This window comes from Streptosporangium sp. NPDC050855, from assembly GCF_044456585.1.
In the GTDB taxonomy this organism is placed as follows: domain Bacteria; phylum Actinomycetota; class Actinomycetes; order Streptosporangiales; family Streptosporangiaceae; genus Streptosporangium; species Streptosporangium longisporum.
The window spans coordinates 115344-169853 of the sequence record NZ_JBITFY010000007.1; the positions used below are offsets into that span (position 1 = coordinate 115344).

Annotated in this window: 57 protein-coding genes and 1 pseudogene (2 of these 58 running past the window's edge); 24 read left to right on the top strand and 34 right to left on the bottom strand. The window is 72.8% G+C overall.

Annotation, left to right across the window (positions count from 1 at the left end; genetic code table 11):
• Positions 1–572 carry the 3' portion of a DJ-1/PfpI family protein gene (locus ACIBCT_RS16200; RefSeq protein WP_399189097.1) on the top strand. 205 nt of this gene lie to the left of the window's left edge, so the window shows 572 of its 777 coding nt (coding positions 206–777); its start codon lies beyond the left edge, outside the window; its stop codon occupies positions 570–572.
• On the opposite strand, the gene ACIBCT_RS16205 is transcribed toward ACIBCT_RS16200, so the two are convergent.
• Positions 556–1086, bottom strand: coding sequence for a YbaK/prolyl-tRNA synthetase associated domain-containing protein (locus ACIBCT_RS16205; protein ID WP_399189098.1), 531 nt, complete (start codon positions 1084–1086; stop codon positions 556–558). The two genes, ACIBCT_RS16200 and ACIBCT_RS16205, sit on opposite strands and share 17 nt — an antisense overlap.
• A complete protein-coding gene (locus ACIBCT_RS16210) occupies positions 1076–1378 on the bottom strand; it encodes an ArsR/SmtB family transcription factor (RefSeq protein WP_399189099.1) in 303 nt (100 codons plus the stop codon). The genes ACIBCT_RS16205 and ACIBCT_RS16210 overlap by 11 nt, the downstream gene beginning before the upstream one ends.
• 206 nt (positions 1379–1584) lie before the next feature.
• Between ACIBCT_RS16210 and ACIBCT_RS16215 the strand changes: the two genes are divergently transcribed.
• Positions 1585–2547 carry a threo-3-hydroxy-L-aspartate ammonia-lyase gene (locus tag ACIBCT_RS16215; protein WP_399189100.1) on the top strand — a complete coding sequence of 321 codons (963 nt, stop codon included), beginning with the start codon at positions 1585–1587 and terminating at the stop codon, positions 2545–2547.
• Positions 2548–2998: 451 nt separating this feature from the next.
• Here the strand turns inward: ACIBCT_RS16215 and ACIBCT_RS16220 are convergent, their stop codons facing one another.
• The 5 genes from ACIBCT_RS16220 to ACIBCT_RS16240 form a co-directional block, all read right to left on the bottom strand.
• A complete protein-coding gene (locus ACIBCT_RS16220) occupies positions 2999–3301 on the bottom strand; it encodes a hypothetical protein (protein ID WP_399189101.1) in 303 nt (100 codons plus the stop codon).
• Positions 3302–3493: 192 nt separating this feature from the next.
• On the bottom strand, positions 3494–4384 hold the full coding sequence (locus ACIBCT_RS16225) for an ATP-grasp domain-containing protein (RefSeq protein WP_399189102.1): 891 nt from the start codon (positions 4382–4384) through the stop codon (positions 3494–3496).
• Between the two features lie 32 nt (positions 4385–4416).
• The gene (locus ACIBCT_RS16230; protein ID WP_399189104.1) at positions 4417–5472 is read right to left on the bottom strand and encodes a MerR family transcriptional regulator; all 1056 of its coding nucleotides are present in this window, start codon (positions 5470–5472) and stop codon (positions 4417–4419) included.
• Positions 5473–5623: 151 nt separating this feature from the next.
• On the bottom strand, positions 5624–5956 hold the full coding sequence (locus ACIBCT_RS16235) for a DUF3140 domain-containing protein (protein ID WP_399189106.1): 333 nt from the start codon (positions 5954–5956) through the stop codon (positions 5624–5626).
• The gene (locus ACIBCT_RS16240) at positions 5946–6182 is read right to left on the bottom strand and encodes a DUF2945 domain-containing protein (RefSeq protein WP_399189108.1); all 237 of its coding nucleotides are present in this window, start codon (positions 6180–6182) and stop codon (positions 5946–5948) included. The genes ACIBCT_RS16235 and ACIBCT_RS16240 overlap by 11 nt, the downstream gene beginning before the upstream one ends.
• Before the next feature lie 248 nt (positions 6183–6430).
• Here ACIBCT_RS16240 and ACIBCT_RS16245 point away from each other — a divergent pair, with 248 nt between their 5' ends.
• Positions 6431–7150 carry a formylglycine-generating enzyme family protein gene (locus ACIBCT_RS16245; RefSeq protein ID WP_399189110.1) on the top strand — a complete coding sequence of 240 codons (720 nt, stop codon included), beginning with the start codon at positions 6431–6433 and terminating at the stop codon, positions 7148–7150.
• Positions 7151–7240: 90 nt separating this feature from the next.
• Here ACIBCT_RS16245 and ACIBCT_RS16250 read toward each other — a convergent pair whose 3' ends face one another.
• Positions 7241–7633, bottom strand: a complete 393-nt coding sequence (locus ACIBCT_RS16250; RefSeq protein WP_399189112.1) for a MerR family transcriptional regulator — start codon at positions 7631–7633, stop codon at positions 7241–7243.
• 57 nt (positions 7634–7690) lie between these two features.
• On the opposite strand from ACIBCT_RS16250, the gene ACIBCT_RS16255 reads away from it, so the two are divergent.
• Positions 7691–9073, top strand: coding sequence for an MFS transporter (locus ACIBCT_RS16255; RefSeq protein ID WP_399189114.1), 1383 nt, complete (start codon positions 7691–7693; stop codon positions 9071–9073).
• A gap of 54 nt (positions 9074–9127) precedes the next feature.
• Here the strand turns inward: ACIBCT_RS16255 and ACIBCT_RS16260 are convergent, their stop codons facing one another.
• Entirely contained in the window at positions 9128–10126 is a 999-nt protein-coding gene (locus ACIBCT_RS16260) for a zinc-dependent alcohol dehydrogenase family protein (protein WP_399189116.1), read from the bottom strand.
• Between the two features lie 101 nt (positions 10127–10227).
• Between ACIBCT_RS16260 and ACIBCT_RS16265 the strand changes: the two genes are divergently transcribed.
• Entirely contained in the window at positions 10228–11148 is a 921-nt protein-coding gene (locus ACIBCT_RS16265; protein ID WP_399189118.1) for an AraC family transcriptional regulator, read from the top strand.
• 131 nt (positions 11149–11279) lie between these two features.
• Here the strand turns inward: ACIBCT_RS16265 and ptsP are convergent, their stop codons facing one another.
• From ptsP to ACIBCT_RS16315, 10 genes are all read right to left on the bottom strand, one after another.
• Positions 11280–12965 carry a phosphoenolpyruvate--protein phosphotransferase gene (ptsP, locus tag ACIBCT_RS16270; RefSeq protein WP_399189121.1) on the bottom strand — a complete coding sequence of 562 codons (1686 nt, stop codon included), beginning with the start codon at positions 12963–12965 and terminating at the stop codon, positions 11280–11282.
• Positions 12958–13278, bottom strand: coding sequence for an HPr family phosphocarrier protein (locus ACIBCT_RS16275; RefSeq protein WP_399189123.1), 321 nt, complete (start codon positions 13276–13278; stop codon positions 12958–12960). The genes ptsP and ACIBCT_RS16275 overlap by 8 nt, the downstream gene beginning before the upstream one ends.
• A 93-nt stretch (positions 13279–13371) precedes the next feature.
• Positions 13372–14397, bottom strand: coding sequence for a zinc-dependent dehydrogenase (locus ACIBCT_RS16280; protein ID WP_399189125.1), 1026 nt, complete (start codon positions 14395–14397; stop codon positions 13372–13374).
• Positions 14394–14852, bottom strand: coding sequence for a PTS sugar transporter subunit IIA (locus ACIBCT_RS16285; protein WP_399189127.1), 459 nt, complete (start codon positions 14850–14852; stop codon positions 14394–14396). Before ACIBCT_RS16285 ends, ACIBCT_RS16280 begins: the two co-directional genes overlap by 4 nt.
• Positions 14845–15153, bottom strand: a complete 309-nt coding sequence (locus ACIBCT_RS16290; protein ID WP_399189129.1) for a PTS lactose transporter subunit IIB — start codon at positions 15151–15153, stop codon at positions 14845–14847. The genes ACIBCT_RS16285 and ACIBCT_RS16290 overlap by 8 nt, the downstream gene beginning before the upstream one ends.
• Positions 15154–15156: 3 nt before the next feature.
• A complete protein-coding gene (mtlA, locus tag ACIBCT_RS16295; RefSeq protein ID WP_399189131.1) occupies positions 15157–16290 on the bottom strand; it encodes a mannitol-specific PTS transporter subunit IIC in 1134 nt (377 codons plus the stop codon).
• A gap of 62 nt (positions 16291–16352) precedes the next feature.
• A complete protein-coding gene (gene pfkB / locus ACIBCT_RS16300) occupies positions 16353–17294 on the bottom strand; it encodes a 1-phosphofructokinase (protein ID WP_399189134.1) in 942 nt (313 codons plus the stop codon).
• On the bottom strand, positions 17291–18052 hold the full coding sequence (locus ACIBCT_RS16305; protein ID WP_399189136.1) for a DeoR/GlpR family DNA-binding transcription regulator: 762 nt from the start codon (positions 18050–18052) through the stop codon (positions 17291–17293). Before ACIBCT_RS16305 ends, pfkB begins: the two co-directional genes overlap by 4 nt.
• A 292-nt stretch (positions 18053–18344) precedes the next feature.
• Complete coding sequence (locus tag ACIBCT_RS16310; protein ID WP_399189138.1) at positions 18345–19400, bottom strand: hypothetical protein; 1056 nt, start codon at positions 19398–19400, stop codon at positions 18345–18347.
• 156 nt (positions 19401–19556) lie between these two features.
• A complete protein-coding gene (locus ACIBCT_RS16315) occupies positions 19557–20420 on the bottom strand; it encodes a DUF72 domain-containing protein (RefSeq protein ID WP_399189140.1) in 864 nt (287 codons plus the stop codon).
• Positions 20421–20640: 220 nt separating this feature from the next.
• On the opposite strand from ACIBCT_RS16315, the gene ACIBCT_RS16320 reads away from it, so the two are divergent.
• Positions 20641–21420, top strand: coding sequence for an arylamine N-acetyltransferase (locus ACIBCT_RS16320; RefSeq protein ID WP_399189142.1), 780 nt, complete (start codon positions 20641–20643; stop codon positions 21418–21420).
• 148 nt (positions 21421–21568) lie between these two features.
• Here the strand turns inward: ACIBCT_RS16320 and ACIBCT_RS16325 are convergent, their stop codons facing one another.
• Positions 21569–22918 carry a DUF6891 domain-containing protein gene (locus ACIBCT_RS16325; RefSeq protein WP_399189144.1) on the bottom strand — a complete coding sequence of 450 codons (1350 nt, stop codon included), beginning with the start codon at positions 22916–22918 and terminating at the stop codon, positions 21569–21571.
• A 157-nt stretch (positions 22919–23075) separates the two neighbouring features.
• On the opposite strand from ACIBCT_RS16325, the gene ACIBCT_RS16330 reads away from it, so the two are divergent.
• The 8 genes from ACIBCT_RS16330 (at position 23076) to ACIBCT_RS16365 (ending at position 29547) form a co-directional block, all read left to right on the top strand.
• On the top strand, positions 23076–23819 hold the full coding sequence (locus tag ACIBCT_RS16330; protein WP_399189147.1) for an HAD-IA family hydrolase: 744 nt from the start codon (positions 23076–23078) through the stop codon (positions 23817–23819).
• 120 nt (positions 23820–23939) lie between these two features.
• Positions 23940–24968 (top strand): alpha/beta fold hydrolase, encoded by a 1029-nt coding sequence (locus ACIBCT_RS16335; RefSeq protein ID WP_399189149.1) that lies wholly within the window; start codon positions 23940–23942, stop codon positions 24966–24968.
• A gap of 3 nt (positions 24969–24971) precedes the next feature.
• Positions 24972–25901 (top strand): alpha/beta hydrolase, encoded by a 930-nt coding sequence (locus ACIBCT_RS16340; RefSeq protein ID WP_399189151.1) that lies wholly within the window; start codon positions 24972–24974, stop codon positions 25899–25901.
• 48 nt (positions 25902–25949) lie between these two features.
• On the top strand, positions 25950–26159 hold the full coding sequence (locus ACIBCT_RS16345; protein WP_399189153.1) for a hypothetical protein: 210 nt from the start codon (positions 25950–25952) through the stop codon (positions 26157–26159).
• A complete protein-coding gene (locus tag ACIBCT_RS16350) occupies positions 26159–28117 on the top strand; it encodes a HEAT repeat domain-containing protein (RefSeq protein ID WP_399189155.1) in 1959 nt (652 codons plus the stop codon). Before ACIBCT_RS16345 ends, ACIBCT_RS16350 begins: the two co-directional genes overlap by 1 nt.
• 71 nt (positions 28118–28188) lie before the next feature.
• Positions 28189–28512 carry a hypothetical protein gene (locus ACIBCT_RS16355; protein ID WP_399189157.1) on the top strand — a complete coding sequence of 108 codons (324 nt, stop codon included), beginning with the start codon at positions 28189–28191 and terminating at the stop codon, positions 28510–28512.
• Between the two features lie 148 nt (positions 28513–28660).
• On the top strand, positions 28661–29026 hold the full coding sequence (locus ACIBCT_RS16360; protein WP_399189159.1) for a PadR family transcriptional regulator: 366 nt from the start codon (positions 28661–28663) through the stop codon (positions 29024–29026).
• Between the two features lie 35 nt (positions 29027–29061).
• Positions 29062–29547, top strand: coding sequence for a hypothetical protein (locus ACIBCT_RS16365; protein WP_399189447.1), 486 nt, complete (start codon positions 29062–29064; stop codon positions 29545–29547).
• Between the two features lie 114 nt (positions 29548–29661).
• On the opposite strand, the pseudogene ACIBCT_RS16370 reads toward ACIBCT_RS16365, so the two are convergent.
• The 3 genes and pseudogenes from ACIBCT_RS16370 to ACIBCT_RS16380 form a co-directional block, all read right to left on the bottom strand.
• A pseudogene (locus ACIBCT_RS16370) lies at positions 29662–29925 on the bottom strand (GntR family transcriptional regulator); the annotation flags it as partial.
• Between the two features lie 118 nt (positions 29926–30043).
• Complete coding sequence (locus ACIBCT_RS16375; protein ID WP_399189161.1) at positions 30044–31258, bottom strand: acyl-CoA dehydrogenase family protein; 1215 nt, start codon at positions 31256–31258, stop codon at positions 30044–30046.
• A 290-nt stretch (positions 31259–31548) separates the two neighbouring features.
• Positions 31549–32499 carry a glucosyl-3-phosphoglycerate synthase gene (locus ACIBCT_RS16380; RefSeq protein WP_399189163.1) on the bottom strand — a complete coding sequence of 317 codons (951 nt, stop codon included), beginning with the start codon at positions 32497–32499 and terminating at the stop codon, positions 31549–31551.
• A gap of 131 nt (positions 32500–32630) precedes the next feature.
• On the opposite strand from ACIBCT_RS16380, the gene ACIBCT_RS16385 reads away from it, so the two are divergent.
• Positions 32631–35252, top strand: coding sequence for a hypothetical protein (locus ACIBCT_RS16385; RefSeq protein ID WP_399189165.1), 2622 nt, complete (start codon positions 32631–32633; stop codon positions 35250–35252).
• A 28-nt stretch (positions 35253–35280) separates the two neighbouring features.
• Here ACIBCT_RS16385 and ACIBCT_RS16390 read toward each other — a convergent pair whose 3' ends face one another.
• Positions 35281–36750 (bottom strand): helix-turn-helix domain-containing protein, encoded by a 1470-nt coding sequence (locus tag ACIBCT_RS16390; RefSeq protein WP_399189167.1) that lies wholly within the window; start codon positions 36748–36750, stop codon positions 35281–35283.
• A gap of 240 nt (positions 36751–36990) precedes the next feature.
• On the opposite strand from ACIBCT_RS16390, the gene aceA reads away from it, so the two are divergent.
• Complete coding sequence (gene aceA, locus ACIBCT_RS16395) at positions 36991–38283, top strand: isocitrate lyase (protein ID WP_399189169.1); 1293 nt, start codon at positions 36991–36993, stop codon at positions 38281–38283.
• A gap of 334 nt (positions 38284–38617) precedes the next feature.
• On the opposite strand, the gene mihF is transcribed toward aceA, so the two are convergent.
• A complete protein-coding gene (gene mihF / locus ACIBCT_RS16400) occupies positions 38618–38926 on the bottom strand; it encodes an integration host factor, actinobacterial type (RefSeq protein WP_344905794.1) in 309 nt (102 codons plus the stop codon).
• Between the two features lie 163 nt (positions 38927–39089).
• On the opposite strand from mihF, the gene ACIBCT_RS16405 reads away from it, so the two are divergent.
• Both ACIBCT_RS16405 and ACIBCT_RS16410 read left to right on the top strand, forming a co-directional pair.
• The gene (locus ACIBCT_RS16405) at positions 39090–39263 is read left to right on the top strand and encodes a hypothetical protein (RefSeq protein WP_344905798.1); all 174 of its coding nucleotides are present in this window, start codon (positions 39090–39092) and stop codon (positions 39261–39263) included.
• A 320-nt stretch (positions 39264–39583) separates the two neighbouring features.
• Positions 39584–39871, top strand: a complete 288-nt coding sequence (locus ACIBCT_RS16410) for an HU family DNA-binding protein (RefSeq protein WP_344905801.1) — start codon at positions 39584–39586, stop codon at positions 39869–39871.
• A gap of 455 nt (positions 39872–40326) precedes the next feature.
• Here the strand turns inward: ACIBCT_RS16410 and ACIBCT_RS16415 are convergent, their stop codons facing one another.
• The 4 genes from ACIBCT_RS16415 to ACIBCT_RS16430 all read right to left on the bottom strand — a co-directional run bounded on the left by ACIBCT_RS16415 (position 40327) and on the right by ACIBCT_RS16430 (position 45264).
• On the bottom strand, positions 40327–41061 hold the full coding sequence (locus ACIBCT_RS16415) for a hypothetical protein (RefSeq protein ID WP_399189173.1): 735 nt from the start codon (positions 41059–41061) through the stop codon (positions 40327–40329).
• Between the two features lie 155 nt (positions 41062–41216).
• A complete protein-coding gene (locus tag ACIBCT_RS16420; protein ID WP_399189174.1) occupies positions 41217–42050 on the bottom strand; it encodes an ABC transporter ATP-binding protein in 834 nt (277 codons plus the stop codon).
• An 80-nt stretch (positions 42051–42130) separates the two neighbouring features.
• Entirely contained in the window at positions 42131–43855 is a 1725-nt protein-coding gene (locus ACIBCT_RS16425) for a protein kinase (RefSeq protein WP_399189443.1), read from the bottom strand.
• Between the two features lie 323 nt (positions 43856–44178).
• The gene (locus tag ACIBCT_RS16430) at positions 44179–45264 is read right to left on the bottom strand and encodes an alpha/beta hydrolase (protein WP_399189176.1); all 1086 of its coding nucleotides are present in this window, start codon (positions 45262–45264) and stop codon (positions 44179–44181) included.
• Between the two features lie 193 nt (positions 45265–45457).
• Between ACIBCT_RS16430 and ACIBCT_RS16435 the strand changes: the two genes are divergently transcribed.
• From ACIBCT_RS16435 to ACIBCT_RS16445, 3 genes are all read left to right on the top strand, one after another.
• Positions 45458–46231, top strand: a complete 774-nt coding sequence (locus ACIBCT_RS16435) for an ABC transporter permease (RefSeq protein ID WP_399189178.1) — start codon at positions 45458–45460, stop codon at positions 46229–46231.
• Between the two features lie 126 nt (positions 46232–46357).
• Positions 46358–47146: an ABC transporter permease gene (locus tag ACIBCT_RS16440; RefSeq protein ID WP_399189180.1), complete on the top strand. Its 789-nt coding sequence runs from the start codon at positions 46358–46360 to the stop codon at positions 47144–47146.
• 3 nt (positions 47147–47149) lie between these two features.
• Positions 47150–47929, top strand: a complete 780-nt coding sequence (locus tag ACIBCT_RS16445) for an ATP-binding cassette domain-containing protein (protein ID WP_399189182.1) — start codon at positions 47150–47152, stop codon at positions 47927–47929.
• A 118-nt stretch (positions 47930–48047) separates the two neighbouring features.
• Here the strand turns inward: ACIBCT_RS16445 and ACIBCT_RS16450 are convergent, their stop codons facing one another.
• Complete coding sequence (locus ACIBCT_RS16450; RefSeq protein ID WP_399189184.1) at positions 48048–48539, bottom strand: hypothetical protein; 492 nt, start codon at positions 48537–48539, stop codon at positions 48048–48050.
• 103 nt (positions 48540–48642) lie between these two features.
• Here ACIBCT_RS16450 and ACIBCT_RS16455 point away from each other — a divergent pair, with 103 nt between their 5' ends.
• Positions 48643–49209, top strand: a complete 567-nt coding sequence (locus tag ACIBCT_RS16455; RefSeq protein WP_399189186.1) for an MFS transporter — start codon at positions 48643–48645, stop codon at positions 49207–49209.
• A 70-nt stretch (positions 49210–49279) separates the two neighbouring features.
• Positions 49280–50038, top strand: coding sequence for a YcnI family protein (locus ACIBCT_RS16460; protein ID WP_399189189.1), 759 nt, complete (start codon positions 49280–49282; stop codon positions 50036–50038).
• A 21-nt stretch (positions 50039–50059) separates the two neighbouring features.
• Here the strand turns inward: ACIBCT_RS16460 and ACIBCT_RS16465 are convergent, their stop codons facing one another.
• From ACIBCT_RS16465 to ACIBCT_RS16475, 3 genes are read right to left on the bottom strand one after another with little or no spacing between them, the layout of a single operon-like run.
• Entirely contained in the window at positions 50060–50866 is an 807-nt protein-coding gene (locus tag ACIBCT_RS16465) for an ABC transporter ATP-binding protein (RefSeq protein WP_399189191.1), read from the bottom strand.
• On the bottom strand, positions 50863–51963 hold the full coding sequence (locus tag ACIBCT_RS16470; protein WP_399189193.1) for a FecCD family ABC transporter permease: 1101 nt from the start codon (positions 51961–51963) through the stop codon (positions 50863–50865). Before ACIBCT_RS16470 ends, ACIBCT_RS16465 begins: the two co-directional genes overlap by 4 nt.
• The gene (locus ACIBCT_RS16475; protein ID WP_399189195.1) at positions 51960–53012 is read right to left on the bottom strand and encodes a FecCD family ABC transporter permease; all 1053 of its coding nucleotides are present in this window, start codon (positions 53010–53012) and stop codon (positions 51960–51962) included. The genes ACIBCT_RS16470 and ACIBCT_RS16475 overlap by 4 nt, the downstream gene beginning before the upstream one ends.
• Positions 53013–53111: 99 nt before the next feature.
• Here ACIBCT_RS16475 and ACIBCT_RS16480 point away from each other — a divergent pair, with 99 nt between their 5' ends.
• Positions 53112–54128 (top strand): ABC transporter substrate-binding protein, encoded by a 1017-nt coding sequence (locus ACIBCT_RS16480; RefSeq protein ID WP_399189197.1) that lies wholly within the window; start codon positions 53112–53114, stop codon positions 54126–54128.
• Positions 54129–54244: 116 nt separating this feature from the next.
• Here the strand turns inward: ACIBCT_RS16480 and ACIBCT_RS16485 are convergent, their stop codons facing one another.
• Positions 54245–54510 carry the end of a LacI family DNA-binding transcriptional regulator gene (locus ACIBCT_RS16485; protein WP_399189199.1) on the bottom strand. Its footprint extends 826 nt past the window's final position, so the window shows 266 of its 1092 coding nt (coding positions 827–1092); its start codon lies off the right edge, out of view; it ends in the stop codon at positions 54245–54247.

Below are 54510 nucleotides of genomic sequence, written 5' to 3' on the forward strand. Positions count from 1 at the left end.
ACACCCTGCTCGTCTCCGGCTGGTGCGCGGGCCCGGAGGTCTCCCCCGAGCTGGGCGCGGCCGTCCTCGCGGCCCACGCCCGCGGCATGCGGATCATGGCCATCTGCTCGGGCATCCACGTTCCGGCGAGCCTCGGCCTCCTGGACGGCCGCGCCGCCGCCACCCACTGGGAGCCGGCCGACGAGCTCGCCGCCCGCTACCCCCGGATCCGTCCGGACGCGTCCGTGCTGTACGTGGACCACGGTGACGTGGCGACGGCCGGCGCCTCGGCCACGACCGTCGACCTCTGCCTGAACCAGGTGCGGCGCGACCACGGCGCGGCCCTGGCGATGCGGATCGGCCGTCAGCTGTCGGCCGCGCCGCACCGGGAGGGCGGCCAGCGCCAGTACCCCGGGCTGCCGACCACCGGCCCGGTCCCCGACTCGCTCGCCCCGCTGCTCGTTCCGCTGACACGACCGGGTCCGGCCGGGAGCGTCCCGCGGCCGGTTCGGCCGGTTCGGCCGACTCGGGCGGTTCGGTCGACTCGGGCGGTTCGGCCGACTCGGCCGGGGACGGTCAGGGTGCGGCGGTGACGGGCGCCATCCGGGGGGCGGCCAGGCGCACGTAGTCGTCGGTGGCCAGCGCGATCGAGCGGTCCAGCCGGGCGGCGTTGAAGAACAGCTCCGGCGACGCGAGCAGCGCCGGGTCGGCGACGAGCTCCAGCCGGGGGTCATAGGAGAACGGCAGCACGGTGCCGCTCACGCTGCCTGCCAGCTCCTCGGCCCTGTCCCTGGCCGCGAAGGCGACGTAGGTCCCGCCCAGCAGGACCTTGATCGCCTGCAGGTCCAGGCGGGCGTCGCCGGGCACCACGGCCAGCACGTGCCGGGTCTGCTTCTTGCCGACCTTGACCATGACGATCAGGCATTTCGCGGCCTGCGCGACGTCGTGCCCGCGCAGGGCGCTGACCAGGTCGGTGCGTCCTTCGGGCGGGTGGTCGATCAGCCGGTAGCGCGCGCCACCGGCCTCCAGGTCCGCGATCAGGCGTTCGTAGGGGTCGAGGCCCGCCGCCACGGCCGGCGCGGCACCGCCCCGCACATCACCAGTCACCGCTCAACAACTCCTTGGCCTCCGCGATGCGGTCCTCGTCACGCCGGTAGAACACCCACTGCTTGATCTTCGTGCCGCGGATCAGCCCCGCCCGGCCCAGCACCTTCAGGTGCTCGCCACAGGTCGGCTGGCTCACTCCCAGCTTCTCGGCGATGAACAGCGAGCAGACCCCGTCACGGACCAGGTCGCCGTCGCGTTGCGGCGGGAAGTGCCGCTCGGGGTCGCGCAGCCACTCCAGGATCAGCAGCCGCTTGTCGCTGGCCAGCGCCTTGACCAGATCCACGTCGATCACTACGGCATTATGGCAATTAGCTAATCGCCTGTCGAATCGACCGGTCCCCGCTTCCGGAGGCCGTACCGCGTCCCGGCCGCCGGTGCGGAGGGGATCCGCGCCCTGTGCTGCGGAGGGGCGCCGGGCGGCGGTACGGAGGGCAGGGGCGCCGCATCGATCCCGGGAACATACGATTTCCTCCGAGGAGAACCAGGAAAGGCGGATCGATGCTCCGGTCAACGACGTACCAGGACGTGCGGGGTGCCGCCGCCCGCATCGCGCCGTACGCCCATCGCACCCCGGTGCTGCGCTCGCGGCGGATCAACGAGGAGCTCGGCGCCGACGTCGTGTTCAAGTGCGAGAACTTCCAGCGCATGGGCGCCTTCAAGTTCCGCGGGGCGTTCAACGCCCTGTCCCGGTTCACCCCGGACCAGCGCCGCGCGGGCGTGGTGACCTACTCCTCGGGCAACCACGCCCAGGCGATCGCCCTGTCGGCCCGGCTGCTGGACATCCCGGCCACGATCATCATGCCGCACGACGCGCCGGCCTCGAAGGTGCAGGCCACCAAGGGCTACGGCGGGCAGGTCGTCGTCTACGACCGCTACACCGAGGACCGCGAGGAGATCGGCCGCGCGCTGGCCGCCGAGCGCGGCCTCACCCTGATCCCGCCGTACGACCACCCGGACGTGATCGCCGGCCAGGGCACCGCCGCCGCGGAGCTCTTCGAGGAGGTCGGTGACCTCGACGCGCTCTTCGTCCCGCTGGGCGGGGGCGGGCTGCTGGCGGGCACCGCGCTGTCGACGCGCGCGCTCTCACCAGGCTGCGCGCTGTACGGCGTCGAGCCCGAGGCGGGCGACGACGGCCGGCGGTCGCTGATCCAGGGCTCCATCGTCCACATCGACACCCCGAGGACCATCGCGGACGGCGCGCAGACCCAGCACATCGGCGCCCACCCGTTCGAGATCATCCGTCGTGAGGTCAACGACATCCTCACCGTCACCGACGCCGAGCTCGTCGGGAGCATGCGGGTCTTCGGGACCGTCATGAAGATCATCGTCGAGCCCACCGGGTGCCTGGGGTTCGCGGCCGTCAGGAGAAGCGCGGAGGGGCTGCGCGGGCGGCGGGTGGGAGTGATCGTCAGTGGCGGCAACGTCGACCTCGACCGCTACGCGGCACTGCTGACCTCCTGAGACCGGGCCTCGCCCTCGAGGCTTCCGGCCGGATCACGGTCGTCTTCCGGTCGTCCGCCGGTCCGGCGTCGTGCCGGTCAGGTCGCGCCGGTCAGGTCGTGCCGGTCAGGCGTGGTGCCGGTCCGCCGTCGTGCCGGTCCGGCGTCGTGCGGGTCAGGTGCCTCGTGGGCCGCGCGGGCCCGTCGCCTCGTGGGCCCGTCGCCGTGCCCGGCGGTGCGCCGGGGCACGTGAGCGGCGCGACACGGGGCGGTGACCCCCGTCCGCGCCGCCGCACGGCCGTCACGGCCTTCGGGTGATCTCGCGGGATCGTCGCGCGGCCCGTGCGGGACTCACGCGACGTCCTCGCGAGGAACTTCTCCCCCGAGGCCCCTTTCCGGGCTCCCCGAACCGCCGAGGCGCGTTCACGGTGCCGGACGTGCCCGGTGGTCTTCGAGCCGGTACGGCGGCCGCCTCAGCGGCGGTCGTCGTGCCGCGCCCAGCTCCCGGCCTTCGCCAGCCCCCGGGCCACCATGTAGCCGATGGTCAGGAAGGTGATGTACCGGATGGCCTGCTCGGCCCCGAAGGGGTCGCCGCCGCCACCGCGGACGTCGTCGCCGACGACCAGGGCCGTGATGACGACCGCGACCACCGCGGCGATATAGACCATGAACTCGGTCGTCTTGAACGCCGGTCGCGTCTCCGTCGTGTGGTCCTCGTGACGTGCCACGTTCGGACGGCCGGTCGACTGGCTCGGGACTGTCTGAGGGTTGCTCATGTGTCTCGTCTCCCCTGCTCTCTGGAAGGTGCTGGGGTCTGAATTAATGCATTATGTGCATTACCCCGGAGGTCCCTACCGAAACCACGGCACCCTTCCTGAGCTGGGACGATGCCTCGGAAAGCCGTCCGGGGAACCCTTCTGGAGATCGTCGTCCCCCGCTCCCGCGGGCGTTCCCGGCGAGGGCGCCGCTCATCCGCCGGTCGTGTCGCCGACTCCCCGGAGCGCCTCGATCAGCACGGCCGGGTCCGTGCTCGACGGCCGGTCGCTCACCTGGCCGTCGCCCACCTCCAGGACCCTCCAGACACCGTCGGACCGCCGCAGCAGATCGGTCGTGACGAAGCGGGACCTCAGCCTCCGGACCGCCGCCCGCACCTCCTCCAGGTCCTCGGGCGCGGCCGTCCCGCCGTCCGGCTCGTCCGGGTGCGGGCCGACGAGCACCGGCTCGCCGTCGAGCCACCAGACGCGCACCTGGCCGTCCTCGAACTCCTCGAACCTGCGGATCACCAGCCCTCCGGTCAGGTCCTCTCCCTGCAGCTCGACGAACCTGGCCGCCACCCGCTCCAGCGCGGCCGGATCGGGGGCGTAGCAGGCCTGCGACCACTCGTGCTTGCGCGACTTGACGTAGTCCTTCACCACGAACGCGCCGCCCCCGAGCCGGGCCGCCGACCTGGCCAGCAGGTCCGTCGGCAGGTCCGTCGGCACAGCGCCCTCCCCGGGCGTCAGCGGCAGGACGACCGTCTCCGGGGTCAGCTCCCGGAAGGCGTCGATCCAGCCCGGCAGCTCGTGGCCCGACCGGTAGGCCTCGCCATCGGTGAGCAGCCGGCATCCCCGGGCGAGCAGTGCCCGCTCCAGCTCGGCGTACCGCTCGGAACGCAGCATCCAGCCTCGGTACCAGGCCGGCCCGAACCCGGGCGGCACCCGCGCCACGGCCTCGCCGGCCCGGCCCGCCACGAGCGCGTCATGGTCGATGAGCGCCGACCGGCCCTCCGACGCGCGGACGGCCCGCGCCTCCGGCTCGAAATGCGGATCGGCCCGCCGGGGCCGGAGCGGATCGGCGCAGAACAGCAATCCCACGGTCATGACCGGCAGGGTAGAGGGTCGGCGTCCCGGGCTCACCCGGTTATCCGGGCGCGGGAGCCCGCGGGCGTATCCGGCGTACCCGGCTCACCGTCTCGCCGGGCCGAGGCACGAAGAGCCGCCGCGATCCACGTGAAGAACGCGGGCCCCTCCTCGCCCGTGTCGGGCGGCGTCCCGTTGATCACGGCCACCAGGGACAGGTACCTGCCATGAGTGGCGTAGTAGCGGGCCTCCTCCGGGGAGTCCTCGCGCTGGATCCTCTCGGCGAGCAGGAAGGCCTCGGCCAGCCGGTCCCGCGATCCGGCCGTGACCTGCCCGCCGAAGACCTCGGCGGTCGCGTTCGCCATGCGGGCGACCAGCTCCCGCGCCGCGGGAGAGTCCGCCGGCAGCCCGGAACGATACCCCTCCAAGAGCTCCTCCCCCACCTTCGCCCCCTCCGTGTGGATGAAGTCCCACACCGGCGCGGCGGCCAGGCGCCGTCCCGGGAACGTGCCGTAGGCGTCCCGGAGCCAGGAACGGACCGCGCCACGGAACTCCTCGCCCCGTACCAGGTCGGCCAGCTCGATCCAGGCTTCGAGCTGGGCGGCGGTGGGGTCCTCCGGCAGACGCGGCCGCGTCGTCCGCAACCGCTCGACGAAACCCGGGGGAACGTCGAGGGCTTCGCCGACCTCGTTCCAGAAGTCGTCGACGAGCCGCTCACGCTCCTCGTCGGGCATCGAGACGAGTTTGTGCATCAGGGCCACCTGCGCTGCCGTGCCCCCCTGCTTGACGAGGGTCCTCAGCACGGCCCGTCTGGCCCGCAGGTCGCGCTCCTGACGCTCGACGAGCTCCAGGTGCGTCGCGAGGAGATCCTGCAGTGACGTCTCACCGTCGAGCAGCCGGCGGATGTCGTCCAGGCCGGCGTCCAGGTCGCGAAGGGTACGGATGAGTTCCAGCCGGGCGATCGCCCGGATGTCGTAGAGGCGGTGGCCCGCCTCGGTCACGCGGGTGGGTGTGATGATCCCGGCATCGGAGTAGTACCGGACGGCGCTGACGCTCAGACCGGTCCGGCGCGCCACGTTCCCGATCGGGTACGGCTCGTTTTCGTCCATGCCGTCACTATGGGGTCTCAAGCGGCTTGAGACTCAAGTCCCGCTCACCGGCGTGAAGGCTCCGGGCGTGGATCGGGGACGTCCGGGCACGCGTCAGGGGCACCCGTCCCGAGCGGTGGTCAGGACCCGCCGAGATCCCCGGAGCCCGGCCTCACTTGAGCGGGTCGTGCCCCCAGTTCATCAGGGAGCGCCGCCAGGGGGTCTCGGCGACGTCTCCCCCGGGACGCTGCGCCAGGTGGCGGTGGACGTACCCGACGACCTTCCGCATGTGGGCGTAGTCGTCGTCGTCCAGGTCGCTCCGGCGCTTGCGCAGGATCTCGATGATCCGGCGGCCGGAACGGTGGCCCGTCGACTCGCCGCCACCGGAGCTGTCACCGACCGCCTTGGACTCGTCGGTGCCGAGCCAGCCCTCCAGCTCGGCGGCCGTCATGTTGACCGCCCGGTCGAAATCCGCGGCGATCCGGTCCCTGCCCTCAGTCTTCATGATCCTTCTTCCGCAGCGCCGACGGCTTGTGCACGGCGGTCCTGCCGCTCTTGTCGCTGCGGACGAGGTACTGGGGATCGTCGGCGGAGGCGTCGACGGTGCGCCCGGCCTTCTCGGTCCGCCGCGTGATCTTCTCTTCCACCCGGCCCGAGGTGGTGACCCCATGGCTCTGCCAGGTGACGGCGTCGCCCACCTGCGGTTCTTCGGGCTCGCGTTCGTCGCTCATGAACGCCGCGTACCCGGCCGTGACCAGCGCCCACCTCCACGAACCCCCAAAAAGGACAAAAACCACGCCTGAGGGTCACGGCGCCGACGGGGGCCACCCGTGCCGCAAACCGGCGGTGCGGGGCCGCCGGGGCCGCGGGGGCCGCGGGATACGAGGGTCATCGGTGCGCGGCGGCCTGCGGGGGCCCGGTACGCGCTCACCCTCGCGAGCGGGGCCGCGGCCACCGGACGTATAGGGTGAGGCCCGCGATGAGTCCCGAACCGACGCTGCACCGGACGATCACCGAGCACACCGAGCACACCGAGCACATGGCCGAGATCCCCGCCGGGAACGTCTTCCTGCGCGACGAGGGCACCAGGACGACCTGGAAGGTCGAGCTCGGCGCCTTCCGGCTGGCGTCCCGTCCCGTGACCCGTGAGCTGTACCGCGCCGTCGCGGGCGAGGCCCCGGCGAGCCTGGCGGGTCCGGCGGGCCCGCGGACGCCGGTGACCGAGGTGTCCTGGAAGGACGCGATCCTGTTCTGCAACCTGCTCTCGCGGGCCACCGGTCTCGACCCCTGCTACACGACGGGTGACGACCCCGACGGGCGGGACGTGGTCCGCGACGAGGCGGCCGGGGGGTACCGTCTCCCGACCGAGGCGGAGTGGGAGTACGCCTGCCGGGCCGGGAGCTCCGGCGTCCGCTACGGGGAGCTGGACGAGATCGCCTGGTACCGGGGCAATTCCGGCGAGCGGCTGCACGACGTCGCGACCAGGGCGCCCAACGCGTGGGGCCTGTACGACATGATCGGCAACGTGTGGGAGTGGTGCTGGGACCTCTACGATCCCGGCGTCTACGGCCCCTACCGGGTCTTCCGCGGCGGGAGCGCGTACGACCCGCCCCGGGGATGCCGGGCCTCCTGCCGCCGCAAGAGTCACCCGACCCTCCGCATCGACGACCTCGGGTTCCGCCTCGCCCGATCGTCGTGAGCGTCCGGGCCCGTCCCGGTCACCGGGACGCGGCGTGCCGCTTCCGGTTCGGCGGGACATGGCGTGCCGCTTCCGGAAGGCGTCCGGGCCTCAGTCGGCGACGCGGAGGTCGAGGACCGCCTGCCTGGTGGAGGGCGGCGCCGTGTCGATCACGCCTTCCAGGGTCTGCAGCGCGGTGCTCAGCCTGGTGATGGCGGAGGTGATCCGGTCGCGTTCCCGGTAGAGGTCGAGCAGCAGTTCGGGGCAGTCGGCGATCAGCCGCCCGCCCGCCGTGCCCATGCACGGCAGCAGGTCGGCGATGGTCGCGGTGGACAACCCCGCGGCGAGCAGGTTGCGGATGTTGGCGACCGTGGCGACGTCGGTCTCGTCGTACTGGCGGTACCCGCTGGACAGGCGACGCGGGCGCAGCAGCCCCTGGTCCTCGTAGTAGCGCAGCAGCCGCTGGCTGACGCCCGTCCTGCGTTCCAGCTCCCCGATGCGCACGCCGCCTCCCGGTCCGCCCTTGACCCTGACATACATGTGAGACTTTAGCGTTCGATCATGTCCGAGAGAACGGTTGATCTGTCCGCAGGACCCCGCGAATGGCTCGGCCTCGCGGTGCTCGTCCTGCCCACGCTGCTGCTGTCCATGGACGTCACGGTGCTCTACCTGGCGATCCCCAGCCTCACCGCGGATCTGCGGCCGAGCCCCGGCGAACTGCTGTGGATCGCCGACGCGTACGGGTTCCTGATCGCGGGGTTCCTGGTGACGATGGGCACGCTGGGCGACCGTGTCGGCCGGCGCCGGCTGCTGCTGATCGGTGCCGCGGCCTTCCTGGTCGCCTCGGTGGTGGCCGCCTACGCGCCGACCGCGCAGTCGCTCATCCTGGCGCGCGGGCTGCTCGGCATCGCCGGGGCGACCCTGATGCCCTCCACCCTCGCGTTGATCGGCGGCATGTTCCGCGACGCGCGGCAGCGCGGAGTCGCCATCGGCGTCTGGGGCGCCGGCCTGTCCGGGGGCGTGGCGCTCGGGCCGGTGGCCGGCGGGATCCTGCTGGAGCGCTACTGGTGGGGGTCGGCGTTCCTGCTCGCCGTACCGGTGATGGCCCTGCTGCTGGTCGCGGGGCCGGTGCTGCTGCCCGAGCACCGCGACGCCGGGGCCGGGCGGCCGGACCTGGTGAGCGTGCTGCTGTCGCTGGCGGGGATCCTGCCGGTGGTGTACGGGATCAAGCGCCTCGCCGAGGGCGGCCACCCCACGCTCGCGCTGCTCGCCGTCGGCGCGGGCCTGGTGGCGGTCACCGTGTTCCTGCGGCGGCAGCGCACGCTCGCCTCCCCGCTCGTCGACGTACGGCTGTTCGCCGACCGCCCGTTCCGGGTGGCGCTGACGGTGCTGCTGGTCAGCCTGGCGTGCGTCGCCGGCATGTACCTGTTCGTCACGCTCTACCTGCAGCGGGTCGTCGGCCTGTCGCCGCTCGGCGCCGGGTTGTGGCTGCTCCCTTCGGCACTGGCGATGATCCTCACCTCCGTGGTGGCGCCGATGCTGGTACGCCGGATCCCGCTCCCCCGTCTCCTCGCGCTCTCGCTGACGGTGTCGGCCTCGGGGTTCCTGCTCCTCACCCGGCTGGACGGCGGACCCGGGGTCGGGACGCTGGTCGCCGGCATGGTGCTCGTCTACCTCGGGTCGGGACCGATCATGGCGCTGGGCACCGAAACGGTCCTGAACGCCGCACCGGCCGAACGGGCCGGATCGGCCTCCGCCCTGTCGGAGACGAGTGTGGAGCTCGGGCTCGCGCTCGGCGTCGCCGTGCTGGGCAGCATCGGCACGTTCCTGCAGCGCGAGCACTCCTTCACCACCGGGGTGACCGTCGTCGCCTGGATCGGAGCCGCGCTCCTGACGGCGCTGGCCGCCCTGACGGTGATCGCCCTGAGCCGCCGGACCCGGTGACCGCTCCGGTGGCCGCCGGCCGTCACCCGGTCCGCCGTACGCCGGGATCGGCCGTCAGTGCCGTACGGTGACGACGATCTTGCCGAACCGGGTGTTCGACTCCAGGTGGCGGTGGGCCTCGACGATGTCGGCCAGGTCGAACGTGCGTTCGACGACGGGGGCCAGCGTCCCGGCGCGCAGGCCCGCCTCGATGAAGGCCCTGGCGCGCGCCAGGCGCCCGGGGTCGGCGGTGACGAGGTCCACGGTGAAGCCGTGCACGGTCAGCGGCCAGTTCATGGGCAGGGGGGCCGGTCGCGGGTCCAGCCAGCCGTACACGATCAGCAGCCCGTCCGGCGCCACCGCGAGCGCGGTCTCGCTCAGGCCCGGACCGGCGACCGCGTCGAGGACGATGCGCGCACCCCGGCCACCGGTGACCTCCCGCACCCGGCCGGGGAGGTCGCCGCCCTCCCCCTCGACGAGCACGTGGGCCGCTCCCGCCTCCAGCAGCCGGGCGGCCTTGCCCGCGCTCCGGGTGACCGCGACGGGCACGGCCCCCAGCTGCCCTGCGACCTGGATCGCCGCCAGCCCGACCCCGCTGGACGCGGCGTTGATCATCACCGCGTCGCCCGCCCTGAGCCGTCCCACCTCGACCAGCGCGCCGTAGGCGGTCAGGTACGTGGTCCACACGGCCGCGCCGGTGACGGCGTCGATCGTGCCGGGACGGTGCAGGAGCAGGCGTGCCGCGACGTTCACCCGCTCGGCGTACACGCCGTGCCGTGACATCTCCTCGTCGCTGACGACGCACACCGCGTCGCCCGGCGCGAACCCCGTCGTGCCCGGCCCGACCTCCTCGACCGTCCCCGCCGCCTCGAAACCGATCCGGGAGCCGGGCAGCGTGGGTGAGTAGTAGTAGCCACCGGAACGGAACATCGCCTCGGCCCGGTTGATCCCGATGGCCTCGATCCGGACCCTGACCTCGCCCGGCCCGGGCCCGGGGAGCTCGACCTCCTCGATCCTCAGCACGTCGGGACCGCCGAGTTCGTCGAAGCGCACGGTGCGCGCGTATGTCGTCATGCCACGACGCTACGAGACCTCACCGGAGACGCTCCATGCCGCAGGATCTGTCGTTCTTGTCCGTGCGTCTCGTCCGATGGACGAAGGGCTAGGCTCCCGTCATGGACGTGCTGAGCGACGCGATCATGGCCATGCGCACCGGTGTGCCGCACTCCTCGCGCACCTGCCTGCCCGCCCCGTGGGGCCTGCGCTTCGCCCCCTCCGGCGGGGCGGGCTTCCACGTCGTGCTGCAGGGGTCGTGCTGGCTGCTGATGCCGGAGCGGGAGGCGATCCGGCTCACCGTCGGCGACGTGGTGTTCCTGGCCCACGGCCGCGGCCACGTCATCGCCGACGACCCCGCGACACCGCCGGTGGACGTCGTCCAGGACGAGAGCGGGGAGTGGGTGCTGACCGAGGAGGCGCCACCGGGCCCGGGACCGGCCTCCGTGCTGCTGTGCGGCGCCTACCGGCTGAGCCGCGCGCGGGCGCACCCGCTGCTGTCGGGACTGCCCGACCTGGTGCACCTGCCGGCCAGGATCGGCGCGCACCCGGCGCTGCGCGCCACCGTCGACCTGCTGGGCGCCGAACTCGACCAGCCCGGCCCCGGCTCCGGAGCGCTGGTGCCCGCGCTGCTCGACGCGATGCTGCTCTACATCCTGCGGGCCTGGCTGCACGAACACGCCGGACAGGCCGTCACCGGCTGGGCGGCGGCGCTGGCCGACCCGGCGATCGCCGGCGCGCTGCACGCCCTGCACCGCGACCCCGCCCACGCGTGGACCGTGCAGGCGCTCGGCGCCCGGGCCGGGCTGTCGCGGGCGGCCTTCGCCAGGCGGTTCGCGGCCGTCGTGGGGCAGCCGCCGCTGGCGTACCTGACGTGGTGGCGGATGACCGTGGCCGGAAGGCTCCTCGCCACGGGCGAGGCGCCGCTGCGGGTGGTCGCGGAGAGCAGCGGGTACTCCTCGGAGTTCGCCTTCGCCAGGGCGTTCAAGCGGGAGTTCGGCATGTCACCCGGACGGTACCGGCGCACGCGGTCACGGCCGTGACCCGCCTTCTCCTTTTGCGAGGGCGACCTCTTACGACAGCGGCCTCTCGCGGGACCCGGCCTCTCACCGGGGCCGGCCGGGCGCCTGGGGCCGATCCCCGGTCACCGTCGAGGGACCCGGCCGGGCCGCGCTCACCGGTCCCCGGCGACCAGCCTTCTGGCCTGGGCCGGGTCGTCGGCGTCCAGGGCGATCCTGGCGTGTTCGCGGCACCGCGCCAGGGAGTGTGCGGCGAGGCTCTCCCGCACCGCGGGCACGGCGGACGCGGACATCGACAGGCTGGTGACGCCCAGCCCGGCCAGGACGGTCGCCAGGAGCGGGTCCGCGGCCGCCTCCCCGCACACCCCCACGGGTCTGCCCGCCTCCCGCCCGGCCGCCGCGCAGTCCGCGACCAGCCGCAGCAGCGCCGCCTGCCAGGGGTCGAGCAGGTCGGCGAGCTCGCCGTGCTGCCGGTCGGAGGCGAAGGCGTACTGGCTCAGGTCGTTGGTGCCGACGCTCAGGAAGTCCAGCTCGTCCAGCAGGCGCCCGGCGCGCAGCGCGGCGGCGGGGACCTCCACCATCGCCCCGACCCGCGCGATCCCCCGGGCGCGGGCCCGGCCGGCGAAGTCGGCCGCCTCCCCCACCGTCGTCACCATGGGCGCCATCACCCACGGCTCGATCCCGGTCGTCCGGGCGGCCTCGGCGATGGCGTCGAGCTGGGCGTCGAGCACCTCGGGCCTGACCCGCGACACCCGCAGCCCCCGTACGCCCAGGGCCGGGTTGGTCTCCTCGGCCAGGCCCAGGAACGGCAGCGGTTTGTCCGTGCCCGCGTCCAGGGTGCGGATCACGACGTGACCGCCCGGCGCGGCCCGGAGGACCGCCGCGTACGCGGCCACCTGCTCCTCGTGTCCCGGAGCCTCGCGCCGGCCCAGGAAGAGGAACTCGGTGCGGAACAGCCCCACCCCCTCGGCGTCCACCTGCCCGGTTCCCCGCGCCGCGGAGGCGTGGGCCGCGCCCGGTGGTGCGAGGTCGGCGGCCGAGCCGATGTTGAGCAGGAGCCCGACCGGGTGGCCGTCGGCGGTCCGGCCGGGACCGCTGCTCGCGGACGGGCGGCGCCGGGCGTCCTCGGCCCGGCGCTGGATCGCGGCCGCGGCCTCCTCGCCGATCCCGGTCTCCACCTCGCCGCGCAGGCCGTCGACCGACACCCACGTCCCGTCGGGGATCTCGCCCGCGCCCCGGCAGGCCACCACGGCGGGCAGGCCCCGGGCGCGGGCCAGGATGGCGGTGTGGCTGGTCGGGCCTCCCGCGGAGGTGACGAGCGCCAGGACGGAGGCGGGGTCCAGGTTCACCGTGTCGGCCGGGGAAAGGTCCTCGGCGAGCAGGACGAACGGGTGGCCGGGGTCGGGCACTCCGGGGACGGGCAGGCCCAGCACCGTCGCGACGGCCCGGTTGCGGATGTCGTCGAGGTCGGCGGCGCGCTCGGCGAAGTGACCGCCCGCCGCCAGCAGCTCGCCCCGGTGGTGGGCGCAGGCCTCGTCGATGGCGTGCGCCGCGTCCGCCCCCGCCCCGACGGCCGTCTCGACGGACGCGTGCAGGCCGGGGTCGTCGGCGATGAAGGACTGCGCCTCCAGGATGGCCTTCGCCTCGGCACCGGAGGCCTTCTCCGCGCGCGCCGCCAGCTCGGCGGCCGTGGCCCGCAGGGCCCCCAGGGCCCGTTCGAGCTCGGCCCCGGGGTCGGCGACCGGGACGCGGCCCGGCAGCGCGGGCGGACCGGCCATCCGGCACGTCCGCCCGGCAGCCCGCCCGGGGCTCACCCCCAGGCCGGTCAGCGTCTCAGCCATGGACGTTCCCACCGGCGCCCCCACCGGCGCTCCTACCGGGGCTCTCGTCGGCGTCGAGGTCGCGGGCGAGCACCTCGGCCAGCGCGTCGAGCGCCTCGTCGGCGCCCGGCCCCTCCGCGTCGAGCGTGACCGCTGTGCCGTGCGTCGCGCCCAGCGCCAGCACGCCGAGCATGCTGTTGGCCGGTACGGGCGTGCCGTCCCCGACGCGGATCCGCACGGGCGTCCCCTGCCTGGCCGCGGCCTGCACGAAGATCTTCGCGGGCCGGGCGTGCAGACCCGAGCTCGACGCGATGACCACTGTCCTCTCCGGCATCTCCGGTTCTCCTTCTGCGCGTTCTGGAAGCGGTACGTGCGGGTGCGCCGCTCAGGGCTCGACGATCACGGCCCGGTGATCACGGCCCGGTGGTCACGGCTCGATGGTCACCTTGATGGCCTCGCCCCTGCCGACGACGGCGATCCCCTCCAGAACCTCCGCCAGCGGCAGCCGGTGCGTGATCAGGTCGGTGACCGGCACCGAGCCGTCGGCGATCAGTCCCAGGGCCCGCGCGTTGTGCGCGGGGCTGGACCCGTTGGCGCCGACGATCGTCAGCTCCCGGTAGTGGACCAGGTTGGAGTCGCAGCGGATGATCGGGTCGTCCTTGGGCAGGCCGCCGAAGAAGCTGATCCGCCCCTGCCGGGCCGCCATCCGCAGCGCCTGCTCCTGCGCGGCGCCCGAGGCCGCTGCCGTGATGACGACGTCGGCCCCCCTGCCCTCGGTCAGCTTGAGCACCTGCTCCACCACGTCCTCGCCGTGCACGGCCGCGTCCGGGTGGACCAGGCCGGCGGCCATCTCCAGCCGCCCGGCGTTGATGTCGACGAGGACGACGCGCGCGGCGCCCCGCGAGCGCGCCAGACGTACGTGCAGGCAGCCGATCGGGCCCGAGCCCATGACCACCACGTCGTCGCCCTCGCCCACCCGGGCCAGCTCCTGGCCGTTGAGCACGCAGGCCAGCGGCTCGGCCACGGACGCCTCGGCGAAACCGACCCCGTCCGGGATGCGGTTGACGCCGTCGACCGCGAGGACCTTCGCCGGGACGGCCATGTACTCGGCGAAACCGCCGTCGTAGTGGTAGCCCATCGACTCCTGGTTCGGGCAGACGGTCATCCGGCCCCGGCGGCACTCCCGGCACTCACCGCACGGGATGGCGGCGATCACCTGCACCCGGTCCCCCGGCTCCCACGGGCCGGTGCCCTCGACCACCTCACCGGCGATCTCGTGCCCCATCACCCTGGGCGGCCTGATGTGGTGGTGACCGTGCCGGTAGATCTTCGCGTCGGTGCCGCAGGTCGAGCAGTTGCGCACGCGTATCGTGATCTCACCTGGCCCGGCGACCGGTTCCGGCGCCTCCTCGACGCGGATGTCACCGGGGGTGTGGAAACGGGCGACCTTCACAGTGCTTCGTCCTCTTCACTCGGTTGCAGCAGCCGGACCACCTCGGCGACCTCCGTCGCCTCGCGCAGGGCCCGCGCGCGGTCGGGGTCCATCAGGATCCGGGCGAGCTCGGCGAGCAGCCGTACGTGGCCGTCGCCCCTGGCGGCGATGCCGACGCAGACCGTCACCCGCTCGCCGTCCCAGTCCACCCCGCCGGGAAAGCGCAGGACGCTGACGGCGTCGTGCCGGACGGCGTCCTTGGCCGCCGCGGTGCCGTGCGGGATCGCGACCCCCTCGCCGACGTAGGTGGAGATCGAGCGCTCTCGTTCGAGCATGGTGTCGATGTAGGAGCCGTCCACCGCGCCGACCGCGAGCAGTGCCCGCCCGCACTGGCGGATCGCGTCCTCACGGCCGGTGGCCGATGCCGTCAGGTGGACGGCGCGCGGGTCCAGCGGCAGCGGCGCCGTCTCAGGCATCGACGGTGCCGCCGCTCTTGATCGTGCTGACCAGCCTGGTCACCGCCGGGTCCCCGATGAAGACCTGGAAGGGGATCAGCACGGTGTCCGGGACGCTGGCCCTGGCGCGGTTCGCCAGGCCCGCGTGGCAGACCACCACGTCGGCGTCGGCGGGGATCGCGTTGACCGGGGCGTGCTCCACCTGCACGTTGTGGTCCTTGAGCTGCTTGCGGAGCTGGGTGGCGAGCATGACGCTGCTGCCCATGCCCGCGTCGCAGGCTACGACGATCTTGTGGATGTCCTTGCTCTCGATGCTGGCCATCGGTCAGGCCTCCTTGACGACGGGTGCGGTTTCGGGCTCTGCGCGGGTCTGTCCGGGGCTCTCGCCGGGGTTCTCCCCGACCTCGTCCCTCTCGCCCCGGCCGAAGCCGAGGAGCGCCGACGCCACGGCGAAGGAGACGAGGGTCGCGGCCAGGACGCCGGCGAGGACGCCGACCCACCCGCCCCTGGGCGTCACCGCGAGGTAGGCGAAGATGCTGCCGGGCGCCGGCGTGGCCACCAGCCCGGACCCGGTAAGGATGAAGATCATGACGCCGGTGGCGCCGCCCGCGATGACCGCGAGGATCAGGCGGGGCTTCATGAGCACGTACGGGAAGTAGATCTCGTGGATGCCGCCGAAGAACTGGATGATGATCGCGGCGGGGGTGCTGGGGCGGAGCTGGCGAGGGCCGAAGAACAGGTAGGCCAGGAGCAGGCCGAGCCCGGGTCCGGGGTTGGACTCCAGCATGAACAGGATCGACTTGCCCTGCTCGGCCGCCTGCGCCACGCCCAGCGGCCCGAGCACGCCGTGGTTGATGGCGTTGTTCAGGAACAGGACCTTGGCGGGTTCGATCAGTATCGAGGCCAGTGGCAGCAGGTTGTGGCCGATCAGCCAGGCGACCGCGGTGCTCGCGGCGCCGGTGATCTCGGTGACCACCGGGCCGATGGCCTTGAGGCCCAGCAGGGCCATGGCGCCGCCGACGATGCCGGCGGTGAAGTTGTCCACCAGCATCTCGAACCCGGCCCTGGTCCGCTCGACGGTGAAGCCGTCGACCAGCTTGAGGACGAAGGCCGCCAGCGGGCCCATGACCATCGCGCCGAGGAACATCGGCATCTCGGCCCCGACGACCACGCCCATGGTCGCGACGGCGCCCACCACGGCGCCGCGCTGGCCGTGCACCATCCGGCCGCCGGTGTAGCCGATCAGGATGGGCAGCAGCGACTTGATGATCGGGTCGACCAGGGCGGCGAACTCCTTGTTGGGCAGCCAGCCGGTGGGGATGAACAGTGCGGTGATCAGGCCCCAGGCGATGAACGCGCCGATGTTCGGCATGATCATTCCGGCCAGGTACCCGCCGAACCGCTGGATGGTCGCCTTCATCCCCGTCCCTGTGACGGTCGGGGTGTAGTCGGTGCTCATTGTGCTGCTCCTTCCGGGGTGGCCGGGGCTGAGCCGGCCTGGGAGGTGGTACCGCGCCGCCGTCAGCCCCCGGACCGCAGCGGCAGGGCGGGGTCGGCTCTGGTGACGCGGACCTCGTCGCGTCGTATGTGGTGCGGTGACGGCATCCGGCTCCCCGGCAGCCCGACCGCGGCGGTCGCCCAGGCCAGCGCCTCGACCAGGGCGGCCTCGCCCCGTGCCCCGGCGGCCAGGAACCCGGCGAGCATGGCGTCGCCGGCCCCCACGGTGCTGCGCGGCTCGGCGACCGGGCACTCGCCGTACCAGACCTGGTCGTCCTGCAGGAGGATCGCGCCGTCGGCGCCGAGGCTGGCCAGGACGGTGCCCGCCCCGCGCGCCCGCAGGTTCCGGGCGGCGGCGACGGCGTCGCCCAGGGAGGCGATCACCATCCCGGTGGCCTCTCCCAGCTCCTCCCGGTTCGGCTTGACCAGCGCCGGTGCCCCGGCGAGCGCCGAGACGAGCGCGGGGCCGCTGGTGTCGACCGCGACGTTGATGCCCGCGCCGGCGAAGCGGTGGCACAGGCGCGCGTAGACGTCGCTGGGCACCTGGGGCGGGAGGCTGCCGGAGGCGACCACCCAGTCCGCGGAGCTGGCCGCGCCGAGCACGGCCTCGGCGATGGTGTCGAGCTCGGCCGGGGACAGGGCGGTACCCGGCTCGTTGATCTTGGTGACCGTGCCGTCGGGCTCGGCCAGGGAGACGTTGGAGCGGGTGGACCCGGAGACCGGCACGGTGATCATGTCGATGCCCTCGATCGAGAGCAGGCTCACCAGCCTCCGCCCCTCGTCGCCGCCGAACGGGACGACCGCGCAGGAACGGATCCGGTTGGCCAGCAGCGCCCGCGAGACGTTGACGCCCTTGCCGCCCGGGTCCAGGTGGGCGGCGGCGGCACGGATGACGGCCCCGCGGGTCAGCGAGCCGATCTCGATCGTACGGTCCAGGCTGGGGTTGAGGGTGAGGGTGACGATCACGCCCGGACCACCTCCGCCCCGGCCGCGGCCAGCTCGGCCGCGATCCCGGTGTCCAGGCCCGTGTCGCTGATCACCACGTCGATCTCCTGGATCGCGGCGAAGCGCGCCAGGTAGGTGTTGGCGAACTTGGTGTGGTCGGCGAGCAGCACGCAGCGCTGCGCGGCGCGGATCATCGCCCGCTTGATGGCGGCCTCGGCCGGGTCGGGCGTGGTCAGGCCCTTGGCCACCGAGCACCCGTTGGCCGCCATGAAGGCCACGTCCACGTGCAGGTCGGCCAGGGGCCGCAGCGCCCAGTCGTCGACGGTGGCCAGGGTCCGGCCGCGCACCCGCCCGCCCAGCATGATCACTGTCAGGTTGGCGCGGGTGGCCAGCACCGTGGCCAGCGGCGGGGAGTTCACGATCACGGTCAGCTCCCGGTCGATCGGCAGTGCCTGGACCAGCCTGCCGGTCGTCGACCCGGCGTCGATGATGATCGCGCCGTCCTCGGGGAGCTCGGCCAGGGCGGCCTTGGCGATGCGCTCCTTCTCGCCGGTCATCACCTCGTCGCGGGCGGCCAGCTCGGGCTCGAACCCCAGCCGCTCGACCGGTATCGCACCGCCGTGCACGCGCCGCAGCACCCCGGAGCGCTCCAGCGCGGTCAGGTCGCGGCGGATGGTCTCGGTGGTGACGGCGAACTCCTCCGCCAGCGTCACCACGTCCACCCGGCCGACCGTCCGCGCCCGGCGCAGGATCTCCTGCTGCCGTTCCTCGGCGTACATGCTGTTGATTCACCGCCGTTTCCGTGTTGTTTCAGCTTTATCTACACCCGTATGTGTTGGAAGGTCAATGGGTTGATATCGCCGCAAAGCCGGTATAGAACCAAAAAACCCCAGGTCCTTACCCGGGGTTGGAAGAGTGTGGGGGATGTGGACGCCCGGCAGACCGAGATTTTGGAACGCGTTGGAAATCCGTCGCCCACCGGGACCTCCGGGCCGGTACGGCGCGTGATCACGCGCCGCCCGTCCGCCGCCCGTCCGCCGCCCGTCCGCCGCCCGTCCGCCGCCCGGCCGGTCAGTCCTCCTCGGGGCCGAACGGGTCCCAGTCGGTGGCGTAGCGCAGCAGCGAGGCCGCGAGATCCCGGTGCCGGCCGGCCCACACGTCGTCGAAGACGAACCACTGCTGGTGGCCGAAGTGACCGTCCAGGTGGATGGACATCTGCGCCAGGTGCGCGCCGCACTCCAGCAGCGTCCTGGAGGGGTCGCGGCCGCGGCCGAGGTCGCCGCCGGACGCGCTCTCCTCCAGCCGGCCGAGCGCGAACGCGTGGGCCTCCGCGTGCTCGCCGAGCAGCTCGGGCGGAAGCTCCCCGTCGTACGACGGCCAGTGGTTGCACCGGCGCAGCGCCGGGCCGAGGTCGTCGTCCTCGGGCGCCACCAGCGCCCGCAGGACGAGCAGCTCGTGCGGCCACTCCTCGAGGTCCTCGGTCGTGGCGCGCAGGTGCGCCGCCAGCGCGGGCAGCCTGACGCCCGGGAAGGAGAACGGGGGCTGCCAGCAGATGCTCTCGCTGTCGTAGAAGGTCAGCAGGACCGCGTGGGTGGCGACCGCGTCCGGCCCGTGCGAGGCGCCCGCGCCGGACCCACCGGCGGTGCCCGCGTCCGGACCGCGGGTGGTGCCCGCGCCCGTCCCGCCGCCCTCACGGGTGTCGTCGGGCAGCGGCCAGCCGTCGTGCAGCAGGTAGGCCACCCGCTCCGGGTGCCGGGCGGCAAGGGTGTCGTCGAAGAAGAAGTAGGGCAGTTCCACCTCGTCGTCGTCGGTGTGGACCCGCACGCTGTGCTCGTCGACCAGCAGGTCGCCCTCGTGGTACAGGTGCTCGGGCAGCATGCCGGCGAGGTCGCGCCAGGAACGCGGGGCCGGGAGGTGGTGCTCGCGGGCGTCCTCGAAGATCGTGGGGAGGCCGTAGACGTCGCCTCCCAGCTCGGCGGCGACCCAGGCGCGGGCGTCCCCGGCGGGGTCGTCCACGACGGTACGCCAGCCCCGGCGGAACCAGTCGAGCACCGTGGCGTCGGGGAGACGACGGACGCGCTTGCCGAGCGGGCCCTCGTAGTGGGTGCGGTAGACGAAGTGAGTCACGGGGCACCACCATGCCGGACGCCACCGACAGGACACCGGCGGGGTGGATACACGGACGGCCGCCCGTACACGGCCCGCACGCCGGGCACCGCGCCGCACCCCCGCCGGGGCCTGCAGGGTCCCGTGAGGAACCACCGGGAGCGGCGGGCCCGCCGGTCAGAAGAGGGTCAGCGGCTCGTCCGGCAACGGCTCGGACAGCGGTTCGGGCAGCGGCTCCAGCTCCGGCAGGCGGGCCCTCACCTCGTCGTGGAAACGGCGGGCGAGCGTGAGGGCGTCGGCGTTGCCGGGAGTGTGGACGAACATCGTCGGCGAACGGCCCTCGCGCAGCCACCCGGCGACCGTGTCGACCCAGCCCTGCCAGCCCTCGACCGTGCTCTCCGTGTCGTCCCGGCCGAGGTAGCGGACGATCGGCCGGTCGGTGAGCGCGCGGGAGCGGCGGGGCATGCGCGGTTTCCTCGCCCACGCCTCCCGCTCGGCGTCGCTCGCCGGAGGATTCCGGAACAGCACGGTGGTGTCGAACGGGACCCACTCGGCCCCGGCCCCGGAGAGCACCCTCTCCAGAAGCCCTTCGGCCCTGGCGTCCTCGAAGAACGCGGGATGACGTACCTCGACGGCGTACCGGTACGAGCCGGGAAGCCCGCGGAGGAAGGCCGCGAGGACGCCGAGATCGGCCGGGCCGAAGGAGCCCGGAAGCTGCACCCACAGGGCGTGGGCCCGCGGCCCGAGCGGCTCGATCGCCTCCAGGAACGACCGGAGCTCCTCCTCGGCCCCGGTGAGACGACGCCCGTGCGTGATCGTCTTGGGCAGCTTGGCCACGAGCCGGAAGTCAGGATCGGTCTGCCGCGCCCACGACTCCACCGTGCTCCTGGACGGGGACGCGTAGAAGGTCGTGTTGCCCTCCACCGCGTTGCACCAGGTCGCGTAGGCGCGCAGGCGCTCCTCCGGGGGAAGCGGATGGGGCAGGAGGCGTCCCTGCCAGGGTTTGTGCGTCCACATCGCGCACCCCACATGAAGCCGCATGCGCTCGACGCTATCGGACGCCGGAGGTAGCCGCCGCCGGGCCGTCCGGCGAACGGGCCCGGTGAACGGGCCCGGTGAACGGCGGCCCATGACCGAGGGCCGGGCTCCGGGGGCCGGGGGCCGGGGATCGGCGGACCGGTACGGTACGCCGGGAGGAGGCCGCCCGTCCGGCAGGGGTTCGACGGGCACCGGCCCGCGCGGTGCGTGGTTTGCTTGCCTCATGGACGAGTCGCACATCACCCGCTATCTGGAGAGAATCGGCGCGACCCGGCCCGCGGAGCCGGACGCCCAGGGCCTGCGTGCCCTGCAGCTCGCGCACCTGAGGACGGTGCCGTTCGAGAACCTGAGCATCCATCTCGGCGAGCCGGTCCCGCTCGAGTCCGGCGCGCTGTTCGACAAGATCGTCGATCGTCGTCGCGGTGGCTTCTGTTATGAGCTGAACGGGTTGCTCGCCGAGTTGCTGACCGCGCTCGGCTACCGGGTGACGCTGCTGGCCGCCAGGGTCTTCAACGGCCGCACGCCGGGTCCGCTGTTCGATCATCTGGCGCTCCGCGTCGATCTCGACGAACCGTGGCTCGTCGACGTCGGTTTCGGTGATTTCGCCGACGAGCCGCTGCGGCTCGACGAGCGCGCCGAGCAGGAGGACGGCGGCGGGACGTTCCGGATCGCGCCCGCGCCCGGGGCCGCCGGTGAGCACGGTGACCTCGACGTCACGCACCGGGGCGAGCAGGGCTACCGGCTGACCGCGCGGCCGTACGAGCTGGTGGACTTCGTGCCGACCTGCTGGTGGCAGACGACCTCTCCGGAGTCGCACTTCACCCGGTCACCGGTCTGCTCGATCCGTACCGCCGAGGGCCGGACCACCATCAGCGGCCGCAAGTTGATCCGCACCGCGCACGGCGAGCGCACCGAACGCGTCCTCGAGGAGGGCGAGCTCCTTCCCGCCTACCTGGAGCACTTCGGGATCACGCTCGACCGGGTCCCGTCCACCGGGACATGACCCCCATGGAGCGCCTGCCCCGAAGGTCCCCGGTCAGGTCGCCGGTCAGGTCGCCGGGCCGGAGCCGGGCCGTGACGAGGATACGGGCGAGCGGGCGTCACCGGCACGGCACCCCGCCGGCCGTCCGTGACCACCGTCACGACCAGCGTCACGACCACCGTACGGTCTCCAGCCCGCCCAGCTCCTCCAGCCCGGACCGGCCCTCCCGCGCCAGGATCGTGATCATCTCTCCTGCCTCGGCCAGGGAGACGAACCGTCCCCGCGAGCACCGCGCGGCCACGTCCGGGGACTCCGCCCACAGCCGTGGCCCCTCCTCCCAGGCGAACTGGACGATCACCCCCGAGCGGGCCTTGAAGACGGCGAAGTTCTCGGTGCGAGGCGGCAGCCGTACCAGCAGGTCGCGGCACTCCTCGACCGTCATCGGCACCGGCGCCTCGTCGTCACGGCCGCCGTGGCGGTGGAAGGTGACCTCCAGGTCCACGGCCTCCACGGCCTCCACGACCTCCTCGGCCACGAGGTCGGCGGGGTCGGCGGGGTCGGCGGGGTCGGCGGGGTCGGCGGGGTCGGCGGCCGGCCGCTCCCCCGCCGGAAACACAGGAAACACAGGAAACACAGGAAACACAGCCAGGGCCGTCAGGGCTCGCGACGCCCGTTCCCGGGGAACGTCGACGGCCGTCACCGTGCCGTCGGCGGTGCGCAGGACCCCCCGGAGCCGGTCCCAGTCCCGGTGCAGCGTCAGCTCGTTCCCGTGATCGTCCGACAGCAGCAGCCGTACCCCTGTCGGCAGCCAGGGCAACTCGAAGCGGGCCAGCGGCAGGAGCGCGACCTCGGCCGGTTCTCCGGTCATCGGGTACGGCCCGCCGGGCCACGCGTCCAGCGGCCGCACCCTCACGCGCGTGTCAGGGGAGGAGGACCCGCCGAGGTGTGCGGCCAGGCGGCCCCGGCGACGGCGCCGCCAGACGATCGGGAGGCGGATCCGCTTCCCGGCGTCGCCGCTCCAGTCGGCCTCCAGGCCGTGACGACGCAGGACGGCGACGGCGTCGTGCCCGACCGTCGTGGTGCCGGCCGCGTCGGTGCCGCCGAAGGCCAGGAACAGATCGCCTCCCCGTGCGGCGTGCTCGGCGTCCTGCCGGTGGTAGAAGACGTAGCCGCGGGCGCCCTCCTGGGCGCGCACCTCCGCCCCGATCTCCGCCACCCCGCAGGTCTGGCAGCAGGTGTGGTCCTCCCGTGCCACGATCCCGGTCAGGTCGAGGTCACGGAACGCGGCGGCCAGCCGGTCGCAGTCGGTGACGGCGGGCCAGGTCCGCTGCTCCCGCAGGTGGCGGGCGAGCTCCTCGTCGGCGAACCGGCCGGCGAGCTCGGCGACGGCGTGCGGGTCCTCTTCCTCCTCCCGGTTCTCCAGGGCCTCGGCGACCATCCCCCGGTGGTCGAGGGTGCCGAGCGCGACGGCCACCCGGATCCACCCGGCGAGTTCGGCCCGCACGTCCTCATCGATCATCCGCCGATTATCGTCGACGGACGAACCGGTCCTCACCGGGACGACACCATCGGCCGCGGGAGGCTCCGGTGATCGCGTACGGGCACGCGCTCCCCGCCGCGCCCCGGCGTGCCGACGAACCGGATGAACAAGACGAACGAGATGAACGGGAGGATCGGTGGAACCGTCCTACGACGCGGTGCTGTGCGACTTCGACGGCGTGATCCGTCACCACGACACCGGTGCGGTGAACGACCTCGAACGTGCCTGCGGCCTGGCCGAGGGCACCACGCTGGGGATCGCGCTGGCGCCCGGGCTGCTGGATCCCGTCAGCCGAGGGAAGATCACCGTCGACGAGTGGACGGCCTCGATCGTCACCGAGCTGGAGCGCCTGCTCGGTGACGGCGAGCGGGCCGCGGCGCTGGGACGGGCGTTCACCGAGGCCGGCGCCCACCTCGACGAGGAGATCCTCGGCCTGCTGCGCCGGGTCCAGGCACGGGTGCCGGTGGTGCTGGTGACCAACGCGACGGTCCAGCTGGAGGAGGACCTCCGGGCACTGGGCCTGGCGTACGCCTTCGACGAGGTCGTCAGCAGTGCCCGGGTCGGGGCGGTCAAGCCCGAGCGGCGGATCTACGAGATCGCGGCGGAGCGGGCGGGTGCGGCCGCCGCGCGGTGCCTGTTCGTGGACGACCGCCGGGAGAACGTCGAGGCCGCCCGCGCGCTCGGCATGACCGGCGTGCTCTATCGCGAGGTCGCGGACCTGCGCGAGGCGCTGGCCCCGCTGCTGGACGGGGAACACGGTCACGCGATGGACGGGGAACGCAGTCTTGCAGCGGACGGGAACCACGGTCTCGCGGCGGACGGGGACCACGGTCTCGCGGCCGAAGGGCACCGCGCCGGTCCTTCGCCGTCCACGACATGATCGTCGGGGAGGGCGGCACCGTTCCCGTCGCCGGATGCCCTTCCGACCGACATATGTTCGGTGGAAAAGGTGGCGTCCGGTCACATTGCCCGGTGAAACGCACCTGCCAGGATGCCTTGCATGAAACTCACCGCGCGTGGCCTCCGGCAGAACCTGCTGGTCCGCGGACCGATCGACGGCCCGCCCGTGTTGCTCGTCCACGGCAACTGCTCCTCGGGGGCGTTCTGGGAGCCGCTGGTACGGCTGCTGCCCGAGCACTGGCGCATCGTCGCCCCGGACCTGCGCGGATACGGTGAGACCGAGACGGCCCCCGTCGACGCCACCCGGGGGCTGCGCGACTTCTCCGACGACCTGATCGCGCTGCTGGACGCCGAGGAGGTCTTCCCCGCGGGCACGCGCCCGGTGGTGGTCGGGCACTCGATGGGGTGCGGCGTGGCGATGCACCTGCTGATCGACGCCCCAGAGCGGGTCGCGGCGCTGGTGCTGGAGGCGCCGCTGTCACCGTACGGCCTGGGTGTGGGCGGGGCGGGCGCGGCGAACCCCGACTTCGTGGCACGCCTGGCGGCCGGTGACCGTACCGCCGACGCCCCGGCCAGTCCCCGGACGATCCTGCGGACCTGTTACGTGGCCGACCCGGCGAGCCTCGGCGCGGACGAGGAGATGCTGCTGGACACCGTGCTGTCCACCGCGACCGGCGAGGGCAACTACCCCGGTGACGCGGTCGCCTCCGAGGAGTGGCCCGGCGCCGCCCCCGGCAGGCGCGGCGTGCTCAACGCCATGGCCCCGCGCTGGTTCAACGTCGCCGACGACCTGGTCGCGGTCCCGGCCAAACCCGCGGTGACCTGGGTGCGCGGCGACGGCGACGTGATCGTCTCGGACGCGTCGCTGTTCGACCTGGCCAACCTCGGCAGCCTCGGCCTGGTGCCCGGCTGGCCGGGTGAGGAGCGCTGCCCGCCGCAGCCGATGATCGCCCAGACCCGGGAGGTCCTGGAGCGGTACGCCGAGGCCGGGGGCTCCTACGAGGAGATCGTCTACACCGGGGTGGGACACAGCCCGCACATCGAACGCGCCTCCGACTTCGCCGGCGTGCTGCGCCGCGTCGTGGAGGGCGTCCAGAGCGGTGCCGCGAGCGGCACGGCGGGACGGTAGCCGGTGCCGGACCACGGACAGGAGCCGGGCCACCGGCGAGAGGACGTCCCCGTCCGGGGCGGTCATCTCCGGGTCGGCGTGTGGGGGGAGCGGGGACCCCTGGTCGTGGCCGCCCACGGCATCACCTCCTCGCACCTGGCCTGGACGCTGATCGGCCCGGATCTGGGACGCGACCACCGCTTCGTCGCGGTGGACCTGCGCGGCCGGGGAGGCAGCAGGGACCTGCCCGCGCCGTACGGCATGGCGGCGCACGCCGAGGACCTGGCCCGGGTGATCGTCCATTACGGGGGCGGGCCCGCCGTGCTGGCCGGGCACTCGATGGGCGGGTTCGTGGTGGCCGAGGTCGCCCGGCGCCACCCGGGACTGGTCGAGCGGCTGGTCCTGGTGGACGGCGGCGCGCCCCTGCCCCTGCCTCCCGGCGCGGGCGACGTGCCCGAGGCGATCGAGCGCACCACGGGACCGGTGCTGGCGCGCCTGCGGCGGACCTTCGCGAGCCGCGCCGAGTACCGTGACCTGTGGCGCGCGCACCCGGCGTTCGCCGACTGGACCGAGGCGTGCGCGGCCTACGCCGACTACGACCTGGTCGAGGTGACGGACGCCTCCCCGCCCGGCCGTGACGCGGCGGGTACGGGAGGGCGGTTCGTGGCGGCGTGCCGCATCGAGGCCGCGCTCGCCGACGCCCCCGAGGTGTACGCGCTGCCCGGCGTGCGCCCGCGGCCCCTTCCGGTGCCCGTGGTGTTCCTGCGCGCGGCCCGGGGCATGCTCGACGAACCCGGCGCCCCCCTGTACTCCCCTGGCAGGGCCGCCGAGTGGCTGCCCGGCACCGCCGAGACCACGGTGGAGGGCGTCAACCACTACACGATCACGCTCGGCCCCGCCGGTGCCGCGGCGGTCGCCGACGCCGTCCGGCGGACCCGCGTGCCCGCGCCCTGACCTCCCCGATTCAAGCGGCCGTCAAGTCCCGGCCCCTAGGCTTCCCGCATGATCACGCCTACCTGCACCGGGTCGACGCGACCGTGCGCGATCGACGACCTCGGCCTGCGGCTGCAGGTGCTCCTCGACGGCCACGCCGGGCGGCACCTGCTCGGGGACCTGCGCGAGTCGGCGCGGATCTGCTGCGAGACGCACAGCGTCCCGCTCCCGCGACCGGGGCGGGGCGACCTCACCGCGGCCGCCCGTACCCGGCCGTGATGGAGGGCCTCGACCAGATCCCGTGGCACGACCTGCGGCACAACGAGGGGACCGCCTCCGACGTGCCCGCCCTGCTGCGCGCCCTCACCCGGGCGCACGAGGCGTCCGAGGCCCTGGAGGACCTGAGCAGTCTGCTGTTCCACACGGGTGACCGGATCTGCACGGCCTCGGCGGCGGCCACACCGTTCCTCGTCGACCTGGCCACGGACCCGGACGTCACGGTACGGGCTCGGATCGTCATGAGCCTGGCGGAGAACGCGTGCGAGGCCGAGCTCTGCGGCGGCCGGCACCTCCTCGATCCGGCCTGGTCCCCGGCGTGGGCGGCGGCCGTACTCGAACTCGTCCGGCTGCTCGACGACGAGGACGTCGAGGTACGGCGGGCGACCGCGTACGCCCTGGCCTACGCGGGCCCGCGCGCCGATGCGGTGCTTCCCGCGCTTCTCACCCGTTTTCCCGCCGAAACGGATCCGGCGACGCGCCGGAACCTGGTGCTCACGGTGGCCCGGCTGACCGAGTACGAACCGTCCGGATGGCTCGCCGCGCTGCGGGACGACCCGGACCCCCGGATACGGCTGGCCGCGACGTTCAGCGGCGGCTGGACGGTCTCCGACCCCGGCACCGTCATCGACGCCATCGCTCTGGAGGACGTCTCCTCCTGGGAGTGCAGCCCCTGGGTTCAGGCCGCACCCGACTCGACGATCTGCTGGGTGGACCGCGAACTCGCCGACGACGTCATGGCGCGTGTCCGGTTCGCCTTCACGATGCTCGCCCACCCCGACCCGGAGTACCGGACAGGGGGCATCAAGGCCGCCGCCCGCGTCGTGAGCGGCCGGCGGTCCGCCCTGACGGAGATCGGCCCGCTGCTGGCCGGGTACATGGACGACCCTTCCGAGGTCGTCCGTGCCTTCGCCGTCCATCTGGTCGTGGCCGGTGGATCGGCGCCCGCGCACCTCGACCGGCTGGCCGGCCTCCTCGGCCACCCGGCACCGCCGCCGCCCGGCCGGATGGACCGGCACATCGGCGACCTGGCGTTGTGGGGCCTGTCCTGGGCGGGTGACCGGCGCGCCCAGGCCGGCCTGCTCGACCGGCTCACCGGCTCGTGGCCGAGGTGGCCGACGGACGGCGTCCGCTACGACGAGTCCTCGTACGGGATCGACCCTCCGGGCCTCGACGAGCTGCTCATCCCGCTGGACGGATGGTCCCAGGAACTACTCCCCGCCATTCGCGCCATCCTGTCGAAGACCTGGTCCAGCGAGGTGCAGATCCCCCTGACGCGGACGCTGGCCCGATGGGGTCCCGCCGCGACCCCCGCCGTACCCGAGTTGATCCGCGTGCTGCGGATCGGCTCCCGCCGATGGGCCGCGACCGCGCTCGGCGTCATCGGCCCGGACGCCGCCCCGGCCGTGGAGTCTCTGCTCGACCTCCTCCGGCACGACGGATCGGGTCCCGGTGGGCGCCCGCTGTGGAACGACGAACGCGTCGAGATCGCCTGGGCGCTCTGGCGGGTCACCGGCGACACCGGCCCCGTACTGGACGTGTTCGGCCAGGTGCCGTGGGCGACGCTGGACCACCGGGCGATACGGCGGATCGCCGACCTCGGCCCTCCGGCCGCCCGCCATCAGGACGCCCTCCACGAGACATCGGTCTCCACCGACGACCGCAAGCGGGTGGAGGCCGTCCACGCCCTCTGGCGGATCACCGGGGACGAGCGTGACGCGGTCCGGGTGCTGACCCGGGTCGTCGAACCGCTCGCCGAGGGCAGGGCCCTGCCGGTCATGCGGACCGCGACCCGCTACCTCGCCGAGATCGGCCCGCCCGCCGCCGCGGCGATCCCGGTCCTGCGGGCGGCACTGGCCCTCGACCGGCGGCTCACCGACCACGGCGGCTGGCGCGCCTTCGACGAGGACCGGCGCCAGCGCGACCTCGCACGAGACGCCCTCCGGCGCATCTGCCCGTAGGAGATCCGCCCACCACCCGTGCGGCAGGCCCGGGGGCCGATGACGGCACGGGACGTCCGGGTGCGATGCGGGTGGAGGATGTGGATGGATCGGCGCCGCAGGGCGGCATGATCGGAGGGGTGATGAACGACGACGCGAGCCGGCAACCGGACTGGGAGAAGATCAGCCGACAGTTCGAGGAGGGGATGGCCCAGTTCGCCAAGGCGTCAGCGCAGGCCGGCCATGTCCTCGCGGTCCAAGGTGCGATGGGGTGGGCCTACCGGGGGGACCTGGAAAAGACCCGCGAGGTCCTGGCGGAGATGAGCCCCGAGCAGGTCGCCGAAGTGTCCGCCGCGGCCTCGTTGCTCGGCTCGGTCTGCGACGAGGAGCTGTTGCGCAGAGGACGCGAGGAGTGAGCCCCGGTCCGCTCCTGGTGTCGGCCTGCGTCCGGCTCGGCATGGGCGATGCCCCCGGATCACGCTCCGGCCGATGAGCGACCCGAGAGGTCGCAGATCGGAGCGACGAGGGACGCCCGCTCTTATTTTGAATAGGTGAGATAAGAGCATGGCAGAGATCAAACGCGTCACCCAGCCGACGCTGGACGTCCTGGAGGTGCTGCTCCGCGCCCACCAGGAGGACACACCGATCCACGGCTGGGCGATCATGAAGGAGGTCAAGCGCTCCGGCCCGACCGTCTACAACGTGCTCGACCGACTCGAAGACGCAGGATGGATCACCGGGGAGTGGGAAGAGGCCCCGGCCGCGGAGAACCGGCCACGCCGCCGCCTCTACCAGCTGATCGGCGCCCGCGTTCCCGAGGCCCGCACACTGCTCGCCGAACGACGGCCACCCACGTTCCAGATCAAGCCAGTGTTCGAATTCCTCCGGCTCGACCGGGTACGCGCCCTGCTCATCGGCGGCGGCCGGTGAGTACGGGAGAAATCATCATCGGCATCGTCATCGGATTGCTGATCAACGAAACCTGCGACATTTCTCCCTGGGCAGCCAGGAAGATCGTCATCTGGTCGGTGCGACTCCGATACGGGAAGTCGCAGCGTGCGGAGATCCGCGCCGAGGAACACGTCGCGCTGATCAACGACCGCCCCGGGAAGCTGTTCAAGCTGATAATGTCGCCCGGGTTCGCCTACGGAGCAGTCTCAGTCCAAGCGAGGCGGCTAGCCCGCCGGATGATTTTTCATCTCATCATAGGTTTTTCAGAAGCCGCCAAGAAGTCCGACTCGCTCAAGGACCTGGCAAGCGAAGCGAGACAAAGCGCAGCGGAAACGGCGGTGGAGCAGTTTGCACCGTCGGAGGTGAGGCCACCAATGACAGGGAGCCGCATAAGTTACCCCGCGTACACCCCGGAGGAAACGAGGGAGGCCGTGGAGGGGGCTCGCGAACGTCAGGACAGGGACGACGCCCCGGCCAGCCGAGCCGGCGGCGCCCGGTGAGAGCGCCTCGACCCGGGCAAGCCACTCCGACAGGTCCTGCACGGTGGCGCACGACCCCGCGAGCTCGTCGGTCGGCAGAGCCGGGACCACGACATCTTTACGGACGAACACGCTTTTGCCCTGCCGTCTGACGACCAGTCCCTCACGACGAAGGACGTCGGCCGCCATCTTGACCATGTCAGCGGAGCAGTTGAAATGCCGACCGAGCTGCGCGATCGACGGCAATGCCTCACCGGGAGCGAGAGTGCTGCGGCGGCTCTGCCCACACAGGTCGCCGGCGATCTGAAGACAAAGCAATCCCGCCCATTTCAAGCGGCCTTTGATTGAACGGCATGATCTAATCAGAATCCATTGTACGCCCCATGAATCCGATTTCACTTACATAAAGGATCAAGCGAAGCAGACGCATGACCTATTTACTTCCAATCAGGTCGATTCCACATTAAAGTCCAATCAAACCTGGTGGCCACAGCATTCCGCATGAAGTGCGGAAACATCACCGCACCGGCAGCCCGGTGACCGCGCGGCCGATGATCAGGCGCTGGATCTCGCTCGTGCCCTCGAAGATGGTGTAGATCTTGGCGTCGCGGTGGAAGCGTTCGACCGGGTGCTCGCGGGTGTAGCCGGCGCCGCCGAGGATCTGGATGGCGCGGTCGGTGACCCAGACCGCGGTCTCGCCCGCGACCAGCTTGGACATCGACCCCTCGGCCTGGCCGAAGGCGCGGTCGTTGCGGGCCATCCAGGCGGCGCGCCAGGTCATCAGGCGGGCGATGTCCACCCGGGTGGCCATGTCGGCCAGCATGAAGGCGATGGCCTGGTTCTCGCCGATCTTGCGGCCGAACTGCTCGCGCTCGCGCGCGTAGTCGCGGGCGTACTCGTACGCGGCGCGGGCGATGCCGACGGCCATGGCCGCCACCGAGGGGCGGGTGGTCTCGAAGGTCCGCAGCGCGCCCTGCTCCCCGGCCCGCTCACCGGCGCGGACGCGGGCGAGCCTGGCCTCCAGCTTCTCCTCGCCGCCGAGCAGGCACGAGGACGGCAGGCGGACGTCGTCCAGGACCACCTCGGCGGTGTGCGAGGCGCGGATGCCGTGCTTCTTGAACTTCTGCCCCATCGACAGGCCGGGGGTGCCGGGCGGCACGACGAAGGACGCCTGGCCGCGGGTGCCCAGCGCGGGGTCGACGGAGGCGACGATGACGTGGACGTCGGCGATGCCGCCGTTGGTGGCCCAGGTCTTCACGCCGTTCAGGACCCAGTCGCCGCCCGAGCGGACGGCCCGGGTGCGGATGGCGCCGATGTCGGAGCCGGCGTCGGGCTCGGAGGCGCAGAACGCCCCCAGCTTGACGTCACCGGGGGTGCCGAACATCTGCGGGAGCCACTCCCCCAGCTGCTCGGGGGTGCCGTTGGCCGACAGGGCGGCGGCGGCCAGGCCGGTTCCGGTGATGGACAGGCCGATGCCCGCGTCCCCCCAGAAGAGCTCCTCGAAGGCGACGGCCAGGCCGAGCCCGCTCGGCTCGAACCACTGCTGGGCGAAGAAGTCGAGGGAGTAGAGCCCGATCCGCGCGGCCTCCTCGATGACGGGCCAGGGGGTCTCCTCGCGCTCGTCCCACTCGGCACCGGCCGGACGGACGACCGAACGGGCGAAGTCGTGCACCCAGTCGCGTACCTCGCGCACGTCGTCGCTCAGCTCCGGGCAGAAGCCGCTCTCGCTCATCGTCCGCTCCTCCTCGACGTGCGTTACCACCGGTAACACCGGTACTTTACCGATGCCCAAGGCGTCCCGTGTGCCGGGAAGCGGATATGTTGTCCGGTTTCCCGGGTGGTCCACCGGTGCCGGACGGGGTGGTCCTCCGCGGGGACGGCCGGGCCGACAGGACAGGCGGGCCAGTGGGTCAGCGGGACGGCCGGGCCGACAGGACGGGCGGGCCAGCGGGAGGCCGGGCCCCGGCAGGACGGCCGGGCGGACAAGACAGGCGGGACGGCAGGACAGGCGGGACGAGCGGGTCAGCGGGACGGCCGGTAGCCGGGGATCGTGATCATGGGCGGGCGCTCGGCGACCGCCACGTCCCGGACGTTCACCTGGTGGCCGTGCGCGCTCCGGCGGAACTGGACCAGGCCGGTCGAGAGCCGGTGCAGGGAGATCATCATGTTCTGGCGTTCCAAGCGCGACCAGGAGGTCTGCAGGATCTGGGCGGCCATCCCGCCGAGCGCCTCGGTCGACTGGTGGGAGTGCACCCTGCGGCCCAGATCGACCTGGGCGAGGGCGTCCAGCCCGGCCAGGTCCAGCAGGTCGATCAGCAGGGCGAGCTCCACCCCGTACCCGGTGACGAACGGCACCGCCTCCAGCACGGACCTGCGCCCGGCGTACTCCCCCGCCAGCGGTTGCACGAACCCGGCCAGCAGCGGCCAGTGCAGGTTGATCAGCGGGCGCGCGACCAGCTCGGTGACCCGGCCGCCCCCGCTCTGCACGTTCTGCAGGGGCCGGTCGTAGCAGCCCTTGACGTAGACGACCGAGGGGTCGGTGAGCAGCGGGCCGAGCAGGCCGGTCACGAAGGAGGTCCGGAACTCCAGCAGGTCGGCGTCGACGAAGACCAGCAGGTCCCCGGAGGTGGCGGCGAGGGACTTCCACAGGGCCTCGCCCTTGCCGTCCAGCGGCTTGAGGTCGGGCAGGATCTCGTCCTGGGCGATCACCCTGGCCCCGGCCCGCGCGGCCCGTCCTGCGGTGTCGTCGACGGAACGGGAGTCGATGACCACCAGCTCGTCGACGAGCGGGGCGGCCTCCATGAGGTCGCGCCGGATCGCGGCGACGATCCCCCCGACCGTCTCCTCCTCGTCGCGGGCGGGCAGCACCACGCTGACGGTCGTCCCCCCCTTGGCCTCCAGCAGCTCCGGGAGCGACCGATCACCCGAGGATGAGGTGCGCCCGCGTAGCCATGCCTCGACCTCAGGCAGCACGACCGATCCTTCCCATCACCTCGACTCCTAGGGGTATCACCCTATGTGGCTCGATTCGGCGGAGGTACCGGGCTCCCACCCCCGCCGCACAGGTGGGAAGATCGGTCCAGTCCGGAACGAGGGGGGACGGCATGAACCCGGTGGTCGTGATGCGGGCGGCGCGTACCGTCCGTGACGAGCTCGACAGCCTGATGGGCGGTGCCGCCGGTGGGCTCCGCGAGCGGCTGGATCCGCTGCTGGCCGAGGCGGGGAGCCGGCCTCCCGAGCGGCTGGCCGACGCGGTCATCCTGCTGGTCGCCGAGTACGGCCCGGCCTGGGACCGGTTCACCGCGCTGCTGAGCCTGGACCGGGGCCTCACCGCCGAGCAGGTGATCCCCCTGCTCTCCCGTCCGGCCGGAACCGGGTCCGGTACGGGTTTCGCGCCGCCGTCCTGGGGTGCGGCGGAGACCGGGCCGCCCGCGCCGGGGGGCACGGGTCCCTCCGGTCCCTCCGGTCCCTCCGGTGCCGTCCCGCGCGGATCGGACGCGCTCGACGCGCCCTCGACCGCCTCCTACACCCCGGACTGGCTGCTCCCCGGTTCCGGCGACACGGGTTCCGGTGGCGCGGGTTCCGGTGGTACGGGTTCCGGTGGCGCGGGTTCCGGTGGCGCGGGCTTCGGTGACACGGGCTCGGGGACGGGTCCCGGTGGTGAGAACGGCGCGGGTACCGGGACGGGCTCCGGCGGGTACGGGCTCCCGGAGCAGGGCGAGGCCGCCGGAGGGAACCGGGCCGGGCAGGGCGGCGGGGACGGCATGCCCTCCACCGGCGCGATGAGCTTCGACTGGGTGCGTCCCGGCCCGGTGGACCGTCCGGTGGACCCCCCGTTCCCGCAGGCGGCCCCGCCCGCGGAGGCCTCCTCGCCCTGGGCGTCGCCGCCCCTTTCGGGTCAGGCGCCGTACGCGCCGCCGCCCCAGGAAGGGGCCTCGTTCCCGATGCCGCCGGCGGGCCGGGAGCCGCAGGGACCGCAGGGGCCCGGGGCACCGTCGTCACCGGTGCCGGGCACGCCGTTCGGCACGCCCGCGCCGCCCGGCCCGCACGACCCGTCCGGTGCGCACGACCTGCACGGTCCGTACGGCTCGCACGCCCCGTCCGGCCCGTCCGGCCCGTACGGTCCGCACGATCTGCACCGTCCGCACGACCCGTACGGCCCGCACCCGTCGCCCGTTCCCTTCGAGGCGCCCGTGCCGTCCGGCGACCCGCACGATCCGCGCGCGTCGTCCGCTTCCCCCGTTCCGTTCGCATCGTCCGCCCAAGGACCCGCGCAAGGACTCCCGCAGGGACCGCAGCAGGGACCCCCGCAGGGATCGCCGCAAGGGCCGGCCGCCCCTTCCCGGGAACCGGCCGGGGACCGGGGCCCCTCGGTGCTGGACCGGCTGGCCGGGGCGTTCCGCAGGCGGCGCAAGGAGGCGCCCGCCGGATCGCCGGGACCGGCGTGGGAGGCGGTCCCGCTGATCGAGGCGCCCGCCGAGGCGGTGGCCGGCTGGGGCGTCGAGGTGTCGGTCGGCGTCGCCCCGGGCCAGGGGGCGGCCGGTGACACGGCACCGGGTGAGCCCGTGGAGCTGGAGGTCCAGATCGTCGCCGAGGGGTTCGACGCGCCCGGCGGATGGCGGGTGCGGCTGCGCGCCGACAAGGCGTCACCGTACCCCCGGGCGACGGTCGGCCTGGTCGCGCCGGCCCAGGAGGAGCCCGAGGTCGCCCGGCAGATCCAGGCCGTCTACTCGGTGGGCGGCCAGGTGGCCGGGTTCGGCGTGCGCGCGGTCACGGTCCACGACTCGCCCGGCCGGCTCGGCGGCCAGGAGGCTCCCGGGCCGGTCGCGGGCACCCGGATCCGCCCGGCCCTGCTGGGAGAGGCCGCGGACGTCACGGCGGTCATCGTGCACGGCGACGAGCCGGGCCGGCTCTGGTGGACCTACCGGTCGCCGCACTTCATCACCCCCGACCGGGCCGATCCCTGCGACCTCGGCGTGCGGGCCTCGGAGTTCGGCCGGCGGCTGACCGGGCGGGGGCACCTCTCGGAGGAGGCGGGGAGGGAGGTCGGCTCGCGCGTGCCGTGGGGGTTCTGGGAGCTGCTGGACGCGGTGGCCGCCCGGGTGGCGCCGCGGCGTCCCAGCGTGCTGATCCTCTCCCAGGAACCGCACGTGCCCTGGGAGCTCGCCGTGCTGGACCGCCCCTACGACCCGTCGGTCCCGTCCTTTCTCGGCTGCCAGACGGTGACCGGACGCTGGCCGCTCGGCGGCAGGCGTCCCGAACCGGTTCCGGCCACGGGCGCCCGCGCCGACCGCGTCGCGGTGGTGGGCGCCGAGAGCGCGACGCATCCGCTGGTCACCGAGTACGGTGCCACGCCGGTCTCGCCCGCGCTGGGGGACGTCCTGGGCGTGCTCGACCAGGGGGCCGACATCGTCCACTTCGCGGCCGGAGGCTCCGCGCCGGAGGTGCTGGGACGCGACCTGCCCGGCGCGCCGTTCGTCTTCCTGGAGGAGCCGGGGGACGCGCAGTCCTTCCTGCTCGCGGGGGCCTGTGCCGTCGTGGCCCCGCTCTGGCCGGCCGGCGGTGACGGCGTGGCGCGCGAGTTCTACCGGCGCTGCTTCGCCGGTGAGCCCGTCGCCGAGGTGCTGCGGTCGATGCGCGGCCGGTCGCCCGACGACGCGGGCGCCTACCGGTTCCACGGCCACCCGGCGCTGAGACTGCACCGGACGGCCCCGCCCGCGGGCTGAGACCGGACGACAGGTGCCCTCCTCGTGCTCAGCCCGCGGCGTGGCGCTCCAGGAAGGTGTACACGTCGGCCTCGTCGACGCCGGGGAAGGAACCCGGCGGCAGCGCGGCCAGGACGTGGGAGTTGCCGCGGGCCGAGGGCCAGGCGTACCCCTCCCAGCGCTGGGCCAGCTCGGCGGGCGGGCGGCGGCAGCAGTCCCCGCTGGGGCAGTCCGACCTGGTCCGGTTGGTGGTCTCGCGCCCGCGGAACCAGCGCGACTCCCGGTACGGCACGCCGAGGGTGATGGCGAAGTCACGCTCGCGCGACGGGTCCACGTGGGCGACGCAGAAGTAGGTGCCGGTGGGCGAGTCGGAGTACTGGTAGTGCACGGAGAAGCGGTCGGGCAGCGCGAAGACCTGGCGCCCGGACCAGTGCAGGCACATGCGCTGCCCCTCGATCGCGCCCTGCTCGTCGGCGGGGAAGACGATGCCGTCGTTCTCGTACGCCTTGTAGATGATCCCGCCCGCGTTGTTGCGGACGAAGTGGCAGGTCAGGTCGAGGAAGTGGGTGGCCAGGTTGGTGAAGCGGTGCGCGGCCATCTCGTAGGAGACGGCGAAGACGTCGCGCAGGTCCTCCACGCTCAGCGCGCGGTCCTTCTTGGCCTCGCGCAGGTACGGGACGGCGGCGGCCTCGGGCACCAGGACGGCGGCGGCGAAGTAGTTGGCCTCGGTCCGCTGGCGCAGGAAGTCGGCGAAGTCGCGCGGCTTGTGGTGCCCCAGGGAGAGGTGGCCGAGGGTCTGCAGCAGGATCGTGCGCGGGGTGTGCATGCCGACCTGCTCGTGCTTGACGTAGATGCGCCGGTTGCGCAGGTCCGAGATGGAGCGCACGGTACGCGGCAGGTCCTGGACCGTCTGCACGGTGTAGCCGAAGTGGCCGACCAGCGCCTGGACGGTGCTCTGCGAGAGCGCTCCGGAGCGGTAGCCGACCGCGGCCAGCGCCTCGGCCGCGGCCTGCTCGATCTCGGCGAAGTAGTTGCCCTGCTCGCGCTGCTTGCGGCGGAGCTCGGCGTTGGCGGCGCGCGCCTCCTCGGGGGTGGCGGTCCCCCTGGCCTGGCGTGAGCGCAGCTCCTCGTACAGGCCCAGGATGTGTTCGAGCACGTCGTTGGGGACGCGCGCGGAGAGCTTGAGCCTGCCCAGGCCGAGTCCGGCGTACAGCGGGTCGCGCTGCGCCTCCTCCAGGGCCATCTCCAGCTGGGCCCGCCGGTTGGGGGCCTGCCTGCGCAGCAACTCCTCGACCGGCACGTTGAGCGCGGTGGCCAGCGACTTCAGCAGCGAGAGCTTGGGCTCGCGCTTGCCGTTCTCCAGCAGCGAGAGCTGACTGGGCGCGCGGTTCACCCGTTCGCCCAGGTCAGCGAGGGTGAGGCCGCGCTGCTTGCGCAGGTGTCTCAACCGCTGGCCGAAGGCGATGAGATCGAGCTCCTGCGTCAAGGACAGCGGTTCTTCACCCACCAAAGATGCCATGTCCCGATGCTAAACGAAATTTCCCCGGAAATTTCCCACCTTCGCACCCGGCGTCCGGGTACCCCCTCAGGATTGGTCTAGTCCATAGCGAAAACTCCGAGTTTCTTCTCACCCGAATACCAGTCGGTATTGATAGAGAGAGAAAAATATCAATTTTTTCGGACATATCCACCTGTTCACGCGTTCGAACGGAGCACACACTCGGAGTAAGGCACCCAGGGGACGAAAAGGAGTTCACCGATGAATGATCGCCTCAAGGGAGCCGCAGACGAGCTGCGGCGCGAGTGGGAGACCGACCCTCGCTGGAAGGGCACCGAGCGCACCTACACGGCCGAGGACGTGATCCGGCTACGGGGTTCGGTCCAGGAGGAGCACACCCTGGCCCGGCTCGGCGCCGAGCGGCTGTGGCACCTGCTGAACACCGAGGACTACGTGCACGCGCTGGGCGCGCTGACCGGCAACCAGGCCGTGCAGCAGGTCAAGGCCGGGCTCAAGGCCATCTACCTGTCCGGCTGGCAGGTCGCCGCCGACGCCAACCTGGGCGGGCAGACCTACCCCGACCAGAGCCTGTACCCGGCCAACTCGGTCCCGGCCGTGGTGCGCCGCATCAACAACGCGCTGCTGCGCGCCGACCAGATCACCTGGTCGGAGGGGGACGCGGACGCGCCGCACTGGCTCGCGCCGATCGTGGCCGACGCCGAGGCGGGCTTCGGCGGCGTGCTGAACGCCTTCGAGCTGATGAAGGGGATGATCGTCGCCGGTGCGGCCGGGGTGCACTGGGAGGACCAGCTCGCCTCCGAGAAGAAGTGCGGCCACCTGGGCGGCAAGGTGCTCGTCCCCACCTCCCAGCACATCAAGACCCTCAGCGCCGCGCGGCTCGCCGCCGACGTGCTGGGCGTGCCGACCCTGGTCATCGCGCGGACCGACGCTCAGGCCGCGACGCTGCTGACCACCGACGTCGACCCCCGCGACCGGGCCTTCACCACCGGCGACCGTACCGCCGAGGGCTTCTACCGGGTGCGCAACGGCGTGGACGCCTGCATCGCCCGCGGGCTGGCCTACGCGCCCCACGCCGACCTGCTGTGGATGGAGACCTCGACCCCGGACCTGGACGTGGCCCGCGAGTTCGCCGAGGCCGTCAAGGCGGAGTACCCCGACCAGATGCTCTCCTACAACTGCTCGCCCTCGTTCAACTGGAAGAAGCACCTGGACGACTCCACCATCGCCAAGTTCCAGCGCGAGCTCGGCCACATGGGGTACAAGTTCCAGTTCATCACGCTGGCGGGTTTCCACTCGCTGAACCACTCGATGTTCACCCTCGCCCGCGGCTACGCCGAGGACGGCATGACCTCCTACGTCGAGCTGCAGGAGGCCGAGTTCGCCTCCGAGGCGCGCGGCTACACCGCCACCCGTCACCAGCGCGAGGTGGGCACCGGATACTTCGACCTGGTCAGTACGGCCATCGCGCCGGATTCCTCCACCACGGCCCTGAAGGGGTCGACGGAGGAGGAGCAGTTCGCAGAGGCTCACTGACTCTCGGACCGGGCTCGCCAGGACGGATTCCAGGGCATGGGACGGTTCCCCGGGCGAGCCTGACGACCAGGTCGTCGAAAGGCCCCGTCGCGCGGACGTCCCCCCGGTCCGTGTGGCGGGGCTCGGCCGTTCCCGGACCGTCAGGCCGTTCGCGGCCCGCGTGTCCGGTGCGGTTCCCGGACCGTCAGGCCGTTCCCGGCCTCGTGCCCGACGTGGTTCCCGGGCCGCCACGTCGTGCGCGGCCCGCGTGTCCGGTGGTCTCCGGGCCGTCCGCCCGCGGCTCCGCTCCCGGCCTGGTGGCGGGAGCGGGGCCGCGGGCACGGCGGACGGCATCTCAGCGGCTGACGGCCTCGATGAGCTTACGACGCTGCTGGGCGCCGAGGCCGCCCAGACGACGCGCCTCGTCCACGTCGGCCTGCGCCATCAGCTGCGCGGCCTTGACCGTGCCGACGCCGGGCAGGGCGCGCAGCGCCTGCGACACCTTGATGCGCTTGGCGATGTCGTCCTCGCGGCCGAGAAGCTGCTCCAGGCTGAGCGAGCCGGCTTTGACCTCGGCGAGCAGCTTGGCGCGGGCCGTTCGGGTCTCGGCGGCCTTGACCAGGGCGGCCTGACGCTGTTCGGGGGTGAGCTTGGGCAAAGCCATGGTGTTATCTCCCTGATGATGGTAATTCCAGCGTCCTGTTACCCATGGCGACTGGATTAATCATCAACCGGCCCTCGGGATAGATCTCTGGCCTCGCACTGTGCATCACGATATGCCCGTTTGGTTACCTCGCCCTTACCCCCGGCTCCGTAGCCTCGAGCTCATGGGTATATGGCGAAGCCCCCAGGGCATCGAGGTCGAGGCCATCGTCGCCTCCGGCGGTCCCTGCCTGCTCGTCACCCGCCGCATCGACGGGCGGCGGGTTCTGGTGGCGTACTGCATGAACATCCGCGAGGTGGGAGAGCTCGTCGACCTGGCCGAACTGGTTCCCGCGTAGGCCACCGTGCACGCGGGCGACCGCATCCCGGCGATCAAGTTTGCGTCACGGCCGGGTCTTGTCCGGTGCGCGTGTCAACTTCCGTGACAGCCGGGGCGTCCGTGTATCAGGGAGGCTCGATGGATGTCCTGATCGGCCTCGTCGACGAGGAGCTCCGCCTGGAGCTCATCCTCGTCGAGGCACTGCACACCGAAGCGGAACGGCTGGCCGCCCAGTCCGGACGCTGAGCCTGGGCGGGCGCCCGTCACCTGATCGAGGCCGGCGGACGCCCGCCCTCGCCCCTGTACCGGGCGGGGGCCCGATGGCGTTAACTGTCCCCTATGAACAAGCGCGAGCTGATCGAGAAGGCCGCCGCCGAGGCCGGGCTGACCCGGCGGCAGACGGCCGCGGCTCTCGATGCGATCCTGGAGACGATCCAGATGGCCGTGGCGGCCGAGGAGAAGGTGGCGATCCCGGGTTTCGGGGCCTTCGAGATCGTGCACAAGCCCGCCCGCACCGGGCGCAACCCGCAGACCGGCGAGCCGCTGGAGATCGCGGAGACCTGGACGGCGAAGTTCAAGCCCAGCCCGGGGTTCATGGGCCTGATCCGCCAGCGCAAGAAGGACTGACCCGCGGACGGCCCACGAGCGGCGGACGGGCGCGCGGGTTCGCGGACGGCGCGTGGGCCGGCAACAGCGGCGGCCCCCGGGGAAGTATCCATTCCCCGAGGGCCTGGAGTGCCGCCATGTCGCGGCACCGGCGCGTTTAAGGGCGCGGGTCATTCATGATGATGTCGCACTCTGCCATTAAGTTATGGACGCATGGAGAGCATCCAGCGGGACTCGAACCCGCACTCGACCATCTTCGCCCGCCCCCGGTCGATCCGGCGCCCGGCGGCGAATACTGAATCTGGAGCGAGAGCCTGAGCTTGAGCGGGTGCCTCTGCCGATTGGGCCATCCCGGCGCGATGGTGCCGGGAGGGGGAATCGAACCCCCACTGGAAACCGCGTGTCAGTCTGACGTTTCAGTTTCAGTTTTTCGCGCTCTCACGCGTCCCCGCGCTCAAACGGGGAGTTCTTGGAGTCTACCCGAGCAGGTAGCCCAGCACCTTCTCACCGACGCGCTGATAGGTGATCTCGGTGCCGTTGGCCTCCTCGCGGGCGAACTTCACGGCGTTCTGCAGCCTGCCGATCCGCTCCAGGAGCTCGTTGACCCGCTTCTGCGGCACGGCCCCGGAGAAGGTGACCTTCGTCCAGAAGCCCACCACGACGTCCTCGTGGTAGACCTCGACCTGGGCCGGGTGCTTGTCGGTGGCCTCGGCCTTGACGTGGTTGCGGGGCACCTTCTTGGTACGGGTCGTCTTGACCGGCTCGGTCCGCCAGCAGTCGGTGGACTGGTCCAGCGTCCAGGTCTCGGCCGCGTCCAGGACGGGCAGCCTGGCGACGAACGTCTGCAGGTCGACCAGCTGCTTCTCCAGGAAGAGCAGATAGGTGACGGGCACGTCCTCCAGGAGGGTGGAGCCGTCGACCTTCACGTCGGCCCGCGCCGAGCAGTTGGCCCAGTCCTTGGTGGCCGTGACGTCGAACAGCCGGACCAGCGCGGCACCGACCTGCTTGAGCAGGTCCTCCCCCTGCACCTGCACCCGGGTCGACTCCGGGGGCAGCCGTTCGCCCTCGTCGTCGATGGGCTGGTAGGTCCGCGAGATGCCCGACAGCAGGGCGTTCTTCTGGATCGTGTGGTACGCGTCGGTCACCTTGCGCTGAGTGTCGGACTTGACGCCCTTCTCCACGGCGAGGATCTGGTTCAGCTTGGTCGCCATGCGTGCCACCGTACCGGGAAGATCACCGGTATTCACACTGCTTTTGTGGCTTTGATGGGAATTCGCGCGATCACGACGCGTACGATCCGGCAGCGTGAGGCCGGGTGACGCCCCGGCTCCTCGGCCCCGGCTCCTCGGCACCGGTGGCGCGGGCGTCAGCCCCCCGCGGGGTGAGCGGTACGGACGGCGCGGGCGGACCAGCGGCCGTCGAGGTGGTCGACGCGCAGCGCCCGGCCGAAGCACTCCGACAGGTTCTCCGCGGTCAGCACCTCCCCCACCGGGCCGGCCGCCTGGACGCGGGCGTCGCGCAGCAGCAGGGCGTGGGTGGTGGTGGCCGGGACCTCCTCCAGGTGGTGCGTGACGGTGACCGTGGTCAGCGCCGGGCGGGTCGCCGCCAGGTCCTCCACGGCGGTGATCAGATCCTCGCGGGCGGGCAGGTCGAGCCCGGCGAACGGCTCGTCCAGCAGCAGGATCACCGGATCGGCCATCAGCGCCCTGGCGACGCGGACGCGGGCCCGCTCCCCCTGGGAGCAGACGCGGAAGAGACGGTCGGCCAGGTCCTTGCAGCCCATGTCGGCCAGCAGCCGGTGGGCGCGTTCGTGCTCGGCGGGACCGTAGCGGTCCCACAGCGGGACGCTGGTCCCGGTGTGACCGGTCAGCACGACGGTGTGCGCGGTGGCGCCCTCCTCCTCCAGCAGCTCCTCGTCGACGAGTCGCTGGCTGGCCGCGACGAGGCCGAGGTGGCGGCGCAGCTCCCGCACGTCGACCCGGCCCAGCCGCTGGCCCAGCACGGTGACGGTCCCCTCGGTGGGATGCCGCACGGCCGCGGCCAGCGAGAGCAGGGTGGTCTTGCCCGCCCCGTTGGGACCCAGCACCACCCAGTGCTCCCCGTACGCGACCCGCCAGCCGATGCCGTCCAGCAGGGTCCGGCCGACCACCCGGACACCGACGTCGGCCAGCTCCACCGCGCCCGGCATGGGCTCGCCCATCGGTACCCCCTCCGCCTCGGTTCGCGGCGCTCACTTTAACCGATGTGGGGCACCTGTCCGCTCATCGCCGGATCGGGCGTTCAGCCCATCTGCAGCGAGGGGCCGGGGCTGGGGACGGGGGTGATGGTCGTTCCCGAAGGTGCGGGGGCCGTGGGCGTCGGGGACGGGCTCTCCCCGTCACCGGTCTGCGGGATCTGGGTGAACGAGGGCCGGGGACCGTTCGAGGCCGTCGGGCAGCCGCCTCTCCCTCCCCTGCGCTTGGCGGTGGCGTCCGCGCAGTCCGACGGCGGGTCCCCGTCGCCGCGCGAGCCACCGGGGTCGCGCGGACGCTCCGGCGCGCGTTCCCCGCCGTCGCCGCCGTCGCCGCCGTCGCCGCCGTCGCCCTCCACGTCGGGCGGCAGGACGGTCCGGGTCGCGGTGACCTGCGCCGTGGAGGGGGTGACCGGGGAGGGCGTGCGCACCCTGCCGACCGGCGGCCGGGCACGGTCGCGGAAGACCGAGGCGGAGGGCGTGTCCGCGGGGACGACCACCGGCACCCGCTCGGGAACCCCGAAGTCGCCGAAGGAGCTCGTCCCGCCACCGCCACCGGCCGCCAGCGCCACGGTCACCGCCGCCATGGAGATCGTGGCCAGTGCCGCGAACCCGGCCTGCGGGAGGTACGCGCCCCGGCTCGGCGCGGCCCGACGGGACCGCCGGGCGATCCCCGCCGGGACCGAGGGCTCGTCATGGAGCGAGGACACGGGCGACGCCGACGGTACCGCCGACGCCGAGGGCACGGCCGACGCCGGCGACGCCGATGACGGGACCGGAGAGAACCGCGAGGCCGCCGACGGCACCGACGACACCGACGGCACCGGCGGATCGGCGGGCGCCGGAGGCATGGCCGCGAGCCGTACCCTGCCCGCCCCGGGCGTGTGCGGCACCGGTGTCCAGATCTCCGCCAGCACCTCGGCGACCGCCTCGCGCAGGTCCCACGGGTCGCCCACCCCGCCCGCGGCGAGCAGCGCGCCCAGCAGGTCGGCGGCCCCGGGACGGTCGGCCGGGTCCTTGGCCAGGGACGCCTCCACGGCCGGGCGCAGCAGCGCGGGGACCGAGGCCGTCCTGGGGGGCTCGACCAGGATGCGCCGGGTCAGCACGTCCGTCTCCCCCGCGCCGAAGGGATGATGGCCGGTGGCCGCGTACGCGATCAGGCATCCCCAGGCGAAGACGTCGGAGGCGGGCAGCGCGAGCCCTCCGGTGAGCCGTTCCGGCGCGACCCAGCCGGGGCTCCCCATGACCTGCCCGGCCTGGGTGTGCGCGCCGAGGACGTCGACGTCCCTGGCGATACCGAAGTCGATCACCCGGGGGCCGGTGTGCGACAGCAGCACGTTGGCCGGTTTCAGGTCGCGGTGGACCAGTCCGGCCTCGTGCACCGCCACCAGCGCGCCCGCCACCCCCAGGGCGACGCCGTAGGCCAGGTCGGGGGTGAGCGGGCCGTGCGTGGAGACCACCTGCGAGAGCGCGGGCCCGGGCACGTACTCCGAGACCAGGTAGGGGCGGTCACGGTCGGTGCCGTCCTCGACCACCGCCGCGGTGCAGAAGGGCACCACCCGCCGGGAGAATCTCACTTCCTCGGCGAACCGGGCGCGGAGCGTGGCATCGTTGAGATGCACCGGGTGCGGCGTCTTGAGCGCCACCACCCCGCCCTGCGGGTGTTCGGCCAGGTAGACGACGCCCATGCCGCCCGCGCCCAGGCGGCCGAGCAGAAGGTAGCGGCCGATGATGACCGGGTCCCCGACGGTCAGCGGCCGCACACCGGGCGGCATGCCGTTCACGGGACCTGTTCCCCCACGTGCCATCCTCGTTGAGCCTCTCGTGCGCGGGCCACTGCAAGCACACTGTGGCGGGATCACGGTGCCGTTCGCTCCCGACCGGCCGGAAGGGATATGACAGGTAAGGCGAATGATCCCTCCGGGTAAGGCACCCCCGGGGCGGAGGATGTCCCTGGGACGGGACGGAACGCCGTGACCGGCGGGAAGAGGGCACCGGGGCCCGGACGGGAACCCGGGCGAGGGTTCCCCGTGAAGGCTCCGGGCGGAGGGCCTCGACCCGGGCGAGGACTTTCCGTGAAGGCTCCGGGCGGAGGGCCTCAGGCGGCGGAGTCGCGCCGGACGGGGGACGCCGGGTCGGGAGCCTCACGGACGGAGGACTCACGAAGCACGGGCTCGCGAAGCACGGGCTCTCGAAGGCCGGGCTCCCGGACGGAGGACTCACGGACCGCCGACAGGTTCTGGGCGGCCACGACGAACCGGGCGATGTGCGGGTAGACCTCGCGGGCCTCGGGGACGACGTCGGCCAGGATCGCGAAGACGTGCGGCATGCGCGGCCACTCCTCGTACGTGACCGGCACCCCGGCCGCGCGGGCCCGCTCGACCACCCGGCGGCCCTCGTCGCGCAGGACCTCGGTGGAGCCGGTGACGACCATCAGCGGGGGCAGGCCGGTGTAGTCGCCGAGCACCGGGGAGAGCAGGGGGTCCCGGGGGTCGAGGCCGGAGGTCCAGCGGCGGGCGAGCCAGGCGACCCGGCCGGCCGAGATCATCGGGTCCAGCAGGCGGTTGACCGTACGGGGGTCGCCGGTGAGGTCGGCCCACGGCGACAGGCACACGGCGGCGGCCGGCAGCGGCAGCCCGCGGTCGCGGAGCGCCAGGAGCGTGGCCAGGGTGAGGTGGCCGCCCGCGGAGTCCCCGGCGAAGACCACGTCGCGGGGCCGGTGGCCGTGCTCCAGCAGGCACAGGTAGGCGGCGGTCGCGTCCTGGAGCGCCTCGGCGGGCCGGTGCACCGGGCCCTGGCGGTAGTCGACGGCCAGTACCGGACGCCGGGTCGCGGCCGACAGCCGCCAGGTGATCGGCCGGTGGGTCGCCGGGGAGCAGGAGAAGTAGCCGCCGCCGTGGAAGTAGAGCAGGACCCTGTCCTCGTCGAGGTCCTCACCGGCCCGTACCCACTCCCCCGGGCAGGAGCCCGCCGCGGCGGGCGTCACCCGGACGCCGGTGGGCAGCCGGAGCGGGACCCTGCCCGCCAGCGAGACGATCCTGGAGGCCGCGACGAACCCCAGGTCGGTCCTGAGCAACAGGCCGGACATGGGCTTGAAGGTGCCGCGCATCACCGCGTTGAGGGCCGCGGCCTGCCAGCTGAAGGGGTAGGCCGGATTGACGTCCACATCGATCTCGTCGCGCATGGGACCTCCTTGAGGAGATATTCCCCGTCGCGCCCTTTTCTACCGGCGAGTAGGTATGCCGGGACGGTGACCGTCGCGTACCGCGCACCGCCCTGACCTGCGGGTCGTGAAAATCCGTTGCCCGCCGTACGGGCACTCAGGAAGATAGGAGGGTTGCCCTCATTCCCGTCGGGAGGCAGTCTTCCTGCTCTACATGCGCATCGCCGGGTACGGTTTCCGCCGCCACTCCGCCTACCGCGCCGCGGCCGTCGCCGGAGCCTTCACCAACACGGTCTTCGGCATCCTCCGCGCCTACGTCCTCATCGCCCTCTGGGAGGCCCGGCCCGGCCTCGCCGGGTACGACGTCCTCGACGCCGTCACCTTCTGCTTCCTCAGCCAGGCGTTCATCGGTCCCATGCAGGTGTTCGGGGGCGGCCTGGAGCTGTCCGAACGCGTGCGCAACGGTGACGTCGCCCTCGACCTGGTCCGTCCCGCGTCCCTGCAGCTGTGGAGCCTCGCCGACGACCTCGGCCGGGCCGCCTACCTGTTGCTGCTGCGCAGCCTGCCCCCCACGTTCGTCGGCGCCGCGCTGTTCGGGTTCGTCGTCCCGGCCGACCCGGTGACCTGGCTGTCCTTCGCGGCCGGGTTCCTGCTGGGGGTGATCGTCAGCTTCGCCCTGCGCTACCTGATCGCGCTGTCGTCCTGCTGGGTGCTCGACGACCGGGGCGTGCAGTCGCTCTCGCTGGTGCTGACGCTCTTCTTCAGCGGCATGATCCTGCCGTTGAACCTCTTCCCCGGCTGGCTCGGCACCCTGGCCTCGGCCCTTCCCTGGTCGGCCATGGTGCAGGTCCCCGCCGACCTCTACCTGGGCAAGCGGGACGTCCTCGAGGCGCTGGGATTCCAGGCCGCCTGGGCGGTGGCCCTGCTGGCCCTGGGAGCCCTGGCCACCGCCGCGGCCCGCAGGAAGGTGGTGATCCAGGGTGGCTGACCACGACACCCCCGGCCCTCCCGGCACCCCAGGCGCCCCCGACCTTCCCGGCACCCCCGGCACCCCCGGCACCCCCGGTGCTCACCGCTCCGCCGATCGCGTCCGGCCGTCCGCCGGGAGCACGCGATGACGAGGACCTATCTCCTGCTGGCCTGGACCTGGCTGAGGGCCTCGGCACAGTACCCGGGGCCGCTGGTCATGATGATCCTCGGCTCGCTCGTGGTCAACGCGCTCGACGTGGTGGCGATCTGGGTGATCTTCGAGCACACCGACTCGCTGGGCGGCTTCGGCCTGTCCGAGGTGATGTTCCTGTACGGCACCGCGGGCCTGTCCTTCGCCCTGGCCGACATGCTCTTCGGCAACGTCGACCGGCTCAGCCGGCACATCAGGACCGGTGGTTTCGACACCATGCTGATCCGCCCGGCGAGCGCGTTCGTGCAGATGGCCGTCGACCGCTTCGGCGTGCACCGCTTCGGCAGGACGCTCCAGGCCGCCGTCGTCCTGGGCCTGGCCCTGTCCGCGCTCGCCCCGCCCTGGGACAGGGCCTGGATGATCCCGGTGATGGTCGTGTGCGGGACCGTCATCTTCACCGCGATCTTCACCCTCGGCGGGGCGGTGCAGTTCCTGCTGACCGACGCCCCCGAGGTGGCCAACGCCTTCACCTACGGCGGAAGCACGCTGACCCAGTACCCCCTGAGCGTGTACGGCTCCGAGCTCGTCAGGGGCGTCACCTTCGTGGTGCCGCTGGCGTTCGTGAACTGGCAGCCCGCGCTGTTCGTGCTCGACCGCGCCGACCCCTTCGGCCTGCCCCACTGGCTCCGCTTCGCCTCTCCCCTGGCGGCCGTCGCGCTGGCCGCCGTCGCCGCGCTCGCCTGGCGGGCGGGCATCCGCCGCTACCGCTCGACGGGAAGTTGACACATGATCGAACTCGACCGGGTCGGCCGCTCGTTCACCGTGGGCCGCCGCAGGAACAGAAAGACCGTGCACGCCGTACGGGATCTGTCGTTCACCGTAGGAGCCGGGGAGTTCGTCGGCTACCTCGGCCCCAACGGCGCGGGCAAGTCCACGACGATCAAGATGCTCACCGGGATCCTGGCGCCCACCGCCGGCAGCATCCGGGTCGCGGGGCTCGACCCGGCGCACCGGCGGGTCGCGCTGGCCCGCAGGATCGGGGTGGTGTTCGGTCAGCGGACCACCCTGTGGTGGGACCTGCCGCTGCGAGACAGTTTTCACCTGATCCGTCACCTTTACAAAGTAGATCAACAGGATTTCCGGCGCAGGCTGGCCGAGCTGACCGAGTTGCTCGGGCTCGGCGAGTTCCTGTCCACCCCGGTCCGCCAGCTCAGCCTGGGACAGCGGATGCGCGGCGACATCACCGCCGCACTGCTGCACGACCCCGCCGTGCTGGTGCTCGACGAACCCACGATCGGGCTGGACGTGGTCAGCAAGGTCGCCCTGCGCGACTTCCTCCGCCGCCTCAACGCCGAGCGCGGCACCACCGTCCTGCTCACCACGCATGACCTGGGCGACATCGAGAAGCTCTGCCGCCGGGTGATGCTGATCGACCACGGCACGCTGGCCTTCGACGGCACCCTCGACGCCCTGCGCGCCACCGCCCCCGAGGAGGGGTCCATCGAGGACGTGGTCGCCCGGCTCTACGCCGGCTCCGCCCCGCCGTCCTCCGCGGAAGGCGGGTGAGCGCCCCGGACGACCGGTGACCGGTGGACCGGTGACCGGTCGTCCGGGGGCGGGGGTCCGGGTGAGGGGACGGATCGGCGAGCGGCGGGGGGACGACAGGGCGGGACCTCGGCCGTGGTCAGTACACCCGGTCGTCGGGATCGGCGTACTCCTCCTCGTCCCGGGGACGGGACGTCCAGCGGGAGGGCATCAGCGCCGGCAGGAAGAGCAGGACGCCGAGCAGGGTGTAGATCCCGGTGGTCAGCAGCAGGCCCATCCCGCGCCCGGCCTGCAGGAGCGCCTCGGGAGAGGCCGGGTCGTGGGGGGCGAGGGCCAGTGCGCGCCTGGCGTCCAGGGCGTAGACCACGCTCCAGGCGAGCAGGACCATCGAGGGGACGAAGGTGGCCAGCGGTGAGACGCGACCGGCGACCACCAGGCCGACCACCAGCCCGATCCCGGCCATCGCCGCCAGGGCGACCCAGGTCGACGGCCCGCTCTCCGGCCAGGCCACGGACGGATCGGCGTCCGGAAGGAAGAGGGTCGCGCCCGCCTTGCGGGTCGCCCAGCCGGCTCCCAGGAGCAGCACCGCGGTCACGACCAGCCCGGTGAGGAGTCCAAGGACGTGCCGCATGCCTACCACCCCGGTCCACAGGACGAGTCGCGGTCGCCGCCACGATATCCGTAAAAACCGGCCGGTGGCAGGGGCGTCCGGGCGTGAGAACATATGGGTCACCATGCGCGCACGGCTACCGTTACGGCTCGTGCGGGCGGCCGCCTTCTCGGCCGTCTGCGTGACGCTCGCCGTCCTCGGCCACGTGGCCGCGGGAGGGCCGGGACCGGCCCCCTGGGCGATGGCCGCGGGAGGGTCGGCGGTCATGGCCGCGGCCGTGCTGCTCGCCGGGCGCGAGCGGTCCGCGTCGACGATCAGCGTCGGCCTGTCGGCGCTGCAGCTCTCGCTGCACGAGCTGTTCGCCCTGGGCGACGTCACGGGGGTGCCGTCCTGGCACCCGCACGGCAGGGGGCTGGGCGAGGGCCTGGGCATGCTCGTCGCGCACCTCACCGCGACACTGATCACCGGGTGGTGGCTGGCCCGCGGCGAGACCGTGCTGTGGGCGCTGCTCCGCTCGGCGCACCGGCGCCTCGGCGCGCTGTTCCGGCTCGCCGCGTCCCTGCTGCTCCGTCCCGCGGCGGGGGCCGGGATCCCGCCGCACCGGGTGACCCCCCGGGCCGTTCCCCGTCCCGGGCGCACCGTCCTGCGGCACTCCGTCAGCCGGCGTGGTCCTCCACTGCCCGTCGGCTGATCCGATCCGGAAATTTCCTTTCATCACCGGCTGTGTCCGGTTTTTTGAGCCGTCGAAGTGGAGATGCACCATGTCGTTTTCCCGTGCCTGCCGCCGCCTGGCCGCCCTCACCGCGGGGGTCACCGCCCTGACCCTGGGGCTCGCCCTGCCCGCCCTGGCGCACGTCACGATCAACCCCTCCAGCGCCCAGCAGGGCGGTTTCACCAAGGTCGCCTTCCGGGTCCCGAACGAGCGCGACGACGCCTCGACGACCAGGCTGGAGGTGACCTTCCCCGTCGACCACCCGCTGGCGTTCGTCTCGGTCAAGCCGGTCCCCGGCTGGGACGTCAAGGTGGTCGAGGGCAAGCTGCCCAAGCCGGTCACCACCGAGTACGGCGAGGTCACCGAGGCGGTCACCAAGGTCACCTGGTCGGGAGGGAAGATCGAGCCCGGCCAGTTCCAGGAGTTCGAGGTCTCGATGGGCGCGCTGCCCACCGACGTCGACCGGCTGATCTTCCCGGCCGTGCAGACCTACAGCGGCGGCGAGGTCGTCCGCTGGGACGACGAGCCCAAGGCGGACGGCTCCGAGCCCGAGCACCCGGCTCCGGTGCTCACCCTCACCCCCGCCGCCGCCGAGGGCGCCGGTACCGGGACGTCCGCCTCGGCGGCCCCCGCGTCGACGTCCCCGGCGACGCCCTCGGCCGCCGGGGCCACCCGGCCGACGGCCACCGCCGTGGTCTCCGGGGCCTCGGACGGCACCGCCCGCCTGCTCGGCGGGGCCGGGCTGGTGCTCGGGCTCGCCGGGCTCGTGCTCGGCGCGCTCGCCCTGCGCCGGGGCCGTACGGCCTGACCCCCGCCGGACGGACGCGTCCTACCCCTCCCGGCGGGCCCGGCCCGGGGAGAGGGTGGCGACGGGGATCACCAGCGGGGTGCCGGTCACCGGGTCCTCGATGACCCTGGCCTCCAGCTCGAACACCTCGGCCAGCAGGTTCTCGGTGAGGACCTCGGCCGGGGTGCCCGCGGCGACGATCCCGCCGTCGCGCATGGCCACCAGGCGGTCGGCGTAGCGGGCGGCGAGGTTGAGGTCGTGCAGGACCATCACCACGGTGCGGCCCAGCTCGCGGTGGAGCCTGCGCACCAGTTCCAGCACCTCGATCTGGTGGGCCAGGTCCAGGAAGGTCGTCGGCTCGTCGAGCAGCAGCAGGTCGGTGCCCTGCGCGAGGGCCATGGAGATCCAGGCCCGCTGGCGCTGCCCGCCGGACAGCTCGTCCAGCGGGCGGTCGCCCAGCTCCAGCAGGCCGGTCATGGCGAGGGCCTCGCCGATCGCGGACTCGTCGTCGGACGACCACTGCCGGTACCAGGTCTGGTGGGGATGGCGCCCCCTGGCCACGAGGTCGGCGACGGTCAGCCCCTCGGGTGCCGACGGCGCCTGCGGCAGCACGCCCAGGATCCTGGCGACCTCCCTGCCGGGCATCCGGTCGATGCGCTTGCCGTCCAGCAGCACCTCGCCGCCCGAGGGCCGCAGCAGCCGGCCCAGGGCACGCAGCAGGGTGGACTTGCCGCACCCGTTGGGCCCGATGACCGCGGTCACCGTCCCGTCCTCGATCCCGAGGTCGAGGCCGTCGACGACCACGCGGTCGCCGTACCCCAGCCTGACGTCGACGGCTCGCAGTCTCACGTACGGCCCCTTCTGCGCACACGGACGAGGAGATAGATCAGGTAGGGGGCGCCGAGGACGGCGGTGACCACGCCCACCGGCAGCTCGACGGGGCTGAAGGCGGTGCGGGAGACCAGGTCGGCGCCGCTGGTGAGGACCGCGCCGGTCAGGGCCGACACGACCAGCGGGGGCTGTGCCACCCCGGCCAGGCGGAGCGCGATCTGCGGGGCGGCCAGGGCGACGAACGAGATCGGCCCGGCCGAGGCCGTCGCCGTGGCGGCCAGCAGCACGGCGGCGAGGATCATCAGGCTCCTGGCCAGGTTCATCCGGACGCCCAGGCCGGTCACGGTGTCGTCGCCGAAGCGCAGCGCGCCGAGCGAGCGGGTGCCGATCAGCGTCGGCGGGACGAGCACGGCGAGGGCGAGCGCGACCGGCAGCACGTGTTCCCAGCCCCGGCCGTGCAGCGAGCCGCTGATCCAGACCATGGCCCGGCCGGTGTCGTTGACGTCGCCGACGGTCAGCAGCCAGTACTTGAGGTTGACGCAGACCGCCGAGACGCCGATGCCGATCAGGACGAGCCGGTAGCCGTCCAGGCCCCGGCGCCAGGCCAGCAGGTAGACGGTCAGCGCGCCGGCGAGGCCGCCCGCCAGCGCCGTGACCGGGACGCCCACCCCGGCGAGGACGCCGCTCGTGCCGCCCCAGGTGTTCCCGGCCGCCACGATGACCGCCACCACGGTGACGCTGGCGCCTCCGGTGACGCCCAGGATGTCGGGGCTGGCCAGCGGGTTGCGGGCGACGGCCTGGGTGATCGCCCCGGCCAGGGCGAACGCCGCGCCGACGAGGGCGCCGGTCAGCGCGCGGGGAAGCCGGAGCTCCATGACGACGAAGTGATCGGGACCGTCACCGGTGATCGCGGCGAGGACGTCCAGGACGCCCATCGGGATGTCGCCGAGGCGCATGCCGAGCGCCATGAACAGCAGCGTGAGCGCCAGCAGGGCCAGCGTCGCGGTGACGGAACGCGGCCGCAGGACCCAGGAGACGGGACCGGCGCGCAGTGCCCGCCCGCCCGGCGGGGTCCCCGCCTTCCGGGGTGTCCCCGGGGACACGGTGCGGATCACAGCCGCACCGGCTTCCTGCGCCGTACCAGGACGATGAAGAACGGGGCGCCGGCGAGCGCGAGGACCACGCCGACCTCCAGCTCGCCGGGGTGGGCGACCACGCGGCCGATCACGTCGGCCAGGAGCAGGATCGTGGCCCCGGCGAGGCCGGAGTACGGCAGCAGCCAGCGGTGGTCGGGCCCGGAGAGCGGCCGGGCCAGGTGCGGGACGATCAGGCCGATGAAGGCCAGTGACCCGCAGGCCGCCACCGAGGCCCCGGTGAGCAGGGTGATCGCGGTGATGCCCACGGCGCGGGTCAGCGTGACGTTCCGGCCGAGCGAGCGGGCCACGTCCTCGCCCAGCGAGAGCGCGTTCAGGCCGGGCGCGTTGACCAGCGCCACGACGAGACCGGCGACGATGAAGGGGAGCACCTGCCAGGCCACGTCCGGCCCCTTGGCGGCGATGGAGCCCGCCTGCCAGAAGCGGAAGATGTCCATGGTCTGCTCGTCCAGGAGCACCAGGGCCGAGGTGAGCGCGTACAGGAAGGCGCTGACGGCGGTGCCGGCCAGGGCGAGGGTCACCGGTGTGGGACCGCCCCGGCCGCCGGCCATGCCGAGGGCGAACACGCCCGCGCTGGCCAGCAGGGCTCCGGCGAGGCCGAACCAGATGTAGCCGTACGGGCCGGTGACGCCCAGGGCCAGGATGGCGAGGACCATGGCGAACGCCGCGCCCTGGGTGACGCCGAGCAGGCCGGGATCGGCCAGCGGGTTGCGGGTGTGGCCCTGCATGAGGGCGCCCGCGACGCCGAGGGCGACACCGGCCATGACGCCGATGGCGGTCCTGGGCAGGCGCAGGGACCGGACGACGATGTCGTTCTCGGTGCCGGTGGGGGCGGTGAGCGCGTGCCAGACGTCGGCCGGGGGAACCGGTCTGGCGCCGACGGCGACGCTCAGCACGACCGCCACCGCCAGCGCGGCCGACAGCCCGCCGAGCACGAGGAGCCGTCGGCGACGGACGTTCCGGCCGGCCGGAACCGGCACGCGGCCGGGAGCCGCCGTCGTCGCGATCACCTGAGCTCCCCTTTTGTTGCCGGACCCGGACGAGTATGCCACCTTAGGTAAAGCTAAGCTAAATAAGGCTTACCTAATCTTCACGAGGAGACCGACCAGATGAGAGCACTGCGCGTCCTGGCCGTCGGAGTGGCGGGAGCGGTGCTGTCCGCCGGTCTCGCCGCCTGCGGTTCGAGCACCTCCGGCACCGCGGCGGGCACCCCCGGCTCCTCCGGCTCCCCCGCCCCGGCGGCGAGTTCCATGACGGCCTTCCCCCGTACGGTCGAGCACGCCATGGGCAAGGCCGAGATCCCGGCCCGGCCCAGGCGGGTCGTCGCCCTCGACCAGAGCTTCGTCGACGCGGTGCTGACCCTGGAGACCGACGTGGTCGGCTACACCACCTACCGGTCGATCGAGGAGAAGCTCCCCGAGTACCTGACGCCGGTCCTCGGCCACGCCAAGGAGGCCACGTCGGTCGGCACCCTGGAACAGCCCAGCCTGGAGCGGATCGTCGCGCTCAAGCCCGACCTGATCGTCTCGGCCAAGGTCCGCCACGAGGCGCTGTACGAGAAGCTCTCGCAGATCGCGCCGACCGTGTTCAGCGAGACCACCGGCGCCCTCTGGAAGGACAACCTCACGCTCGTGGGCCGGGCCCTGGGCAAGGAGGAGCTCGCCACGCGGAAGATCAAGGAGTACGGGGACCGCGCCGCCGCCATCGGCGAGTCGATCAAGGCCAGGGACGGCGAGCTGCCCACCGTCTCCGTGGTCCGCTTCGCGGGTGAGCCGACCGTCCGCCTGTACGTGGAGAACTCCTACTCGGGCCTGGTGCTGAAGGACGTCGGCTTCCCGCGCCCCGAGGACCAGCCGACCGTCACCGACACCATCATCGTGCCGATCAGCCAGGAGAACATCTCCCAGCTCGACGCCGACCACATCTTCGTCGCGGCCTATCCCGACCCGGCGGTCGGGGCGGTCAAGGAGAAGTTCGAGTCCAACCCGCTCTGGGGCAAGCTCAAGGGGACCCGGCACGACGTCGACGACACCGTCTGGATGAGCGCCGTCGGCATGCAGGGCGCGCACGCCCTGCTGGACGACGTCGCCGAGATCTTCAAGGTCGACCCGGCGAAGACCTCCTGACCCACCTGACCCTCCCGGTCCCCCGCTCACGCGGGCTCACGAAAACTCACTGGGACTCACTGGGACTCACTGGGACTCACTGGGACTCACTGGGACTCACTGGGACTCACTGGGACTCACTGGGACTCACTGGGACTCACTGCGCGTTCCTCTCGGGCGGGACGGCCGTGCCAGGGGCCCGAGCTGCCGCGCACGACCAGCTCCACCGGCACCAGGTGGGTCTCGCCCGGGGCCTCGGTCCGGGTGCGGATCTGCTCCAGCAGGATGTCGACGCAGAGCTGGCCGTTGCGGTCGAAGTCCTGGCGGATCGAGGTGAGGCCGGGCCAGAAGTAGGCAGACTCCGGCATGTCGTCGAAGCCGACCACGCTGACGTCGCCGGGGA

Excerpts from the sequence above, each read along its gene's own strand:
- ACIBCT_RS16215 (WP_399189100.1), top strand. The coding sequence starts at position 1,585 with ATGCTCCGGTCAACGACGTACCAGGACGTGCGGGGTGCCGCCGCCCGC.
- ACIBCT_RS16220 (WP_399189101.1), bottom strand. The coding sequence starts at position 3,301 with ATGAGCAACCCTCAGACAGTCCCGAGCCAGTCGACCGGCCGTCCGAAC.
- ACIBCT_RS16225 (WP_399189102.1), bottom strand. The coding sequence starts at position 4,384 with ATGACCGTGGGATTGCTGTTCTGCGCCGATCCGCTCCGGCCCCGGCGG.
- ACIBCT_RS16230 (WP_399189104.1), bottom strand. The coding sequence starts at position 5,472 with ATGGACGAAAACGAGCCGTACCCGATCGGGAACGTGGCGCGCCGGACC.
- ACIBCT_RS16235 (WP_399189106.1), bottom strand. The coding sequence starts at position 5,956 with ATGAAGACTGAGGGCAGGGACCGGATCGCCGCGGATTTCGACCGGGCG.
- ACIBCT_RS16240 (WP_399189108.1), bottom strand. The coding sequence starts at position 6,182 with ATGAGCGACGAACGCGAGCCCGAAGAACCGCAGGTGGGCGACGCCGTC.
- ACIBCT_RS16245 (WP_399189110.1), top strand. The coding sequence starts at position 6,431 with ATGAGTCCCGAACCGACGCTGCACCGGACGATCACCGAGCACACCGAG.
- ACIBCT_RS16255 (WP_399189114.1), top strand. The coding sequence starts at position 7,691 with ATGTCCGAGAGAACGGTTGATCTGTCCGCAGGACCCCGCGAATGGCTC.
- ACIBCT_RS16260 (WP_399189116.1), bottom strand. The coding sequence starts at position 10,126 with ATGACGACATACGCGCGCACCGTGCGCTTCGACGAACTCGGCGGTCCC.
- ACIBCT_RS16265 (WP_399189118.1), top strand. The coding sequence starts at position 10,228 with ATGGACGTGCTGAGCGACGCGATCATGGCCATGCGCACCGGTGTGCCG.
- ptsP (WP_399189121.1), bottom strand. The coding sequence starts at position 12,965 with ATGGCTGAGACGCTGACCGGCCTGGGGGTGAGCCCCGGGCGGGCTGCC.
- ACIBCT_RS16275 (WP_399189123.1), bottom strand. The coding sequence starts at position 13,278 with ATGCCGGAGAGGACAGTGGTCATCGCGTCGAGCTCGGGTCTGCACGCC.
- ACIBCT_RS16285 (WP_399189127.1), bottom strand. The coding sequence starts at position 14,852 with ATGCCTGAGACGGCGCCGCTGCCGCTGGACCCGCGCGCCGTCCACCTG.
- ACIBCT_RS16290 (WP_399189129.1), bottom strand. The coding sequence starts at position 15,153 with ATGGCCAGCATCGAGAGCAAGGACATCCACAAGATCGTCGTAGCCTGC.
- mtlA (WP_399189131.1), bottom strand. The coding sequence starts at position 16,290 with ATGAGCACCGACTACACCCCGACCGTCACAGGGACGGGGATGAAGGCG.
- ACIBCT_RS16305 (WP_399189136.1), bottom strand. The coding sequence starts at position 18,052 with ATGTACGCCGAGGAACGGCAGCAGGAGATCCTGCGCCGGGCGCGGACG.
- ACIBCT_RS16315 (WP_399189140.1), bottom strand. The coding sequence starts at position 20,420 with ATGCGGCTTCATGTGGGGTGCGCGATGTGGACGCACAAACCCTGGCAG.
- ACIBCT_RS16320 (WP_399189142.1), top strand. The coding sequence starts at position 20,641 with ATGGACGAGTCGCACATCACCCGCTATCTGGAGAGAATCGGCGCGACC.
- ACIBCT_RS16325 (WP_399189144.1), bottom strand. The coding sequence starts at position 22,918 with ATGATCGATGAGGACGTGCGGGCCGAACTCGCCGGGTGGATCCGGGTG.
- ACIBCT_RS16335 (WP_399189149.1), top strand. The coding sequence starts at position 23,940 with ATGAAACTCACCGCGCGTGGCCTCCGGCAGAACCTGCTGGTCCGCGGA.
- ACIBCT_RS16345 (WP_399189153.1), top strand. The coding sequence starts at position 25,950 with ATGATCACGCCTACCTGCACCGGGTCGACGCGACCGTGCGCGATCGAC.
- ACIBCT_RS16350 (WP_399189155.1), top strand. The coding sequence starts at position 26,159 with ATGGAGGGCCTCGACCAGATCCCGTGGCACGACCTGCGGCACAACGAG.
- ACIBCT_RS16360 (WP_399189159.1), top strand. The coding sequence starts at position 28,661 with ATGGCAGAGATCAAACGCGTCACCCAGCCGACGCTGGACGTCCTGGAG.
- ACIBCT_RS16375 (WP_399189161.1), bottom strand. The coding sequence starts at position 31,258 with ATGAGCGAGAGCGGCTTCTGCCCGGAGCTGAGCGACGACGTGCGCGAG.
- ACIBCT_RS16385 (WP_399189165.1), top strand. The coding sequence starts at position 32,631 with ATGAACCCGGTGGTCGTGATGCGGGCGGCGCGTACCGTCCGTGACGAG.
- ACIBCT_RS16390 (WP_399189167.1), bottom strand. The coding sequence starts at position 36,750 with ATGGCATCTTTGGTGGGTGAAGAACCGCTGTCCTTGACGCAGGAGCTC.
- aceA (WP_399189169.1), top strand. The coding sequence starts at position 36,991 with ATGAATGATCGCCTCAAGGGAGCCGCAGACGAGCTGCGGCGCGAGTGG.
- mihF (WP_344905794.1), bottom strand. The coding sequence starts at position 38,926 with ATGGCTTTGCCCAAGCTCACCCCCGAACAGCGTCAGGCCGCCCTGGTC.
- ACIBCT_RS16405 (WP_344905798.1), top strand. The coding sequence starts at position 39,090 with ATGGGTATATGGCGAAGCCCCCAGGGCATCGAGGTCGAGGCCATCGTC.
- ACIBCT_RS16410 (WP_344905801.1), top strand. The coding sequence starts at position 39,584 with ATGAACAAGCGCGAGCTGATCGAGAAGGCCGCCGCCGAGGCCGGGCTG.
- ACIBCT_RS16415 (WP_399189173.1), bottom strand. The coding sequence starts at position 41,061 with ATGGCGACCAAGCTGAACCAGATCCTCGCCGTGGAGAAGGGCGTCAAG.
- ACIBCT_RS16420 (WP_399189174.1), bottom strand. The coding sequence starts at position 42,050 with ATGGGCGAGCCCATGCCGGGCGCGGTGGAGCTGGCCGACGTCGGTGTC.
- ACIBCT_RS16425 (WP_399189443.1), bottom strand. The coding sequence starts at position 43,855 with ATGCCGCCCGGTGTGCGGCCGCTGACCGTCGGGGACCCGGTCATCATC.
- ACIBCT_RS16430 (WP_399189176.1), bottom strand. The coding sequence starts at position 45,264 with ATGCGCGACGAGATCGATGTGGACGTCAATCCGGCCTACCCCTTCAGC.
- ACIBCT_RS16435 (WP_399189178.1), top strand. The coding sequence starts at position 45,458 with ATGCGCATCGCCGGGTACGGTTTCCGCCGCCACTCCGCCTACCGCGCC.
- ACIBCT_RS16440 (WP_399189180.1), top strand. The coding sequence starts at position 46,358 with ATGACGAGGACCTATCTCCTGCTGGCCTGGACCTGGCTGAGGGCCTCG.
- ACIBCT_RS16445 (WP_399189182.1), top strand. The coding sequence starts at position 47,150 with ATGATCGAACTCGACCGGGTCGGCCGCTCGTTCACCGTGGGCCGCCGC.
- ACIBCT_RS16450 (WP_399189184.1), bottom strand. The coding sequence starts at position 48,539 with ATGCGGCACGTCCTTGGACTCCTCACCGGGCTGGTCGTGACCGCGGTG.
- ACIBCT_RS16455 (WP_399189186.1), top strand. The coding sequence starts at position 48,643 with ATGCGCGCACGGCTACCGTTACGGCTCGTGCGGGCGGCCGCCTTCTCG.
- ACIBCT_RS16460 (WP_399189189.1), top strand. The coding sequence starts at position 49,280 with ATGTCGTTTTCCCGTGCCTGCCGCCGCCTGGCCGCCCTCACCGCGGGG.
- ACIBCT_RS16480 (WP_399189197.1), top strand. The coding sequence starts at position 53,112 with ATGAGAGCACTGCGCGTCCTGGCCGTCGGAGTGGCGGGAGCGGTGCTG.